The 57,671-nt window shown below is 69.1% G+C and carries 48 protein-coding genes and 1 tRNA gene (1 of these 49 running past the window's edge); 18 read left to right on the forward strand and 31 right to left on the reverse strand.

The genetic code is table 11. The annotated features are described in order from the left end of the window. Both VGB75_10920 and VGB75_10925 read left to right on the forward strand, forming a co-directional pair. Positions 1–216: DUF664 domain-containing protein (locus VGB75_10920; GenBank protein ID HEY0167542.1), on the forward strand; the 216-nt coding region annotated here is incomplete at its 5' end. A 197-nt stretch (positions 217–413) separates the two neighbouring features. Further along, entirely contained in the window at positions 414–2,141 is a 1,728-nt protein-coding gene (locus VGB75_10925) for a hypothetical protein (GenBank protein ID HEY0167543.1), read from the forward strand. Positions 2,142–2,469: 328 nt separating this feature from the next. Here VGB75_10925 and VGB75_10930 read toward each other — a convergent pair whose 3' ends face one another. Together VGB75_10930 and VGB75_10935 are read right to left on the reverse strand one after the other, a co-directional pair. Further along, positions 2,470–3,462 (reverse strand): pyridoxal-phosphate dependent enzyme, encoded by a 993-nt coding sequence (locus tag VGB75_10930; GenBank protein HEY0167544.1) that lies wholly within the window; start codon positions 3,460–3,462, stop codon positions 2,470–2,472. 19 nt (positions 3,463–3,481) lie between these two features. Further along, positions 3,482–4,744 carry an MFS transporter gene (locus VGB75_10935; GenBank protein ID HEY0167545.1) on the reverse strand — a complete coding sequence of 421 codons (1,263 nt, stop codon included), beginning with the start codon at positions 4,742–4,744 and terminating at the stop codon, positions 3,482–3,484. 59 nt (positions 4,745–4,803) lie between these two features. Between VGB75_10935 and VGB75_10940 the strand changes: the two genes are divergently transcribed. After that, positions 4,804–5,301 carry a winged helix-turn-helix domain-containing protein gene (locus VGB75_10940; GenBank protein HEY0167546.1) on the forward strand — a complete coding sequence of 166 codons (498 nt, stop codon included), beginning with the start codon at positions 4,804–4,806 and terminating at the stop codon, positions 5,299–5,301. A gap of 65 nt (positions 5,302–5,366) precedes the next feature. Then, positions 5,367–6,512: a serine hydrolase domain-containing protein gene (locus VGB75_10945; GenBank protein ID HEY0167547.1), complete on the forward strand. Its 1,146-nt coding sequence runs from the start codon at positions 5,367–5,369 to the stop codon at positions 6,510–6,512. 30 nt (positions 6,513–6,542) lie between these two features. Here VGB75_10945 and VGB75_10950 read toward each other — a convergent pair whose 3' ends face one another. Continuing rightward, positions 6,543–7,001 (reverse strand): class I SAM-dependent methyltransferase, encoded by a 459-nt coding sequence (locus VGB75_10950; protein HEY0167548.1) that lies wholly within the window; start codon positions 6,999–7,001, stop codon positions 6,543–6,545. Between the two features lie 228 nt (positions 7,002–7,229). Here VGB75_10950 and VGB75_10955 point away from each other — a divergent pair, with 228 nt between their 5' ends. From VGB75_10955 to VGB75_10965, 3 genes are all read left to right on the forward strand, one after another. Next, complete coding sequence (locus tag VGB75_10955) at positions 7,230–7,634, forward strand: VOC family protein (protein ID HEY0167549.1); 405 nt, start codon at positions 7,230–7,232, stop codon at positions 7,632–7,634. Further along, positions 7,631–7,912: a helix-turn-helix domain-containing protein gene (locus VGB75_10960; protein HEY0167550.1), complete on the forward strand. Its 282-nt coding sequence runs from the start codon at positions 7,631–7,633 to the stop codon at positions 7,910–7,912. Before VGB75_10955 ends, VGB75_10960 begins: the two co-directional genes overlap by 4 nt. 605 nt (positions 7,913–8,517) lie before the next feature. Then, positions 8,518–8,646, forward strand: a complete 129-nt coding sequence (locus tag VGB75_10965; GenBank protein HEY0167551.1) for a hypothetical protein — start codon at positions 8,518–8,520, stop codon at positions 8,644–8,646. 603 nt (positions 8,647–9,249) lie between these two features. Here VGB75_10965 and VGB75_10970 read toward each other — a convergent pair. Further along, positions 9,250–9,552, reverse strand: a complete 303-nt coding sequence (locus VGB75_10970) for a hypothetical protein (protein ID HEY0167552.1) — start codon at positions 9,550–9,552, stop codon at positions 9,250–9,252. A gap of 7 nt (positions 9,553–9,559) precedes the next feature. Continuing rightward, positions 9,560–11,929 (reverse strand): hypothetical protein, encoded by a 2,370-nt coding sequence (locus VGB75_10975; protein ID HEY0167553.1) that lies wholly within the window; start codon positions 11,927–11,929, stop codon positions 9,560–9,562. Positions 11,930–12,690: 761 nt separating this feature from the next. On the opposite strand from VGB75_10975, the gene VGB75_10980 reads away from it, so the two are divergent. Beyond that, positions 12,691–12,975 carry a hypothetical protein gene (locus VGB75_10980; GenBank protein HEY0167554.1) on the forward strand — a complete coding sequence of 95 codons (285 nt, stop codon included), beginning with the start codon at positions 12,691–12,693 and terminating at the stop codon, positions 12,973–12,975. Positions 12,976–13,034: 59 nt separating this feature from the next. Here VGB75_10980 and VGB75_10985 read toward each other — a convergent pair whose 3' ends face one another. The 7 genes from VGB75_10985 to VGB75_11015 all read right to left on the reverse strand — a co-directional run bounded on the left by VGB75_10985 (position 13,035) and on the right by VGB75_11015 (position 19,443). After that, entirely contained in the window at positions 13,035–14,285 is a 1,251-nt protein-coding gene (locus tag VGB75_10985; GenBank protein HEY0167555.1) for a PQQ-binding-like beta-propeller repeat protein, read from the reverse strand. 117 nt (positions 14,286–14,402) lie between these two features. After that, positions 14,403–14,813: a VOC family protein gene (locus tag VGB75_10990; protein HEY0167556.1), complete on the reverse strand. Its 411-nt coding sequence runs from the start codon at positions 14,811–14,813 to the stop codon at positions 14,403–14,405. 10 nt (positions 14,814–14,823) lie between these two features. Further along, a complete protein-coding gene (locus VGB75_10995) occupies positions 14,824–15,366 on the reverse strand; it encodes a helix-turn-helix transcriptional regulator (protein ID HEY0167557.1) in 543 nt (180 codons plus the stop codon). Positions 15,367–15,396: 30 nt separating this feature from the next. Next, positions 15,397–15,469: transfer RNA gene (locus VGB75_11000), tRNA-Phe, on the reverse strand. Between the two features lie 331 nt (positions 15,470–15,800). Beyond that, entirely contained in the window at positions 15,801–18,212 is a 2,412-nt protein-coding gene (locus VGB75_11005) for a heavy metal translocating P-type ATPase (protein ID HEY0167558.1), read from the reverse strand. 38 nt (positions 18,213–18,250) lie between these two features. Beyond that, positions 18,251–19,198, reverse strand: a complete 948-nt coding sequence (locus VGB75_11010; GenBank protein ID HEY0167559.1) for a heavy-metal-associated domain-containing protein — start codon at positions 19,196–19,198, stop codon at positions 18,251–18,253. Then, complete coding sequence (locus VGB75_11015; protein HEY0167560.1) at positions 19,195–19,443, reverse strand: heavy-metal-associated domain-containing protein; 249 nt, start codon at positions 19,441–19,443, stop codon at positions 19,195–19,197. Before VGB75_11015 ends, VGB75_11010 begins: the two co-directional genes overlap by 4 nt. A gap of 1,065 nt (positions 19,444–20,508) precedes the next feature. Between VGB75_11015 and VGB75_11020 the strand changes: the two genes are divergently transcribed. Then, complete coding sequence (locus VGB75_11020) at positions 20,509–21,729, forward strand: aldehyde dehydrogenase family protein (GenBank protein ID HEY0167561.1); 1,221 nt, start codon at positions 20,509–20,511, stop codon at positions 21,727–21,729. A gap of 32 nt (positions 21,730–21,761) precedes the next feature. On the opposite strand, the gene VGB75_11025 is transcribed toward VGB75_11020, so the two are convergent. The 3 genes from VGB75_11025 to VGB75_11035 form a co-directional block, all read right to left on the reverse strand. After that, positions 21,762–23,576: a glycoside hydrolase family 3 protein gene (locus VGB75_11025; GenBank protein HEY0167562.1), complete on the reverse strand. Its 1,815-nt coding sequence runs from the start codon at positions 23,574–23,576 to the stop codon at positions 21,762–21,764. Positions 23,577–23,963: 387 nt separating this feature from the next. Beyond that, positions 23,964–30,014: a DNRLRE domain-containing protein gene (locus tag VGB75_11030; protein HEY0167563.1), complete on the reverse strand. Its 6,051-nt coding sequence runs from the start codon at positions 30,012–30,014 to the stop codon at positions 23,964–23,966. Between the two features lie 325 nt (positions 30,015–30,339). After that, positions 30,340–30,750 carry a GNAT family N-acetyltransferase gene (locus VGB75_11035; GenBank protein ID HEY0167564.1) on the reverse strand — a complete coding sequence of 137 codons (411 nt, stop codon included), beginning with the start codon at positions 30,748–30,750 and terminating at the stop codon, positions 30,340–30,342. Between the two features lie 123 nt (positions 30,751–30,873). Here VGB75_11035 and VGB75_11040 point away from each other — a divergent pair, with 123 nt between their 5' ends. From VGB75_11040 to VGB75_11065, 6 genes are all read left to right on the forward strand, one after another. Further along, the gene (locus tag VGB75_11040) at positions 30,874–31,884 is read left to right on the forward strand and encodes a 1-aminocyclopropane-1-carboxylate deaminase (GenBank protein HEY0167565.1); all 1,011 of its coding nucleotides are present in this window, start codon (positions 30,874–30,876) and stop codon (positions 31,882–31,884) included. Positions 31,885–31,954: 70 nt separating this feature from the next. Continuing rightward, the gene (locus VGB75_11045) at positions 31,955–33,616 is read left to right on the forward strand and encodes a DUF885 domain-containing protein (GenBank protein HEY0167566.1); all 1,662 of its coding nucleotides are present in this window, start codon (positions 31,955–31,957) and stop codon (positions 33,614–33,616) included. Positions 33,617–33,666: 50 nt separating this feature from the next. Then, entirely contained in the window at positions 33,667–34,419 is a 753-nt protein-coding gene (locus tag VGB75_11050) for a glycerophosphodiester phosphodiesterase family protein (GenBank protein ID HEY0167567.1), read from the forward strand. After that, positions 34,407–35,771, forward strand: coding sequence for an MFS transporter (locus VGB75_11055; GenBank protein ID HEY0167568.1), 1,365 nt, complete (start codon positions 34,407–34,409; stop codon positions 35,769–35,771). Before VGB75_11050 ends, VGB75_11055 begins: the two co-directional genes overlap by 13 nt. A gap of 29 nt (positions 35,772–35,800) precedes the next feature. After that, positions 35,801–36,526: a thymidine kinase gene (locus tag VGB75_11060; protein HEY0167569.1), complete on the forward strand. Its 726-nt coding sequence runs from the start codon at positions 35,801–35,803 to the stop codon at positions 36,524–36,526. A gap of 222 nt (positions 36,527–36,748) precedes the next feature. Then, positions 36,749–37,114 (forward strand): RNA polymerase-binding protein RbpA, encoded by a 366-nt coding sequence (locus tag VGB75_11065; protein ID HEY0167570.1) that lies wholly within the window; start codon positions 36,749–36,751, stop codon positions 37,112–37,114. Positions 37,115–37,270: 156 nt separating this feature from the next. Here VGB75_11065 and VGB75_11070 read toward each other — a convergent pair whose 3' ends face one another. From VGB75_11070 to VGB75_11080, 3 genes are all read right to left on the reverse strand, one after another. Continuing rightward, complete coding sequence (locus tag VGB75_11070; GenBank protein ID HEY0167571.1) at positions 37,271–38,077, reverse strand: polyprenol monophosphomannose synthase; 807 nt, start codon at positions 38,075–38,077, stop codon at positions 37,271–37,273. Positions 38,078–38,140: 63 nt separating this feature from the next. Then, the gene (lnt, locus tag VGB75_11075) at positions 38,141–39,748 is read right to left on the reverse strand and encodes an apolipoprotein N-acyltransferase (protein ID HEY0167572.1); all 1,608 of its coding nucleotides are present in this window, start codon (positions 39,746–39,748) and stop codon (positions 38,141–38,143) included. Beyond that, positions 39,745–41,364 (reverse strand): amidohydrolase family protein, encoded by a 1,620-nt coding sequence (locus tag VGB75_11080; protein HEY0167573.1) that lies wholly within the window; start codon positions 41,362–41,364, stop codon positions 39,745–39,747. The genes lnt and VGB75_11080 overlap by 4 nt, the downstream gene beginning before the upstream one ends. A gap of 106 nt (positions 41,365–41,470) precedes the next feature. Between VGB75_11080 and VGB75_11085 the strand changes: the two genes are divergently transcribed. Beyond that, the gene (locus VGB75_11085) at positions 41,471–42,502 is read left to right on the forward strand and encodes a LacI family DNA-binding transcriptional regulator (protein ID HEY0167574.1); all 1,032 of its coding nucleotides are present in this window, start codon (positions 41,471–41,473) and stop codon (positions 42,500–42,502) included. On the opposite strand, the gene VGB75_11090 is transcribed toward VGB75_11085, so the two are convergent. Next, complete coding sequence (locus VGB75_11090; GenBank protein HEY0167575.1) at positions 42,499–43,497, reverse strand: carbohydrate kinase; 999 nt, start codon at positions 43,495–43,497, stop codon at positions 42,499–42,501. The genes VGB75_11085 and VGB75_11090 overlap by 4 nt on opposite strands. A 39-nt stretch (positions 43,498–43,536) precedes the next feature. On the opposite strand from VGB75_11090, the gene VGB75_11095 reads away from it, so the two are divergent. Continuing rightward, positions 43,537–44,472, forward strand: coding sequence for a 5'-3' exonuclease (locus VGB75_11095; protein ID HEY0167576.1), 936 nt, complete (start codon positions 43,537–43,539; stop codon positions 44,470–44,472). Position 44,473: 1 nt separating this feature from the next. Here the strand turns inward: VGB75_11095 and VGB75_11100 are convergent, their stop codons facing one another. From VGB75_11100 to VGB75_11145, 10 genes are all read right to left on the reverse strand, one after another. Beyond that, the gene (locus tag VGB75_11100; protein HEY0167577.1) at positions 44,474–47,248 is read right to left on the reverse strand and encodes a DEAD/DEAH box helicase; all 2,775 of its coding nucleotides are present in this window, start codon (positions 47,246–47,248) and stop codon (positions 44,474–44,476) included. A 210-nt stretch (positions 47,249–47,458) separates the two neighbouring features. After that, positions 47,459–47,635 carry a hypothetical protein gene (locus tag VGB75_11105; protein HEY0167578.1) on the reverse strand — a complete coding sequence of 59 codons (177 nt, stop codon included), beginning with the start codon at positions 47,633–47,635 and terminating at the stop codon, positions 47,459–47,461. A gap of 116 nt (positions 47,636–47,751) precedes the next feature. Further along, positions 47,752–49,263: an MFS transporter gene (locus VGB75_11110; protein HEY0167579.1), complete on the reverse strand. Its 1,512-nt coding sequence runs from the start codon at positions 49,261–49,263 to the stop codon at positions 47,752–47,754. Positions 49,264–49,367: 104 nt separating this feature from the next. Then, positions 49,368–50,276, reverse strand: a complete 909-nt coding sequence (gene tatC / locus VGB75_11115; protein ID HEY0167580.1) for a twin-arginine translocase subunit TatC — start codon at positions 50,274–50,276, stop codon at positions 49,368–49,370. After that, positions 50,273–50,467, reverse strand: a complete 195-nt coding sequence (locus VGB75_11120; GenBank protein HEY0167581.1) for a hypothetical protein — start codon at positions 50,465–50,467, stop codon at positions 50,273–50,275. Before VGB75_11120 ends, tatC begins: the two co-directional genes overlap by 4 nt. Before the next feature lie 11 nt (positions 50,468–50,478). Beyond that, a complete protein-coding gene (locus tag VGB75_11125) occupies positions 50,479–51,423 on the reverse strand; it encodes a WYL domain-containing protein (GenBank protein ID HEY0167582.1) in 945 nt (314 codons plus the stop codon). Next, positions 51,420–52,451: a WYL domain-containing protein gene (locus tag VGB75_11130; GenBank protein HEY0167583.1), complete on the reverse strand. Its 1,032-nt coding sequence runs from the start codon at positions 52,449–52,451 to the stop codon at positions 51,420–51,422. Before VGB75_11130 ends, VGB75_11125 begins: the two co-directional genes overlap by 4 nt. Before the next feature lie 80 nt (positions 52,452–52,531). Continuing rightward, positions 52,532–53,890, reverse strand: a complete 1,359-nt coding sequence (gene pafA, locus VGB75_11135) for a Pup--protein ligase (GenBank protein ID HEY0167584.1) — start codon at positions 53,888–53,890, stop codon at positions 52,532–52,534. A gap of 67 nt (positions 53,891–53,957) precedes the next feature. Beyond that, positions 53,958–54,671, reverse strand: coding sequence for a zf-HC2 domain-containing protein (locus VGB75_11140; GenBank protein HEY0167585.1), 714 nt, complete (start codon positions 54,669–54,671; stop codon positions 53,958–53,960). After that, positions 54,668–55,201: a sigma-70 family RNA polymerase sigma factor gene (locus VGB75_11145; GenBank protein HEY0167586.1), complete on the reverse strand. Its 534-nt coding sequence runs from the start codon at positions 55,199–55,201 to the stop codon at positions 54,668–54,670. Before VGB75_11145 ends, VGB75_11140 begins: the two co-directional genes overlap by 4 nt. A 196-nt stretch (positions 55,202–55,397) precedes the next feature. Here VGB75_11145 and VGB75_11150 point away from each other — a divergent pair, with 196 nt between their 5' ends. Next, the gene (locus VGB75_11150) at positions 55,398–55,940 is read left to right on the forward strand and encodes a Rieske (2Fe-2S) protein (GenBank protein ID HEY0167587.1); all 543 of its coding nucleotides are present in this window, start codon (positions 55,398–55,400) and stop codon (positions 55,938–55,940) included. Positions 55,941–55,992: 52 nt separating this feature from the next. Here the strand turns inward: VGB75_11150 and prcA are convergent, their stop codons facing one another. Both prcA and prcB read right to left on the reverse strand, forming a co-directional pair. Next, on the reverse strand, positions 55,993–56,895 hold the full coding sequence (gene prcA, locus VGB75_11155; protein HEY0167588.1) for a proteasome subunit alpha: 903 nt from the start codon (positions 56,893–56,895) through the stop codon (positions 55,993–55,995). 56 nt (positions 56,896–56,951) lie between these two features. After that, on the reverse strand, positions 56,952–57,671 hold the 3' portion of the coding sequence (prcB, locus tag VGB75_11160; GenBank protein HEY0167589.1) for a proteasome subunit beta. 138 nt of this gene lie beyond the right edge of the window; 720 of the gene's 858 nt are visible here — the last part of the coding sequence; its start codon lies beyond the right edge, outside the window; it ends in the stop codon at positions 56,952–56,954.

Consider the following 57,671-nt stretch of genomic DNA (forward strand, 5'->3'; position numbering starts at 1 on the left):
GACGAGCTCTCGGCGCTGCTGGACCGCGAGACCACGGCCTCCGACGAGGTGGTGCGCCGGGCGGCGGACCTCGACCGGCTCTCCCAGCGCACCGGCCGCGAGGGCGTCCCGTTCTCGCTCCGCTGGATCCTCGTCCACCTCATCGAGGAGTACGCCCGCCACAACGGCCACGCCGACCTGCTTCGTGAGCGGATCGACGGCCGCCTCGGCCAATAGCCGACCCGGGCGGGGTGCTCAGCCGTTCATTCCGGCAGGAACGCGCCTCGGCTCGCCGAACCCTTGCATTCTCGCTGACGGATCAGCTGAGTCGGGCGGCGCCTAGCAGCCAGTGTCTACTCAACCCCTTCCTCAGGTGGCAATAGCTGTCGGTAGCCTGGTCTCACAATGGCCGGTCGCTTGCAAGGATGTCACCTGTGGTGATGCCAGAGACGATAGATAACGGGCAGCGAGCCTTATTGCAGGCGGTGTGGCAGCTCATGCTGCAACATGACCGTTGGCCGACGTTCGCTGAAGTCGACCGGCACCTATACCGGTCTCTTGATCTTGACGCTCATGTCACGATGCAGGGCTTACCTCGTGAATTGCTTTATCCCGTAACCAACGAATGGCCCTTGCAACCGGGCGAAGCTCTGCGGCTCACGGTCGCTGGAGCCTCCACCTGCGTGGGATCGGCCGAGCTACTCAAGCTATTCGTCGATGTCATCCGGCTGGCGGCTGATCTGGAGCATGGCTGGATGGGGCCACCAGTTGAGCAAGGGACCGAGCCCACACTGTCGAGCGGAGATCTCAAGGACCACCTGACGCTGCCCGCTGCGGGGAGAGAATCCTTACTTAGCCAGCTGGGCAATCTCCTTTCTGTCGAGCCTTGGGGCTGGACAAGCGGCGGCCTAGATGGGACGGGTAGATGGCGTTTCTCGTTCGACCGACGCGTCCGACGATTTCGTGATGTGACCGACGTCCAGGATTACTGGAGCCGGCGAACGGCGCAGGCTGACATCCGCCAGCGCTCACCTCAAGCCGGGGACGGGTCCGTGCCGGCTGAGGAGGACTCGACACCTGTAGCCGCCTCGCCGCCTGCCGTAGACGCTGCTGAGGAGGCGCCGTGGCTAGACCCTGTCTCTGAAGACGCCCTGCGGGCCGTCGTGCCGCGCTTCATGCCACCGACTTCAGCGGCGCTCTACGCTCGTTGGTGGCAGCTTGAGACATGGCTGCGTGAGCTCTGTTATGTCGAGCTGCGGGCTCTGCATGGGGTGAACTGGCAAAGCGTGGTGAAGAACCGACCAGAGCGGCAGGCTAAGGATGCCGCCTTCACGCATATGAGCGGACCAGACAACGATAATCCGCTCGCTTACCTCGACTACAGCCAGCTACTTGATTTGATTGACAGGCACTGGGACCAGTTCAGCTATGCGCTGTTGCCGCTCGCTACCTGGAAAGGACGGCAGGACGAGCTCAAGCAGATCCGGCATCGCATCGGTCACCTCCGACGACCGCATACTGATGACCTCAATCGCCTTGACCTCACCCTCCGCGACCTAGAACGGGGCGCGTTCATTGCTTTGGCCTCATATAACGATGGTCAGTATCCCGACTCATCAAAGCACCGCGATCCGGTTACCCAGGGCTGGGTCGACGGTCGGCACGAGGCCGCACAACGGCTCTTGACGCATGCCCTACGGCAGTACGACACCCGGTTGATGCTGCGTGTCAGCCGACGGCCGTGGGCTTCTTTTCCCGCGGACCTCACTGACGCTCCTGGCGTCCTTTGGCATGCGGACTTCTACCTGGGCGATCGCGCCGTCGATGTCGCTGAGTTGTGGCGCGACACCGACCTTGATGGCGTGCGGCCCTTGTTGATGCACCTTCGAGCCGATGACCCGGGCCACATACGGTTCACCTTCTGCGCCGCGGACAAACCTGAGAGCGTCGCTGACGCCGTTGGCGAAGCCTTCGACGCCGTCCTAGGCAACGCACGGCGTTCGGATGTCACGGCTCTGGACTACCAGCGCTGGCGACGCAAGGCACAAGATCTCGACTACCGCGTGTTATGCGGCTCGGGTTGGAACACCGTTGACTCCGCGACCGCGCCGACCAGCATCTTCCATTCGGGTGGAGGTGTGGGTGCTAGTCCTCGCTGGTGACAGACGCGCCATCACCAATGAGCACACGCGGCAGTAGCCGGTCCACGTCACATGCTGCTGTCTGTCCCACACCCGGTCCGCTTGCGGCGGAGACTCCGGATGGCCGCCTGAAAAGTGCCGTCGGGAGGAATCGAACCTTCCGCAACGTCCATGCTCGACTGCCACGCTAAAGCGTCGTCTGCTGGCGGTTTCCCACCGTCGCATCCAGGACCGGCACTTAAGTGAACACCGACACCCCGGCAGCTCGTCCCTCCACTGGGGTGACATGCGTCATGTGCGGGCGACAGCGCCTCAGCCGGCGCCGCTGAGCCCGGGAGTAGGCCCACGCTCAACCGGGGTAGTGGCCCAGACCTTGCTCAGCCCGGTCGACCGCGTCCGGATATCCGAAGAACCCAGGCATGCCGCCGGTGTGCAGGAACACCGTCTTGACTCCCGCCGCGATCGTGCCGTCCTCGACGGCAGCCACCAGCGCGGCCATCGTCCGGCCGGTGTAGATCGGGTCCAACACCAGGGCCTCGGTGCGCCCGACCAGGCGCATCGCCGCCATGGAACGCTCGGTGACGTCGGGATAACCGGCGCCGACCTGATCCAGGCTGATCCGCAACTCAGCACGGGCGACTGGCCGCGAGCCGACCTCGCTGGCAAGCTCGGCCACCGTCCCGGCCGGGTCGACGAGGGCGCCGACGTCCACCCCGAACACCCGTTCCGGCCCGAGCGCGGCCACCAGCCCGGCCATCGTGCCGCCGGAGCCGAGCGCGACGACCGCGGTGTGCAGGTCAGGCAATTGGCCGAGCAGCTCGCGACCCGCATCGAGGTATCCACGCGCGCCGAGGGCGCTGGAGCCGCCCAGCGGCAGCAGCACCGGCCGGGCGCCGTCGGCACGCAGTCGCTCGGTGACGCCGGCGGCGACCTCGCCCAGGCCCACGAAGTCCACGTCACCGGCCCAGTGCGACCGGGCGCCGAAGAGGCCCTCCAGCGCGACGTTGCCCCCTCGGGTCCCGTCGTAGCGACCGGGAAAGACCAGCACCACCTGCAGGCCGAGCCGGGCGCCCACGGCCGCGGTCAGCCGGGCGTGGTTGCTCTGCGCCCCGCCGATGGTGACCAGGGTGTCGGCGCCGTCGGCCAGCGCGGCGCCGACCGTCCACTCAAGTTTGCGCAACTTGTTGCCGCCGCCACCGAGGCCGCCGAGGTCCTCGCGCTTGATCCAGAGATCGTCGCTGTTCAATCCGAGCGCCGCGGCCAGCCGTGGCGCCGGCTCGATCGCGGTGGGCCAGCTGCCCAAACTCACCCGCTGCGTCGAGGCGGTCGCATCCGTCGTCATGGTCAACACCGTAGCGGCGTCACACCGCAACGGCGTAGGACGGCAGCTCGCGCATGCGCCGCAGCGGCGACAGGAACACCGGCAGAAACGACAGCAAGCCCCCGACCGCCACCACCAACAGCGTCTGCCGCACGCCGATCACCGAGCCGAGCAGGCCGCCGAGAAAGCCGCCGACCGGCATGGTGCCCCACACCAGAAAGCGCATCGTCGCGTTCATCCGGCCGAGCAACGCAGGCGGGCACAGGCCCTGCCGAAAGCTGACCTGGGTGATGTTGTAGACGACCATGCTCAGCCACATGCCGGCCTGGGCGATCGCGAGCAATCCCAGGGTCCAGTCGCGCTGAACCAACGGCGCGACGAAGGCGAACGGGCCCACCGCCAGCGCCGAGATCCAGATCGCCGGGCCCTGCCCGACGCGTCGGGCGAACCGGCGGGCCAGCAACGAGCCCGCGAGCCCGCCGACCGCCGAGACCGAGCCGAGCAGGCCGATCAGGCCGGGGGACAGGCTCAGCTCACGGGCCAGCAGCACGACAGACACCGAGGCCGCCATCGAGTTGAACAGGTTCGCCGTGCCGGTGCACAGCGCGATCGCGCGCAGCAGCGGGTTGCCCAGCACGAAGCGCAAGCCCTCGCCGATCTCGCGGCGCAGGTTGCGGTCGGGATGGCGGGCGGGCTTGTCGGGCCTGGTCTGGATAGCGGCCACCCAGGACGCCGACCACAGAAAGCTGAGCGCGTCCAGGAGCACCGCGTACGGCGCGGTCAGCGCCTGGATGAGCACGCCGCCGACGCTCGGGCCGCTGATCTGGGACACCGACTCACTCGCCTGCAGCTTGGCATTGGCCTCCACCAGTTGCTCGCGCTCGACCAGCTGGGGGACGAAGGACTGGTAGGCGACGTCGAAGAACACCGTGCACACCCCGGTCACCAGCGCGACCGCGTACAGCTGGCCCATGCTGAGCACGCCCAGCCACTGCGCCAGCGGCGCCGAGGCCAGCGCCAGGGCTCGCAGCACGTCGTTGACGATCAGCACGGCGCGAAACCGCATCCGGTCGACCCAGGCGCCGGCGGGCAGGCCTACCAGCAGGAACGCGGCCATCTCGCAGGTGACCAGCAGCCCGACCTCGAAGGTGCTCGCCCGCACGATGAGGATCGCGACCAGCGGCAGCGCCAGCTGGCTGATGGTGGCGCCGAATTGGCTGACGCTCTCACCGATCCACAGCCGCCGGAACTCCGGGTGGTGCCAGAGGCCGCCGCGCCGGGGACGGTCGAGGGCATCGGTCACGCGGGTCATCGTGTGCCTAGTGATTGGTATTTGTCAATCACTTGTCTAGAGTGCTGGCCATGGACCAGCGGACACCGGCCACCGACGCCGAGGCCAAGGCGCTGGCCTCGGCGCTGCGGTTGCGAATTCTGCGGATCTGCCTGGGGGAGGGGCACACCAACAAGGAGATCGCCGAGATCCTCGGACGTGATCCGGCCAGCATCCTGCACCACATCCGGACGCTGGTGCGGACCGGCTTCCTGCAGCCCCAGCCGGAGCGGCGCGGCGCCCGCGGCGCGCGAGAAGTCCCCTACCTGGCGACGCGAAAGTCCTGGCAGGTGAGCGCGCCCGCGATGGACAGCTCGCTGTTGAACGCCTTTGTGGAGGAGGTCGCGCTGGCGCCGCGCGAGGAGGTGGAGATCGCCCGGCTGGGCCTGCGACTGGCGCCGGCGGACCTGGCCGAATTCCGTGAACGGCTGCTGAGCCTGCTGGACGAGGTCGCCAAGCTGCCCGACGACCCGTCCGCGCCGGCCTGGTCGCTGTTCTACGCGCTGCATCCGGACCCGAATCGGCCGTGAGTCTAGGGTGATGTGCACCCGGTGAAGCCAGGGGAGGGGCGATGAGTCAAGGTGCAGGAGAGCTGATGACCGGCCTGCGGGACCTGCTGCAGTTCCACGTCGACAGCGGATCGGCGCCCGGGCTGGTGGCACTGGTCGCCCGGGGCGAGGACGTCGACGTGCAGGCCGCCGGCCTTGCCGACGTCCAGACCGGCTCGCCGATGGCCAGGGACTCGATCTTCCGGATCGCCTCGGTCACCAAGCCGATCATCGCGGCGGCGGCGATGACGTTGGTCGACGACGGCCGGATGGCGCTGGGGGACCCGGTCGCGCAGTGGCTGCCCGAGCTCGCGTCAGCGTCGATGCTGCGCACGCCGGCCAGCCCCATCGAGGACGTGGTGCCGGCCCTGAGGCCGATCACCGTCTATGACCTGCTCAGCTCGCGTGCCGGCTACGGGTTTCCGTCAGACTTCTCGCTGCCGGTGGTGCCGTTACTGCTGGAGTTGCAGCCGGGGCCGCAACCGCGGCTGCTCCCGGCGCCGGACGAGTGGCTGGCCCGGCTGGCCCGCCTGCCCATGCTCAGCCAGCCGGGCGAGGCATGGCTGTACAACACCAGCTCTGACATCCTGGGCGTGCTGATCGCCCGGGTCGCCGGCCGCCCGCTGCCAGAGTTCCTGGCCGAACGGTTGTTCGAGCCGCTGGGCATGTCCGACACCGGGTTCGAGGTACCGGCCGATAAATGGGACCGTTTCACCAGTCTTTATTGGACGAATCCAGCGGGCGAGCTTGAGAAGATCGATGATCCGGACGGGCAGTGGCGCCAGCCGCCGGCGTTTGCGTCCGGAGCGGGGGGACTGGTGTCCACCGTCGATGACCTGCACGCCTTCGCCCGGATGCTGATCGACGGCGGGACTGCCGGCGGCCGACGGCTGGTGTCAGCGGAGTCGGTGCGGCTGATGACCACAGACCAGCTGACCCAGGCCCAGCGCGACGCTGGCGAAATCTTCCTCGAAGGCCAGGGCTGGGGCTTCGGCGGCTCGGTCGACGTCCAACCCATCGATCCGTGGAACGTGGCGGGTCGTTACGGCTGGATCGGCGGCACCGGAACGGCAGCGCACCTCACTGCCGCCACCGGCCTCATCACAATCTTGTTGAGCCAGCAGGAGATGACCGGTCCGTCGGCGCCCGCGGTGATGCGGGACTTCTGGCAGTACGCGGCCTCAGTCGAGTGATCTAGCGTGGAGGAGACTGGCGATGTCCGGCTATTTGCGCCAGGTGATGTGCATCGCCGATGGTCTGGCGATGTACTCATTCCAGAAGCCTTCGCGCGCTTGCGCTCTGAGTCCGGAGGGATGAGGAAAGAGGGTTTCATCCATTAGGCGGAAGGAGAACCCGTACTGGCGCTGATCGAAGATGGGCTGCGGCGGCTGCAGGATGTTGGCGATGCTCGCCACGAAGCGCTGGCCCGGCTTGAGGTTGTCGTAGGCCGTCCGCGCCATCTGGCGTAGTTGATCTCGGCTTTCGGCATAGTGCAAAAGGTAAGCGGCGCAGACGCGGTCGAACTCGCCGATTCTCCCCAGTCTGGTGGCGTCCGCGACACGGTACTCGATCCCCATGGGTTCGGAATCTTCACGCCGCTGGGCCAGCGCGATCATCTTGTGGCGAGATGTCGACCCCACCACGTGCGCGGCCCCCCATCGCTTGAGGAGACGGGGGCCCATCCCGTCGCCGGTCGCCGAGCCGGACGCGCAACGAGTGCCACTCGGCGTCGCGGAGCGGCACGGCGGCGGAGATCTTCTGATACTCAAGGGCAATCGAGTCGTACTGCGTCACATGGCTCCCTTGGTGTGGTTGACGGTGCTGAGCGAACGTTTTCCTCTCAATCTAACGCCGGGTGACCTTCGCGGCCGGGACTTGACATCACACTTTCATTTTGCAAGTGTTGACCCATGAGCCTCTTCATCACCTGCCCGGTCCAGAGCGTCGAGCGCGCGACCGCCTTCTACACCGCCCTCGGCTGGACCCTCAACGCCGAGATGTCCGATCACAACGTGTCGTGCTTCGCGATCGCGCCCGAGCAGTACGTCATGCTCGGCAGCCGCGAGATGTACGCCAGCGTCGGCGGCGCCGAGGAGCTGGTCGGCGGAACCCACACGCCCTCGAAGGTCACGGTCTCGTTCGACCTCGGCAGCCGCGAGGCGGTCGACGAGCTCGCCGAGCGCGCCGCCGCCGCCGGCGGGCGGCTCGGTGACACCGACGACTACCCCTTCATGTACCAGCGCCAGTTTGACGACCCCGACGGCTACCACTACTCGCCGTTTTGGATGAAGCCGGACGCCGATCCGACCGCGTGAGCGACCTCGCTGCGGCCCTCGACATTGTCGGAGCAAGGTGGGCACTGCTCGTCGTGGAGCGGCTGCTCGACGGGCCGCAGCGCTACGGCGATCTGCAGCGCGACCTCGGAGTGCCGACGAACATGCTCGCGACCCGCCTGCGCGAGCTCGAAGCGGCCGGCGTGCTGACCCGCCTGCCGCTCCGGCACAACACCCGGGCCTACGCGCTGACCGATCGCGGGCTTGCCTTGCGCGAGGCGATCGTCGCGCTCGGACGCTGGGGCGCCGAGGAGGCCTAGGCGGGGCGCGGAATCGCGATGCGCTCCGACAAACTCCATTCGCCGCTGACATCACATGTGGCTCCGCGAGCTACCGCCGTGTTCCGGTCACCGTGGCGCCAGCCGGGTGGCTGCTACAGCCAGCACTTGCGAAGGCCGTCGACGCGGCGCTGCTGGCGCCGGAAGGCGAGGAGCCGTCGGGCCAGCGAGGGCCCTGCTGACTAAGCAGAATGACATAATGTTGATTATCGGCAATTCAAGCTTAATCTAGCAGCCACGCCCTCGCCGCTGAGCACCCCGGGGTCGTTGTCCATGCCGGGATCTGTCATCCCAGGCAGCGGGGCCGGCTCCGTTTCCGGGGCCGGCCCCTTCTGCACTGCTCAGCCCGGCGTACGGGAGGTCGGTCAGTGGGGGTCGCGAGTGCCGGCCGAGTCATCGAATGCCGGACCTGGGCGATGTGAAGTAACCGAGTGTGAGCGCATTACAGGTCGGATGGGTGGCCGTAGTACACGCAGGGGCCAGAGTCAGAGGTGCAGACGTACAGGTAGCCATAACTCGACTCATTGACATTCAACGTGACACTGGCGCATCCCGATACGGCGCCATTGCCGTCAAATACGTGGTGGATGTTCCCGCCAGAGACGACCAACTTCGCCTTCGCCGTCCCGTTGCCGGCGGAGTTGTCGCATGCGGTCAAGACATTCGTGTCGGAGTTCCACCGTGCCTGGTCGCCGACGGAATTAGTGATCGAGTAGGCGGTGGCAGACGCCGGGGTCGCGAAGGCAAATGTTGCCGCAAGGGTGGCAATCACTGCCCCAGTCACTCGTAGTGAACGCATAACTTCTCCTTTGGAAGTATCGGACTTAAGTTGTACATTTCGGCAAATCGCGCGTCAAGGATCTCCAGGTTGCTGGGCTCGCACGCAGCTCGGCCTGGCCGAACCCGTCACGCCACCGTTGCCCGCCCATGCTTGAGGCGAGCCACCCTCCCCGCCTTTTCCCTGCCCCGGACGCACTAGCCGAAGTTGACATAACGTCGTCGGAGAATCGCCCGCTGATAATTGGTCCGCATTCTGCCTTGCACATCGCTCACACCACTGCTTGAGCTTGGTGCTCGCCCGTCGGTCCTGGCCATAGCTCTTCTGCCCTGCGCGCGGCATCTGCTCGAACGTTAGGTTCCGCAGCCCGGGTAGGGCTGGTCGGGCGCTGCTACGGCGATCACCCACACCGGCGGCGCCGTTGTCCCGGCCGGGCCTGGTTTTGCTAGCCACCCGGACCGCCGACAACCACAAGTCCTCGAAGTCCTGCCTGCGCCGCGTGCGCGCGACCAGGGTCCCCCGCGCGGCGCACCGTTCCTACCTACTGGTCGTCTGGTCCCAGCTCTACCAGCAGCGCGTTCTCGTCGTCGGGGTCGGAGCAGATGCGGATGTCGTCGCATCGTTCCCGGGCCCAGGCGATGACTTGTTCGCGGGTGCCTTCGAGCTCGCCGAGCAGCGATATCTTGTCGGTCCACCAGGCGCGCCACGTGTCTGTGTGGGACCGGTAGTCGATGATGATGAAGGGGTCCGAGCGGGAGGCCTCGCGAAGTCGGACTTCCTCGGCCAGGTCGATTCCGGGCGGCAGGTAAGCCGGGTAGTAGGGGTCCCCCAGTGGGTGGGTCATGGTCGGCTCAGCGGTGGTATCCGGTGCCGTACCGGTTCTGTGGCAGGCCGCCGGCGAGCGGGTCTCTGAACGCGTAGCGCGCAAGTGGGCCTAGGCGGTTGGTGTGGGCGCTGGGGCTGCGGACGTAGAAGAACCAAGACCCGGGGTAGCCGGGTGCTGACCAGCTGAACTGGTTGGCGATGTTGTGGTCCCACATGGTGTGGTTGTAGTTGAAGTAGTCCCAGGTGAGGTCGCGGTCCGGCCAGACGTAACTGTAGTACTCGCTGCGGTCCTTGGAATCGCGGATTTGGCTGCCGCCGTGGGGCGCGCTTGGTGCGCCGTTGAACATGGCGCCGGTGAATCTCACGTTGTGGGTGTAGCGGGTGCCGGTGGCGCGGTAGGTCATCTTGCTGTGGGTGAGGCCCTGCAGGGTTTCCCAGGTGACTTTGGCGTGGATGGCGCCGACGGTGTAGCGGCCGCCATACCGGGTGTTCACGCCGTAGTAGATGGTGCCGTCCCATTTCGCCTCGAAGGAGGAGGTGCGTGAGTAGCACTGGTAGTTGATATTGCACCAGCCGCCTGGCGCGGGCGCATAGGCAGACGGCTCCTCGTCGGTCTGGGTGTCTGGGACGGCGCAGACCCAGGGCCCGGCCCGATCGGTGTCCGGCGCGCATGGCGGGTCGGTGTCGTCGGTGAGCGGTTGGGTTGTGTCGACGGGGGTGTCCGTGTCGGTTCCGGTCTGGTCGTAGTTGGCGTAGAGCGGGTCGAGATCGGCGGGTTTGGTGATGTCCTGGGTGGCGCAGGTCTCGTCGGTGTCAGGGCAGCTGATTGGGTCGCCGGCGGGCGTGAAATCCGGGCTGGTGCTGGGGGCGCTGTCACCGGCCGGGCTGGCGGCGGTGACCTGGGCGGCGTAGGTGTGGGTCGGGTCCAGGCCGGTGAGGACGAAGTGGGTGCAGGTGGAGCAGCTGCCCAGCTGCAGCGGTGCGCCGGCGGTGGTCCGGTCCAGGATCGTGAAGCTGTAGCCGAGGGTCGGAGCGCCGTTGCCGCTGCCGGCGGTCCAGGTCAGGTCCGCCGAACTGTCGCCGGCGGTGATCGCCAGGTCGGCCGGTGGCGCTGGTGGCGAGCCGATGTTGAAGGTGTGGTGATTCGCCGGCGAGGCGACCCCGAGCCGGTCGGTCGCCACGACCGATAGCGTGTGCCGGCCCGGCGCGGTCGGCGGGGTCAGCGTGATGGTCGAACCGGGGCCGGCCACCGTGGTGGGTGTCGCGTCGTCGAGGCGGTAGCTGAACCGGGTGGCCGGTGACCCGGTGCCGCTGTCGGTGATGGTGAAGGTGGCCGGTGCTCCGCCGGCCGGTGTCCAGCTGTGCGCGGGGTAGGCGCTGGATTCGATCAATGGCATGCCGGGCCCGGGATCGCTGAACCAGCCCTGGACGTCGACCACCAGGTCGACCGGGCCGGGGCCGCCGTTGCGGATGTTGACGCTGCCGTCCGCGGCCAGGGCGACGATGGCCAGGTCGGTGCGGTAGACGTTCTGGGTGGTGTAGTTGATGTTCGAGGTGGCCGGCTCGGGTTGATCGGCCGGCCACAGCCGCAGGTAGCCGCCGCCGGCGCCGGTCGCCGGCTGCACGGTGCGCAGGTTCAGCGCCACCGCGCCGAGACCCTCGGCCACCGCGGGGATGCCGGCTACCCCGGCGACGTTGAGTTTGGTGACCGAGTTGCCGGCCAGCGTCCGCACCGGCGCGACCCGCGTGTCGAGCAGGCGCACCGCTGCCGGGGTGAACACCCCCGCGGCGGCGGACGGGGTGAAGTAGCCCTGGATGTCGATGGCCAGATCGACCGGGCCGCCGGCGCCGACCAGCACGGTGAACCGGCCGTCGGGCGACAGCGGGATCGCCACCGATTGGGCGGTGGCCGAGTCGTCGAAGTCCAGCGCCCCGGTGCTCGGCGCGGTTTGGTCGGCGGCGTAGGCGCGCAGGTAGCCGATGGCCGTCTGGTTGAGGGCGGTGATGTTGGCGTAGACCGCGCTGGCATCCGCCGGCACGCCGGCGCTGCCGCCGGCCTGCACCGTCACCGACCCGCCGGTGCTCACCTTTGCTTGCCGAACGCCGGCGCCGCTGCGGGTGTCAGCGATGCGGGCCTGGTCGACAGCGACGAAACCACCCGGCGCGGTCGCCGAGCCGGCGGTGAAGTAACCCTGAACGTCGATGATCAGATTCACCGCATGGTCGGCCAGCACGTGCAGCGTGCCATCGGCGTGCAGCGCCACCAGGGCGGTGTTGGAGATCGAGTCGCCGGGGTTGAACACCAACGCCGTCCCGGACGGGGTGGCCACATCGCCCGGCGCCACGCTGACCGACCCGACCGTGCTCGCGCCGATCGCCGTCAAGGTCAGAGCCACCGCGCTCACTCCGGAAGCCGGAATACCGGCTCTACCGGCCGCGGTCACCGTCCGCACGACGCCGGCTGGCATCGGTGTCGAAAACCCGCCCGTGCCGTTACGGGTGTCGAGCAACCGCCCCACCGCCGGCACGAACAGACCCGCCGACCCAGTCGAGGCCTCGGCAGACGCCGGACCAGACCGGGGCGTGAGCTCTAACTGCGCCGCAGCAATCGCACCCACCGCCAGGGCCAGCACCAGGACCGCTCGCAACCCATCACACCGACGCTTCAAGGGGGCACCTCACAATCAGGACGGGTCCCCCTCAGGTTCACGAATGCAAGGAAGGAGAATGTCGAAGGCAGCAAATTAACACACGGCCCCACCCCAAAATGGGATTAATCGTATGCAAATAAGTAGAAGTTCTGACGGAAATCATGGGCAGTATGTCTATCAGAGATGGAGTCGAGCGCTCCCGGCGGTGAATCCCAACGACTTCAACTCCTCTTGAGAGGAACCATTGAAGAACGCCTCGGTCCTACCGCAGTGCGGTTTATCACTACCTACCTATGGACCCGTTACGTTTCTGCTCGAAACTACTTCAGGACCGCTCGCTCAACCCTCTCGCGCTACCGCGAAACCCCGGCGGCCACTATCGAGGTCCGCCGGGAGGCAGGTTGAATGGGCGGGCACAACTGAGGGCGTCCTTCCTGGTGAACCAGGCGAACACCGCTCACCTCGTTGCTTAGCCCCATCGTGACGTGATCTAGAAGAGGTCTGGAATGAAGCAACTCACGAAGGATGAGCTTGATGAGTTGGACCGACTCTGGGACGAGTTGGCGCAGCTGCCTACCTATGCTGGACCGCCTATGACGCACGACCAGATGATCGAGGCAAGCGTCGATGCGCTGTTGGCGGGGATCATCAGTAGCGCCGGTCGAATGAGTCGTGGAGGCCTGGCCGAGTGCGAAGCGGTCCTTTCCGAGGGAGGTCAATCCTCAGCGCTGCAAAGCATCCTGGATCGCATTGCGGCCGTTCTAGGGCTGGGTGGGATATCCAAGGCCTGACTCGCTCCTGACAGACGCCGGTCCGGCGCGTGCCCGACGCGGCTAAACGTTGCTGGAGCTCATGTGCCAGGGACCCGGTAGGCGGTGAGCGTGCTGGGCCAGACGTCGACGATCAGTGATCCGTTCGCGGCGGCGAGCCCACCGACGGCGCCGTAACTGTTGGCGGGCAGGGCCAGGGTGCGCTGCGGCGTAGCCGTTGTGGCCGTGACGGACCAGCCGCGGACGGCGTTGGCGTTGATCATCAACCAGACGGTGTCGCCGACGCGGATCGGTATTCCACCGGAGGGTTTCGACAGATTGACCGTCCATTGCCGGACGCCGGTCGAAGTGCTCAGCCGGATCAGGCGGCTGGTGTTGTCCAGCAGCGTGGCCGTGACGAAGAGGTAGTTCGGGTCGGCGCCGCCGATGAGGATGGATTGCGGGTTGGCATCGGTGATACCGGCAGACCAGGTTCGCGGGCACGTGGTTCGGCCACAGCCGGCCGCCGGGACCGCCGCAACACCTTGATACGAAGGGACGAGCACCTTGTCGCCGACCACGACCGGAGATCCGTACAGGCCCGGCGATGTCCACAATCGCTTACCTGTCGCACCGTCGTAGGCGACCAGTCCCGGTCCCGCGGCGCCGGCATACCCGGCGGTGTAGAGGCGGCCCGCCGCAGCGGCGACGCCATTCGCCCATCCGTCCGGCGGCTCGATGTGCCACAGGAGTGCCCCGGTGTTGATGTCGTATGCCGAGAGGACGTTGTTGCCCGCGTTGAGGTAAACCCGTCCAGAGTCCACGACGATCGGGCCGCCGGTGCCGTCGTCGTTGCCGGGGTTAGTCGCCGACGGCGGCCGCGAGCGCGACCACAACACCTTGCCAGCGGTGAGGTCGACTGCTGTGATGCCGCCCAGTTGGCGCCAGCCCTCGAACGGAAGGAGGGCGATGTCGCCGACAATGGTCTGACCTCGGTAGTACTGGGCATTGGGCGCCAGCGCGGCGCTCCACAACTGGGTGCCGCTCCGCGCGGACCGGGCAATGAAACGACCTGGCAGAGAGGCGTTGTCGGCGTTCACCGCGTGGTAGACGGCGCCGTTCACGATGGCCGGAGCCACGAAGGATGAACCGCCGGTGACCTGCCAGGCCTGCGTGAGCCGCGGTGCGGTGGCCGCGGTGATGACCTGCTCCCCCAGGTTGGCCGACGCGTTCTGGCCGCCGGCGTACTCCGAGGTCCACTGGTCCGGCGCGGTCGCCGCTTCCGCGGAGCCACCCGCCACCAGACCGAGGACAACGAGTACGGCTGTCAGCACCACCCGAAACATGCGCATCCGCTCCCCCAACGAGACGCCTGGCCGCCCGGTGGGAGCGACGCGGCGGTGATCATCTCACAAGGCATCGGGAGCTTTCACCAGCTTTGAGCGGCACGTCTGGTGCTCCTAGGCTTCTCAGCGCAGCTCCTGAATGCGGATCAGATTGCCCGCGGGGTCGCGGAAGGCACAGTCGCGAACGCCGTATGGCTGCTCGGTCGGCTCCTGGACGACCTCGGCGTGGCTGGCTTGAATCTGGTCGAAGGCGCCGTCGAGGTCCTTCGTAGCCAGCAGTATCCAGCCGTAGGTGCCCTTGGCCATCATCTCGGCGATGGTGCGGCGCTCGTCGTCGGTGATGCCAGGGTCAGCGGCCGGCGGCGCCAGGAGGATGGACGTGCCGGGCTGGTCGGCGGGACCGACCGTGATCCAGCGCATCTTGCCCTGTCCGACGTCGTTGCGGACCTCGAAACCAAGGGCGTCGCGGTAGAAGGCTAGGGAGGTCTCCGGGTCGTCATGCGGGAGGAAAGTCGAATGAATGGTGATGTCCATGGCGGTCACACTAGGTGCGATCGAGGGCCGTCGCTTCTCGATTCCTGATCGGTCTGGTGACCTGTTTTGCCAGGCACGGTGGCATCTCCGACGTGACGCGTGCCGCTTCGCGTCGGTAGGTGCTGGGAGGCACACCGACCAGCTCGGTGAAGCGACTACTGAAGGCGCCTAGCGACGAGCATCCCACTGCGAAGCAGACCTCGGTGACGCTGAGGTCGCCGCGACGCAGCAGTGCCATCGCGCGCTCGATGCGTCGCGTCATCAGGTAGGAATAGGGCGACTCGCCGTAGGCGAGCTTGAACTCGCGGCTAAGGTGCCCCGCCGACATGTTCGCGCCGCGGGCGAGTGCCTCGACGTCCAGCGGCTGCGCGTGCTCCCGGTCGATTCGGTCGCGCACGCGGCGCAGCAGCGCCAGGTCGCGCAGGCGCTGCGCTTCGGTGGGCCTGCTGGTCACATGCGAGATCGTGTCACGTGGCAAGGGCCAGCGGTGAAGCGCTATCGCGGTGCAAGCCCAGATCATCGATCGTGGCGCAAAAATGCGGTAGGCCCGCATGATGACTCATGCGGGCCTACCGACATCGCGTGGCCAGGGACGGGTTCGAACCGCCGACCTTCCACTTTTCAGGCGGACGCTCTCCCAACTGAGCTACCTGGCCGCGCTGCCACTATATAGGTCGCGCGATCAGGGCTGAACTCAGACCGCGCCATGATTCACATGGAACGTCCAATTAGTCCCGTGGTGCCCGAACTGGAAGACTCGATAGGACCCCCTTGTGGCGCGAGGTCCTGGTGTGCGGATAACGGTAGTTGTGACCGGCGACCGCCTCTCCCCCGCCGACTCTCGCCTTCGGCGACAGGCGCTTCGTCGTAGGCCGCGCTTCAGCGCGTCGACTGGGCATCGGGTGGCCGAGCCGACCAGATCACCGGCGGGTGGCACGCTCTCAGCCACTGCATACGACGCGAGCGAGAACCGCTGGAGGCTGCTCGTCACCGTGCCTGGCTGGTGACGTCCTCGCCACTCCTGTCAGATGGATCGGGAGCCGGCCTGCGCGGTGCTGGGCGCACGCGTTGCGCCGTTCCACCGTCGCCGCGGTTCTCGGCCAAGGCCCGAAAACCGCGCAGTCGCAGGCTGTTGGTCACGACGAACACCGAACTGAACGCCATCGCCGCGCCGGCGAGCATCGGGTTGAGCAGCCCGGCCGCCGCCAACGGGATCGAGGCGACGTTGTAACCGAACGCCCAGAACAGGTTGCTCTTGATCACGCGCAACGTCCGTCGCGACAGCCGGATCGCATCCGCCGCGACACGCAGGTCACCCCGCACCAGCGTCAGGTCGCTGGCTTGGATCGCGACATCAGCGCCGGTGCCCATCGCAAGGCCCAGGTCGGCCTGCGCGAGCGCGGCGGCGTCGTTGACGCCGTCGCCGACCATGGCCACGCGCCTGCCCTGCTCCTGCAGGCGCTTGACGACGGCGACCTTGTCCGCCGGCATGACTTGGGCGATCACGGTGTCGTCGCCGAGGTCGATGCCGACCTGCCGGGCGACCGTCTCGGCGACCGCGCGGTTGTCACCGGTGAGCAGCACCGGCGTCAGGCCCAGCGCGCGGAACTGCCGGATCGCGGCCTCGCTGGTCGGCTTGACCGTGTCGGCAACGGTGAGGACGCCTCGGGCTCGACCGTCCCAGGCGACCGCGACGGCGGTCTTGCCGTCCGCCTCGGCCGTGTCCATGGCCTGGCGCAACTGCTCGGGAAGCGGCTGTGACCAGTCAGCCAGCAGGCGGGCGCGGCCCACGAGGACGGCGTGGCCGTCCACAACGCCCTGCACGCCCAGGCCCTCGAGGTTGGTGAAGTCCCCGACAGCCGGGAGCGTGCCGGTGCGCTGGGCGGCGCCGTCGGCGATCGCTCTGGCGATCGGGTGCTCGCTGCTGGCCTCGAGCGCTCCGGCCAGGCGCAGGAGCTGGTCCTGGTCGACGCCGGCGGCGGGAACCACGTCGACCAGGCTCATCTGCCCGCTGGTGAGGGTGCCGGTCTTGTCCAGCACGATGGTGTCGATCCGCTGCGTGCTCTCAAGCGCCTCGGGGCCCTTGATGAGGATGCCCAGTTGCGCGCCGCGACCGGTGCCGACCATGAGGGCGGTCGGCGTCGCCAGGCCCAACGCGCACGGGCAGGCGATGATCAGCACGGCCACCGCCGCGGTGAAGGCGGCGCCGAGGCCGTTGCCGGCGCCGACCCAGAACCCGAGGACGCCGATGGCGAGCGCGATGACGACCGGAACGAAGACGCCCGAGATGCGGTCGGCCAGGCGCTGGACCTGGGCCTTGCCGTTCTGCGCGTCCTCGACGAGCCGTGCCATCTGCGCGAGCTGCGTGTCGGCGCCGACACGGGTCGCCTGGATGACGAGGCGGCCACCGGCGTTGACGGTCGCGCCCGTGACGTTGTCGCCGACGCTTACCTCGACCGGCACGGACTCGCCGGTGAGCATCGAGGCGTCCACGGCGCTGGCGCCGTCGGTGACGACACCGTCGGTCGCGATCTTCTCACCGGGCCGGACGACGAAGTGGTCGCCGACGACGAGCCGGTCGGTCGGGATCTGGACCTCGGCGCCGTCACGCAGGACAGCGACTTCCTTCGCGCCCAATTCCAGTAGCGCGCGCAGGGCGGCGCCGGAGGCGCGCTTGGAGCGGGCTTCGAGGTAACGCCCGGCGAGGATGAACATCGTGACGCCGGCCGCGGCCTCGAGGTAGATGTTTGCCCCACCGTCGCTGCGGGAGATGGTCAGCTTGAACGGGTGCGTCATGCCCAACTCTCCGGCGGCGCCGAAGAACAGGGCGTACAGGGACCAGGCGAAGGCGGCGGCGGTGCCGACGGAGATGAGCGTGTCCATGGTCGCGGCGCCGTTGCGCAGGTTCTTCCACGCTGTCTTGTGGAACGGCCAGGCGCCCCACAGCACGACCGGCGCGGCCAGAGTCAGCGAGAGCCACTGCCACGCCCGGAACTGCAGCGCGGGAATCATCGCCATCGCGATGACCGGGACGGTCAGGGCGGTGACCAGGAGCAGCCGATTGCGGAGGTCTGTGACGCGGCCGGACTCGGCCGCGCTCTCGACGGGACCCTCGCCGGGTGCGCCGTCGCTGCCGGCCGCGCGGGCAGGCTTCGGGAGGCTGGCGGTGTAGCCGGCCTTCTCGACTGCGGCCACCAGGTCATCAGGGGTGACGCTGCCGGTGAAGGTGACCTTCGCCTTCTCGGTCGAGTAGTTGACGGTGGCGGTGACACCGTCGAGCTTGTTGAGCCGCTTCTCGACGCGGTTCGCGCACGAGGCACAGGTCATCCCGCCGATCGCCAGCTCGACTTGGCCGCCGGTGGCGGCTTGCGAGGTCGTGATCTCAGTGGTGGAACTCATGATCCTCTTCTTTCGTGCGTGGTCGGATCGGTGGGGGCTCAGTGGCCGTGGCTGGTGGCGGTGGGGTGAGCGGTGGTGGGGGGGTGAGCGGTGGCGGCGGCCTGCGGCCCCGCGCGGACGGTGAACTCGGCGGTGCGCACGACGTCGCCGTGGCGGAAGTCCAGGAACAGGCGGTAGTCACCGGCGGACGGGGCGGTGGCGTAGAAGACGACGTCCGGGCCGGGTGCGGTGGCGCTGTCGCCGGGTTCCCCGGCGGGGTGGACATGCAGGTAGGCCAGGTCGCCGTCGCGCAGCGCGACCAGGTGCCCGTAGGCGCCCAGGTAGGGCTGCAGATCGGTGACCGGCTGTCCGGCGCGGCTGACGGACAGGGTCAGCGGCGACTCCGCGCCCGGGGTCAGCTGCCCGTCGAGGGTGACGGTGTAACCGTCGACCTTGGCGGTGCGGGATGCCGCGGGCAGCGGCTGAGGGGCGTAGTGGCCGGCTACGGCGACGTCGGCGCCCAGGACGAGCGCGGCGTTGCTGCCGGCGGGGTCGAAGTCGGCGAACAGCCGCCAGGCGCCGGCGGTCAGGTCTAGCGGGGTCGACCAGATGCCGGCGGAGCCCAGAGCCGGGTGCACGTGCTGGTAGCCGCTCAGGTCGCGGCGGACCGCGATCAGGTGCAGATCCTCCTCGTGAGCGGTGTCGTAGGCGGTGACCGGGCGGCCGTCAGGGCCGAGGACCCGAAATGACACCCGGGTTGCGGCGCCGGCCGGAAGGCTGTCGTCCACGTCGAGGGTGTAACCGTCCTGCGAGACCTGCAGGCCGCCGGGCAGGTGGGCGTTGGCGGCGCCGCCTGGCGCGGTGGTGTCCCTCGCGGGTTCCCTGTGCGTGTCGTGGGAGGCGGCGGGCGGGCCAACGGGTCCGACGGCGGCGCCGACGCCGGTCGCACCGGCGAAAACGGCGAGCAGGCCAAGCGCGTAGGCGCCGAGTTTGACGGGCGTGTTCATGAAGCTGCCTTTCTGGCGCCGGCGTCAGAGGACGCAGGGCGTGGAGTGACCTGGTAACCGGCCTCTTCGACGGCCTCGGCGATCGCGCCGTCGGGCACCGCCTCGTCCGCCTCGACAGTCACGCGGCCTGCCTTCACATCGACCCGCACGCCGATGACGCCGGTAATCTTGTTGATCTCCGCGGTCACCGATCCGGCGCAGTGGTCGCAGGTCATGCCGCGGACGGTGTAGTCCTTCTTGCTCACGGTCTCTCCTTCGAGGTTGCCAATACCTCCGGGGGGTACCGGCACCCTACACCACCGTACTCCCTGGGGGTATACCTCCACGCGAGACTAGTTGCGGAATGGGCACCAGGACCTGCTCGGCCAGCGGCGCATGCGCCGCTGGCCGCGCCGCCGCTGGGAGCGCTGTCGCAGGCCGACGCCACCTGGTCGACCCGGCGCCGCTTCCCACGGCGCCGCTGGTCGACCGACGGTGGCTGAATGGATTCGCGCGCGGTTCTGGCCGGCCTGACCTGCGTGAGCCGGCCTGCGTGAGCCGGAGGAGGACATGTCACCGGCGCAGATGCCGAGCTAGAGCACCTACGTCAACAGCACGAAGCTGACCATCATCGGCCGGCCGCAGCCGGCGAGTGGGGAGGTTCGACCTTCTAAGCGCCCGCGGCGACGCTCACTTCGCTTTCGCGCCGCACTACAGCGATCACCGCTTGGTAGCCGCTGTCGACGCGACGCGGCGGGGCGTGGGCGCTCGGTCGGGTTAAGGACCTACACGAGCGGCGCGCGTCGCTGACCGGGCCCGAGCCGATCGACATAATGTGGAGTCGTCCTAGCGCTGACGACTGACAGCGATGCCTTGTTCTCGCTGCCATCACCGGACCAGCGAAGGTCAGTCCTTCGCCGGTTGCTCCTTTACGCTCTCGGCGACCGAACCCGCCCGCGGACTTGCCCACAGGCGGCGCAGTCCTTGTAGTAAGGGCCGCTGCACGCGCACTGCGTGATGAGCTGATCGGCCGGACAGTCACAGATCCCCCGACAGTTGCTGCACATGTCATCACCCCATTCTTGACGGCGGTCAGCCGACCGCTGGGCATTTGTCGATCATGATCGGGGGAATGTAGCCGAATTCAATCGTCGCTTCTCAGTGTTTGGCCACCCGGCTTTCTGTCGTGCCGAACAACGGCGCCGCTGTCCACCAACTGAGCCCGAGGCGTGACTCCTCAAGCTGCACAAGCCAATCCGCACGTGGATTTAGCGATCATTTGTCCAAACACGGCCGCGAGGCGCCAGCCCGGGCCACGTAGAGTTCTGGCCATGGGAGCCGACGTCGTACGAGCGTGCGCCGAGGCCGCGCACGCCGCATCCGGCAGCCTGGCCGCTGCCACTCCGGAGGCCATCGACGCCGCTATCCGCGCGATCGCCGACCGGCTGACTGACGACAAGGCTGCCGACGCGGTGCTTGCCGCCAACGCCGAGGACATGCGGACCAGCGGGCTGGAGAGCGCGATGCTCGACCGGCTCCGGCTGGACCGGGACCGGCTGACCGGCATGGCCCATCAGCTGCGCGTGCTGGCCGAGGTGCCGCACCCGCGATGGTCCCGGGTGGTCCGCGAGCTGCCCGGCGCTCTGGTGGAAGAGCGGCGCAAGCCGGTCGGGGTGATCGGCGCCAACTTCGAGGCCCGGCCCAACGTGGTCATCGACATGGCTTCCCAGCTGCTCAAGTCCCGCAACGCCGGGGTGCTGCGCACCGGTTCGGCGGCGATCGGCTCGGCCGCCGCGCTGGTCGACGAGGTGCTCGCGCCGGCGCTGTCCGGCGCCGGGCTGGACCCGGCCGCGGTCCAACTGGTCCGAGCGCCGGGCCGCGACACCGCCCGAGCACTGGTCGCCCAGCCCCACCTGATCCCGCTGGTCATCCTGCGGGGCAGCGGAGACAGCACCCGTGAACTCACCGCGGAGGCGGCCCGGCACGGCGTCCGCACGCTGGCGCACGCCGACGGCGGCGGCGTGCTCTACCTGGACCGCGCGGCCGACGAGGGCAAGGCGCTGGAGTTGGTGCGGACCAGCCTGGACCGGCTCGGCGTGTGCAACCGGCTCAACCTGCTGCTGATCGCCCGGGACCGGTGGGACGAGCTGCTGCCCGGCGTGCTCGGCGTGTTGGCTGACCTCGGCATCGAGGCCGACCTGCCGCCGCACGAGCACCCCCTCGGGCTGGAGTGGGCGTTGCAGGACGGCAGGGAGGCCACGATCACCGTGGCGCAGGTGGACGGACCGGCCGAGGCGGCCGCGCTGGCCGATTCGCAAACCTCCGGCCTGGCCGCCTGCATAGCCACCGAGGACCCGGCCGCGGCCGCTGCGTTCCTCGACGCGTACTCGGGCACCGGCGCGTTCTGGAACGTGACCACCCGACTGCTGGACGGCTTCAAGCTGCTCGGACTGCCCGAGACCGGCATCAACGTGGACCGGGTGCCGGGTCCACGCGGCCCGGTCACCTTTCTCGACCTGCACCTGCGCCAGTTCGTGGTGACGCCCCGCTAAGCCGGTGTCTCACCGCACTGCGGCGTGCGCCTCTAGTACGGCGAGCGGCCGTAGCCGAAGGCGAACAGCGGCGTCTTGCCGTCGCCGAGGTTGATCGGCTCGTCGGTGACCGCGCTCGGCCAGCTCACCGGCAGCTTGCCGGTGTAGCCGCTGCCGAACAGGTTGTCGACCAGGCCGGCGCCCTCGGTGCCGGGCAGCCACGCCGCGACGAACGCGTGGGCTTTCACCAGTTGGTCCTTGATGATCACCGGCCGGCCGGACTCGAGGATCGCGATGCACTTGGTGACCCGCGCGCAGATGTCGCCGAGCGCGGCGGAGTTATCACTGCCGAACGCCAGGGTCGAGCTGTCACCCTGGCCTTCGGCGTACGGTGTCTCGCCGCCCACCCAGATGCCGATGTCGGCCTTGTAGTTGCCCTTGGTCCTGGTGCCGACGTTGGTCACGGTGATGCCGGTACCGGCAGTTTGCTGTTGCAGCGCCTGCCAGAACGTGGTGCCGCCGGTCGTGGTCGCGCCGCTGGCGCCCTGCCATGAGATCGACCAGCCACCCATCTGGTTGCCGATGTTGTCGGCGTGCTTGCCGCCGACCACGAGCTTGTACGTGCCCGTCTTTGCCAGCGGCAGCACACCGTCGTTCTTCAGCAGCACCTGCGATTCCCGGACCGCCTGCCGGGCCACCGCCCGGTGCGCGGCCGAGCCCACCCCGGCGGTGTGGCTGCTGTCGGTGTATGGCGTGTTGAACAGGTCCAGCCCGAACTTGACGGTGAGGATCCGCAGCACCGCGTCGTCAACCCGCGCAAGGGGAATCTGGCCGCCGTTCACGCCGGACACGATGGCGTTGATGGTCGCCACGTAGACGTCGGGCACCATGATCATGTCGATGCCGGCGTTCACCGCGCGCGCCACCTGGGCGGCGTAGGTCGAGTCGGGCAACTGCTTGACTCCGGCCCAGTCGCTGACGACGAGGCCCGTGAAGTTCTGCGCGCCCTTGAGCTTGTCGGTGATCAGGTACTTGTGGCCATGAGCTTTCACACCGTTCCAGCTGGAGTAGCTGACCATCGCCGAGCCCACCCCGGCGGCGATGGCCTGCGTGTACGGCGGGACGTGAATCGCGTCCAGTTCGGCTTCGGTGATGCGGGCGTCCCCCTGGTCGATCAGGTAACCGCTGCTGCCGGTGCCGAACGTCGTGCCGCCGTCGCCCACCCAGTGCTTGGCCGTCGCCAGCACCGACGTCGAGCTCAGGCTGGCGCCCTGCAGACCGGTGACCGCGGCGCCGGCGAGGGCGTTGCCCACCGACGGGTCCTCGCCGAAGCTCTCGTAGGTTCGGCCCCACCGGTCGTCGCGGGCGACGCACAGGCACGGCGCGAAGGCCCACCGGATGCCCGAGCCGAGCACCTCCTGGCGGGTCACGTCCTCGACCTGCTGAACCAGCGCCGGGTTGCGGGTGGCGCCCAGTCCGATGTTGTGCGGAAAGACGACGGCGCCGTTGATGTTGTTGTTGCCGTGCACCGCGTCGATCCCGTAGAGCAGCGGAATGCCCAGGCGGGTCTTGAGCGCGTAGCTCTGGAAGTCGTCGACCATCGCCTTCCACTGCGCGGCGGTGCCGCCGGCGCCGGTCGGGCCGCCGCCGCCACCGCTGAGCACCGAGCCCAGGCCGTAGGTGGTGATATCGGTCTTGCTCGCCAGGGAGTCCCACGACGGCTGGGTCATCTGGCCCGCTTTCTCGGCCAGCGTCATCTTGGACAGGCAGTCCGTGGGCGAGACGCATCCGGCGGCGGCGTCGGCGGTGCGGGCGGGCGTCAACGCCAGCGCGCCGGCGCACAACACCGCGGCCGCCGTCCCAGCCATCTGTCGCTTCAGCCGAGTGAGCCTCATCAGCGGCATGGGAAGCTCCGATCCCTTGATCCGATCCTTCGAGGGGCGCTGCGCGACCCTTCGACCTACCTCGGTCACTCCCCTTGGCCAGCGAGAGCCAGCGAAGGCCCTCTGACGCTTGGAATGGCGTGCTACGACCGTACGGCGGGTTTCTGGAATTGGTCAATAGCGGGCAGAACGTGACGCCTGCAGCTAGCTGACCGCCTCTGCAGCTTGACGACCTTGATCTCGTGATCGTTGAGCCGAGCGACCACCTTCGGCGCCCACTGCTCAGAGAACGAGGAGAGTTTCTGCCCGAGATCGACGGGTGCGTTGGCCATGCTCACAGCGTCGCATGGATGTGGTCAGCGCTGCTCCGGCTCAGTTGTACCACCACCTGGTCCACAGCCTGTACTCCGTCGAGATGTGGACGTAGACGCCTCCTGTGACGCTGTAGCACAACGTGCCGAAGACCGAACATGCCCAGATCTTCTGCCCGTATTTGATCTTCACCTTGTGCTGGACGCCGCGCAGGTTTCCTGTCCTGCTGTCGTAGATGCCGCGGACCTTTTGGTAGTACTTGACCTTCCACTTGACCTTGTACGTGATTCCCAAGCTGAAGATCCTGCCGAGGATCTTTCTCATGATCTTGCTTGCGATGTTCGCGAACGCACGGGCGATTTTGGACTTGTGCACCTTGTGTTTGCCGCTGTACAGCGTCTTGTACCACTTGTAGGCGCCCCATCGCCCGTACTCGAGCCATTCACCGCTGAGGTCGTAGGCATTGACCGGGTCGACGGGATAGGTATAGGCGTTGTCATTGCCTCCGGGCACGGGATCCATCGACAGGAACCGCCCGGTTGCCGGGTTGTAGAGGCGGGCGCCCATGAGGGTGAGGCCACCGCCGGTGTCGCTGGAGCGGCGCTCGGCGCCCAGCCAGCCATAACCCTGGCCCAGCGACGTCGAGCCAACGCGCTCACCGCCGTATTCGGTGGACTCGGCGTAGTTGGTGAGCCCGCTGAAGACCGTCGCGTTTTCCAGGGTCGACACCACGTCGCCGTGCATGTTCGTGACCTGGACGCTGGACGTGCCGTCTGACCTCTGGATCAGACCCAGATCCCCATCGGGACTCAGCACATTGCGGGTCCACGTGCCGGTCCAGCTCGTCAGCCCGTTGGGCCGAGTCTCCTTCGCGATCCACGCAGGTGAGTCGGAGCTGTCGGAGTAGTGGTTCGTGGTTCTGCGTAGCTCGACGCCTTCGGTGGTCTCGCTCAAGGTCGACAAGCGTTGATAGGCGTCCAGGCCATAGGTCTGGGTGTGGAGTTCTCCGTTCGCGGCCGGGAACCTCTGGGCGGTGCTGGCGACCATGTCGTTGGCGAAGTACCTCACCGCCAACCCGCTTCCGCCACTGTGCGCGGTGTCTGCAGGCGGTACGGACCGGGTGCGACCGAAGTAGTCATAGCTATAGCCGGAGTCCATGATCCGATCCGCGATGTCGAACGCGCTCGACTTGACTGTCGGATTCGACGTGGAGCACGCGCCTGCCGCTCCGGGAGGCGCCGTGGCGAGCGCTGTGCGGTTGGAGTCCAAGCTGAACGTGTAGTCGCGCGTGGTGCACTGCCCACCCATGTAGTCCCTGACCTGAACAAGCCGGCCCCTGGGGTCGTAGCTGTAGCCGAACTTCGACAACGGCGAGTCCTCGAACCGGACGCGCGAGTGCGGATCGATCAAGCGGTTGAATCCAGCGACCTTGCTCGAACCGACGACGTAGGACAGCGCTGTCTGATCGCCTCCTTCGTTGAAGGTGGAGGTCGCGATCAGGCCATTGGGATACACGAGTCTGGTGTTGGCGCCATTGGCGTCATAGGCAACGCTGAACTCGTCCGGCCCGGACGGGAGGCCGACGTCGACCTTGGTGACAAGTCCACGGCGTTCGGCGTTTCCGGCGGCGTCCGTTCCATCGTAGGTGTAGGTGTAAGTGCCTTTGCCGTCGTGGAAGGTCTTCGTCCGACCGGCGGAGTCGTAGGTCGTCGTGGCGGTGTTGCCGGTCCCGTCGTTCTCGGTGAGCAGCCGCCCCCAACTGTCCTGGGTCTGAGAGATGGTCTGACCCGCGACCGTGGTTGAGGCCAGGGCGCCGGTCGTCGGCGAATACGTGATACTGGCGTCTGCGACTGGTTGATCGCCCGCGAGCGCGCCCGCCATGCTGAGCGCTCGTGCGGTCGGCCGTCCGGCGATGTCGTAGGAGACCACCGTCGTCCGAGCCATGGGCGTCGACGCCTCTTCCAAGCGCGTCGGATTCATCAGGTAGTCGTAGCCGGTGACTCGCTCCGTGGGAATGGTGGCGTAACTTGCCGCCTGCGACGTGGCGCACACCTGGTCTGCCCACTCGGGTCGATTGCGGCACTCGGGGTCCGGCGACGAGGCGTCAGCGGTGTAGTACTTGGTCATCGTGGAGCGCACGTCCGACCCGGCCCCGTCGGTGGTCGACACTCCTTGAGGCGTCCGGGTCTCGATGATCTTTCCGGCCGAGTCAAAGCGCGTCAATTGAGTGGACCAAATACCACCGCCCATATCCGTTGACACCCGGGTAGGCGTCGTGAGAGCCCAGCCGTCGCCGTCTGTCGGGACGACCTTGTCGTAGCGGTACCGAGTCCGCTGCAGGTCGTAGCCGATGGTGTCGTCTGTGTTCGCGAGGAACTTTCGAGTCTCGACCAAGAGGTTCTGGGGTGGCTCGGCAGGGTCAGGCACCGGCCTGCCGGGCACCAGGCTCGGGTCAACCTCGTCGTCATAGACGTTGACCGTCTTAGGTCGGCCAGATATCTGGGTCCCGTTGGCGAGCATCACGCTGCGGGCGGGTTCCCATACGGCCCAGACCCGAGTGCCATTGGCGGCATAGAGCGTCTTGGTGGACAGCAAGTTCGCGGCGACGGCAGTGTTTCCGCCGGCGGCCAACGCTCTGTTGCGGTTGCCCTCATCAAGTTCCCACACGGTGTTGCCGACGCTGTCGTAGCCCATGGTGTCGATCTGCCAGGCGCCCGCACCGTAGCTTGCCGTGTTCGTGGTCCGGCCCTCGGCGGTGAAATAGGAGATGTCGGCGTACGTCATGTCCACAGTGCCGGGTGCTCCGGGCTCAAAGACCGCGGTGCCCTGGACCGGAACCTGAAGCTGTCCCCAGGCCGAAGCCGCGCCAGGACTGAGGTCGGGAAGTCCAGTACCCGACGTCGGCACTGCGTAAACGACCGCCCAGGTCGCATCCCCTGAGCCGATCGCGGCGTCGTGCGCGCGCTTGACGGTCTCGATCCGCGCGAGGGAATCGAAGCCGAAGCGCCAGGCCTTCTCGCCCGGCGAAGTCAAGCTGGCCAGCATCGTGTGGGTGCCGACGCTCTGGTAGGTATAGGTCCTCTTCAGTGCCGAGGCTCCGTCTCCGACCCGGGGATCCCACGCCGCGGTCAGCTTGCCTGCGGAGTCATAGGAGTACTTCTGGACAGGGATGGTGCTCATCGCCGCGCTCGATCCGGGCAGCCCGTTCGACGCGGGCTTGGGATCCCAGGTCCGCAGATCGACCTGCGTGAGTCGCTTGTCGGCTCCGACCGTGGAATAGGTGAGCTGCAACGCTCGGCAGCCCTTGTCCTGGATAGTGGCGTTGCAGGTCACTCCTGCTGGCGCAGGGACGTAGATGCCTGTGACACGACCGGCAGTGTCCAGTGTGTAGGAGGTCAGCCCGCCTTCTCCGGGTTCATCGACGCGGTCGATGGACCACGTCGCTGAGCCCAGGTGACGCCACACCGTCCGGGTGCCGTCCGGGTCTGAGAGCGTCAGATACTTGGCGCCGGAGACGGTTGTGATAGCCAGCCTGTTGTTGCTCAGCGCCGCCTCGCCTTGCGCGAGGTACGTGCCGTCCTTCTGAGCACCCTTGACCTGTGTCGAGTGCAGGTAACTGAACGAGCTTCCATCGGAGTCGGTAAGCGTGATCGAGGCGTTGCTCGCCGTCGAATCCGACACGGTGGCCGATGAGAAGCCACCATCCGGTCCTTGGATATTCGCGACCCATCCCGGGCCGAACACACCGCCCTGCACCGAAGGCGTGGATCCGAGCGACTGGAAGGAACGACCCACCGTCAGGCTCTCGCCGTAGCCGGCAACGCTGACGTCGCTCTGGTCCAGCACATACTCACCCGTCATCAGGGCTGCCTGCCCCGGGCCAAGGTCGGAGGTGGGGAAGGAGCCGCCGATGGCGTGGGGCAGCATGTTCAAACTCCTGGACGCGGTGCACCGCTGCGTCGGGCTCACCGTGTAGTTGAAGCAGAAGCGCGCCTGGAGTACCGAAGGTGACTCGACGCCCGGCTCGGCGGAGGCGTTCCAGGTCAGGGGGCCGGTGCTGGCGGTGTCACCGAAGGTGGTGGGCACACCAGACCACACGGCCGAACCTGCCCTGACTTCGGTGGCTTGGGTCCAGGCGCCGCTGCTGTCACCGGCGAGGCGCCACTGCAGCAGGGCGCTGGACGCGCCTGCCTTTGACTTACCGGCGACGGTGAACGAATCGGTGGAGCGGTCCTGGTCGTTGGGGCTGACCATGGCTCCGGCGCCCATGCCGGTCTTGAAGGAAGCCATGGACGCGTTGCCCACCTTGTCCTTGGCGATGACGTTCAGCTCGAAGACGCCGTTGTCGGGGACGATGAACGACTTCGAGGTGGCGCCTGCCGACAGGCTGGGGAAGGTCACCGCGTCGCCGTTGAAGGTGGTCTCGAGGGTGTCGACTCCGCTGGCAGCGGTGATGGTGCAGGTGGACGACGAGACCGGTTTGGTGTTGTACCAGGTTCCGCCTGCCAGGCCGCCACACGCGATGCTGGGCGCCGTCGGCGGCGACGTGTCGATGATGAAGGTCGTCGGGTCTGACCAATCGGAGTCGAGGGTCGCGTCGGATGCTCGCCACTGGGCTGTGTACGTGCCATCGGCCAAGCTGGGTGGTATGCGGTAGACCGATGAACCGGAGGCGACTGTTCCCAGCGTCGGGCTCTCGATGACCGTCGAACCCTGCAGGATCTTGAAGGTGACCGTGACCTGGCCGCCGTCCGGGTCCTCGACGCTGGAGGTGAAGGTCGGCGCGCTGGACGAGGTGATGAAGGCCCCGCCGTCGCTGATGGCGGGCGACACTTGAGAGGCGGCCGGCTTCTTCGGGTAGGAGTTGTAGTTCACGATCAGCTTGGGCGACTTCGAGTACGTGCCGTTATCGCCTGAGCGGAACTTCCGCGATCCCGACGCCGCGATGTCACTGTCGGCCGCGATCCGCACACCAGCGTTCGGCGCGCCGGCTGACCAGTCCTTCACGATCTGGGTGGCATCGAAGGAGACGACGCCCTCGGCGGGGCAGCCGGCGGCTCCATAGGACTGGGAGGATTGGCTGGCGCCAGCTGAGGTGACGGCAGGTTGGCTCGCCCACGTCACCGTGCCGGTGTACCAACCGCCGGTGATCCGCGACATCGTCAGTGGGGACCCTGAGCAAGCTCCCGTCTCGAAGTTGGACAGGTTCACCTGAGCCGAGTTGACGTCGAACGCTGACATCTTCGACATGTTCGCCAGGTCGAAGAACAGATACGACCTCGCTGTGGTCACGCCTGCGTCAGTTGAGCCGACGCGCAGTTCAGGTGAGATGATCTGACTGGAGGTGTCACCCGCGCTTTGAACCCAGGTGTCAGAGGTGGCACTCACAATGAACGTAGGGTCGATCGTGACCGGGTACTGCGTGCCAGCAGCTGTCAGCAAGGACATATCCGGCCGCAGGACCAGTGTCGGGACGCCGCCTGAGACCTCAACCGCTGTCGCGATCTTGGTGACTGTCCCCTGGCCGTCCTTGTTGGCGTCCGCGCCGTCCCACATCACCGGGCTCGGCGCCGAGGCCACCCTCGTCTTGCCATGCGAGATCTCGATTCCGCCGGCGTCGGTGACGCGCGCCGTTGCCCCATCCAGGCTGAGCGGAAACGAGAACTCCACCGGGCCGGCGCCGGCCGCTGGCGCTTGGCGCAGGATCACCGAGTAGCTGAACCCGTTGGGACGCGACGTGACCACCAGGTCGCCGTTCTCGGTGACGTCGGGATAGGTCAGCGTGCCGGCCTCGACTGTGGGCGTCGGCAGCTTGCCTGGCCAGCCCACCTTGAGGTCGTGGCCGTCGCCGGTCTTGACCGCCGCGATGGTCGTGTCGCCTCCGTCTGAGAACGACATCTCATAAGCGGACGTCGTGGGAGCGTAGGCGCCGCTCCGCTTCGACAGCTTGGAGTTCAAGCCGATCCAGTCGCCACTCTTGTTCTGAGCGCGGACAGGCCCCGAGTAGGACTCCACGGTCCACGAGCCGTTCGGTTCTGCGAACGTCGAGGCCTCCGGGGTTCTCGCCGACAGGTCTTCAACCCGCGATTTCTGGGCTTGCGCTGTGGACATGGCCGACACCCGATCGGGCCTGGTTGTCACCAGCCCCGTCGCAGGTCGAGCTTTCGTCTGTTCCGCGTGACCGGGGGCGGGAAGAACCACGATGCTCAGGCCCGTCGCAGTCAAGGCCGTCGTGGTCACCAGGATGACGAGCGCTTTCGAGGTGGTGTGGCGCGCGCGAGGAACAGCCAGGCTCATGGACGACCTCCAGTCGATGCCGAGAAGTCTGCCCTATTTATAACTGTTTTACACTGAAATAGAAGATCAGTTAAGAATCAGGGCTGGCTCGGCATGGAAGGTCTGGCTGTACGCGAGAGGGCTGTCTGCGCGCGAGCGATCAACCGCCCTTGAGCCAGTCGCCGACCACCTTGCTCATGCCGCCGACCTGCGGCCGAAAGCCGAGCGTCGCGTAGAACGCCTGCATGTCGTCGGTGAACAGCCCGACGTGTTGGCCCGGCACGGTGGCCAGCAACCGGTTGACCACTTCTCGCCCGACGCCGCGGCGGCGGTAGGGGGTCGCGGTCCAGATGTCGACCAGGTAGGCGTTGCAGACCCCGTCGCTGAGGATCCGGCCGTTGGCGACGAACTCCCCGTTCCAGCGTCCGAAGACGACTGCGTGGGAGTTCTCGTGCGAGCGCCGGTACTGCTCGGGGCTGCGGAGGTTGTCGAAGTCATCGGCCACCAGGGCCCGTTTGAGCGCCGACCAGTCCACGTCGGCCAGCTCTGCGGAGAACACGATCTCAGTCACCGGCTGAGCATCTCATCCGCCCGCACGCCGCGTCCGGCCGCCGGCGGGGCGCCTAGGCTGGAGCGGTAGCTCATGACACGCCAGCCGCCCGGCGTCGATCGCCCTAGACCAGGAGTCCAGAAAATGCCCTTGAGCGACTTCCCCCGCTATCCGCTGCTCTTCGGCCCGAGCCCGGTGCACCCTCTGGAGCGGCTGAGCGCCCATCTCGGCGGCGCCCAGATCTGGGCCAAGCGGGAGGACTGCAACTCCGGCCTGGCTTACGGGGGCAACAAGACCCGGAAGCTGGAGTACCTCGTTCCCGAGGCGCTGGCGCAGGGCGCGACTCACCTGGTCTCGATCGGCGGCGTGCAGTCCAACCACACCCGCCAGGTCGCGGCAGTCGCGGCCAAGCTCGGCCTGCAGGCCCGGCTCGTGCAGGAGAGCTGGGTGGACTGGCCGGACTCGGTCAACGACCGGGTCGGCAACATCCTGCTGTCGCGGATCATGGGCGCGCACGTCGAGCTGGTCGAGGCCGGTTTCGGCATCGGCTTCAAGCAGAGCTGGGAGAACGCCCTGGCCGAGATCACCGACGGCGGCGGCGTGCCCTATCCGATTCCGGCCGGCGCCTCCGACCACCGGCTGGGCGGCCTGGGTTTTGCGAACTGGGCCTATGAGGTGCAGCGGCAGGAGGCTGAGCTGGGCGTCTTCTTCGACACCATCGTCGTCTGCAGCGTGACCGGCTCCACCCACGCCGGCATGATCGCCGGGTTCGCCGGGCAGGACCGGCCGCGCCGGGTGCTGGGCATCGACGCCTCCGCCAAGATCGCCGAGACCAGGTCGCAGGTCGAGCGGATCGCGCGGAACACCGCCGAGCTCATCGGCCTGGGACGGGAGCTGGGCGATGAGGAGATTACCGTGCTGGAAGGCTGGGCCGGGGACTACTACGGCATCCCGGTCCAGTCCACCCTGGACGCGATGCGGCTCACCGGCAGCCTGGAGGGCATGATCATCGACCCGGTCTATGAGGGCAAGTCGATGGCCGGGCTCATCGACCTCGTCAGCACCGGTGAGATCGCGCGCGACTCGACCGTGCTCTACGCCCACCTCGGCGGCCAGCCGGCCATCAACGCCTACAGCGCGCTTTTCAGGTCCTGACGACTGGTCAGATCTTGACGGCGCCGCTGCCCCCGCAGCCAAAGCGCCGTCACCCGGTTACCGTCTGGACATGACCTTCGCACCCTTCACCAAGCTCGCTGACGACGCCGTCGCGTCGTTGTGCGCGCACTACCCCGAGCAGGCCACCTATCTCGGTGACCACAGCCATGACGATCAGCTCAGCGATCCGTCGGCGGCCGCCGGGCAGCGGCGCAGCGCCGAGCTCCGCTCGCTGATCGCGCGGCTGGACGAGCTGCCGGCAGAGCGGCTGGACACCGCCGACGCGGTTGACCGCGACATCCTGCGGACGGCGGCCGAAGGCGAGCTGCTCGAGCTGAACGAGCTTGACGAGGCCAGCTGGAATCCGATGCTGCACAACCCGGGACAGGCGCTGTACGGCTTGCTCTCGCGGGACTTCGCCCCGTTGCCGGAACGGTTGTCAGGGGTGGCCGGCCGGTTGCGCGCGATTCCGGACTACCTGCAGGCCGCGCGGAGCCGGTTGGGCGAGATGTCCCGGGTGCACGTCGAGACTGCCGTCGGGCAGCTGGAGGGCACCCTGGCCCTGATCGAGGGCGAGGTCCCCGCGGCGGTGGCCAAGGCCGGAGGCGTCGGCCCGGACCTGTCGCAGGAGGTCAGCCGGGCGGCGGCGGCGGTACGCGAGCACCAGGACTGGCTGCGTGGCGAGCTGCCCGGCGCCCGGCGGCCGGCCAGACTCGGCCCCGACCTCTTCGCCGACAAGCTGGCGCTCACCCTGGCCACCCCGTGGCAGCCCACGACGTTGCTGGAACAGGCCTATCGCGATCTGGAGCGGGTCGAGCGCGAGCTGGCCGAGCTGGTCGGGCAATCCACCAAGTCGGCCGACGTCGACCGGGCCGTGATCGCCGCCGAGTTCGACCGGCTGGCCGCCGACGCGCCCACCAGCGACACCATCCTGCAGCTGTGCCGGGACGCGCTGACCGAGACGACCGAATTCGTGCGCGAGCACGACCTGCTCACCCTGCACGAGGACCCCGTGGACATCATCGAGATGCCCGAGATCGATCGCGGCGTGGCAGTGGCCTACTGCGTCGCGGTCGGCGCGCTGGAGACCGCGCCGCTGGCCACCCAGTTCGCGGTCTCTCCCACTCCGACGGACTGGCCGGCAGAACGGGTGCGCTCGTTCTACCGCGAGTACAACATCCACATGCTGCACAACCTCACCATCCACGAGGCGATGCCAGGTCATGTGGAGCAGCTGTCGCACAACCACCGTTACCAGGGCGCCAACCCGGTCCGCGGCGTGTTCGGCAGCGGCTCGTTCATCGAGGGCTGGGCGGTCTACGCCGAGGAGCTGATGGCCGGCCTGGGCTACCGCCGCAAGATCTCCGCCGAGGCGGCCGCGGCGGTGCGCATGCAACAGCTGAAGATGCAGGTGCGATCCATCCTGAACACCATCATGGACGTGTCCTTCCACACCGGCGAGCTCGACCAGCGCGAGGCCATGGAGCTGATGACGGTTCGCGGGTACCAGGAGGAGGGCGAGGCCACCGGCAAGTGGCGTCGGGTGCAGCTGAGCTCGACCCAGCTGTCCACCTACTACGTGGGCTACCTCGAGGTCCGCGGGCTGGCCACCGACCTGCGCCAGGCCCGGCCCGCCTGGTCGGACCGGCAGCTGCACGACTCGATGCTGAGCTACGGCTCCCCGCCGGTCCGCTACCTGCGCCAGCTGCTGGAACTGCCGCCGGCCGCATGAGTGAAGATCGCAGCGAGCGCCAGCGAGCGAGGACCGGGGCGAAGGCGGCAGTGAGCCCACCGGTCCGCCCGGCGATCGGAATCGCGCATCGCGGCTTCTCCCCCGACGGCGCCGAGAACTCGATGGCGGCATTCCAGGCCGCGGTCGATCTGGGCTACCGCCACCTGGAGACCGACGCGCGGGTGACCGGTGACGGGGTGGCGCTCGCCTTTCACGACGCGATCCTGGACCGGGTGACCAACTCCCGCGGGCAGTTGCGGCAGTTGAGCTGGCGAGAGGTCAGCGCGGCCCGCATCCTGGGCCGCGAGCCGATCCCCCGGCTGGAAGAGGTGCTGTCGGCCTTCGGCGAGGTCAGCGTCAACATCGACGTCAAGTCCGACGCCGCGGTCGGACCGACGCTGGACGCGATCCGGCGCACCAACTCCTGGCATCGGGTGCGGCTGGCGGCCTTCTCCCCCGCCCGGCTGCTGCAGCTGCGCCGCACCGCCGGACCGGCGACCCCTAGCGCGCTGACCGCCACCGAGGTGGCCGCGCTCTCCCATGACCGGTTCGGCCTGCTGGCCGGCCCGCCCAGACGCGCCGGCCTGGCCGCTCAGGTGCCGCCGCGGATCGGCCCGCTGCAGGTGGTCCAGCCTCGTCTCATCGCCACTGCCCGGGCGCGCGGCATCGAGGTGCACGTCTGGACGGTCAACCTGCGCGCCGAGATGGTCAGGCTGCTCGACCTCGGCGTCGACGCGATCATGACCGACCGCGCCGACCTGCTGCGTGAGGTCCTACGCGAGCGTGGCCAGTGGCAGGCCTGAACGGCGACGTCGCCGGCGAGGGCGTCGACGCGGCCGCTGCCCTGCGATTGCGGCAGCGGCGCGGCTGGTACTTCTACGGCTGGGCCAGCCATGTCTTCCCGACCATCGTCGTCACCGTCTTCATGGGCCGTTACCTGACCTCGCTGGCTGAGAACGCGGTCGGCAAGACCGGCCGGGTGTCGGTGTTCGGGATACCGGTGGCGCCCGGGAGCTTGTTCGCCTACACCGTCTCATTCGCCACGGTGCTGCTGCTGGTCGCTATGCCGGTGGTGGGCGCGGTCGCTGACCGGACCGGCGCCAAGCGCGAGATCCTGCTGGGCTTCGGCTGGCTCGGGGCGGCCTCCTGCGTGGCCATGTTCGCCGTCCGGGGAGCGAATTGGCAGCTGGGAGCGGCGCTGTTCGTGTTGGCCTTCGTCGGGTACTCGTGCGCCACGGTGGTCAATTACGCGCTGCTGATCGAGGTCGCCGACGCCGCCGAGCGCGACCGGGTCTCCTCGATGGGCTGGGCGCTGGCCTACGTCGGCGGCGGGTTGCTGCTGGCCGCCGACTTCGCCCTCAGCCTGTTTCTGCGGGACAAGGCGTTGCTGGCCCGGATCTCGCTGTGCTCGGCAGGGGTGTGGTGGGCGCTGTTCAACATCAAACCGTGGCAGCTGCTGCGTGGCCTGCCCAAGCCGGCGCACGCGCCGGCTGCCAGCGCCGAGCCGGTGCTGCTGGCCGGCTTCCGGCAGCTGCGCCGCACCATCGCCGAACTGCGCCGTTACCCGCACAGCCTCGCCTTCCTGGTGGCGTTCCTGGTCTACAACGACGGCATCCAGACCGTCACCACGCTCGCGGCGCAGTACGGCGACAAGGAGCTGCGTCTCAACGACACCGTGCTGCTGTCGGCCATCCTGATCGTGCAGTTCGTGGCCTTCGGCGGCGCCATCTGGCTGGGCCGGCTCGCCGAGCGCTTCGGCGCGAAACCGGTGGTGCTCGGGTCGCTGGTGGTGTGGCTGCTGCTGGTGCTGGCCGCCTACTTCGTGCAGGCCGGAGCGGCCTGGCAGTTCTACCTGCTGGCGATCGCCATCGCCGTGGTGCTCGGCGGCAGCCAGGCGCTGTCCCGCTCGATGTTCTCCCGGCTGATCCCGAGAGGCTATGAGGCGGAGTACTTCGGCTTCTACGAGATCAGCGACTCCGGCACGTCCTGGCTGGGTCCGTTGATCTTCGGACTGGCCTATCAGTTCAGCGGCTCCTACCGCAGCGCGCTGGTGTCGCTGGTGGCTTTCTTCGTCCTCGGTTTCGTGCTGCTGCTGCGGGTGCCGCTGCGCGCGGCCATCGAACAGGCCGGCAACGTCGCGCCGGAGCGGGTCTGAGCCCGCCACGGCGAGTAACCTCGCCAGTCGTGCCTGACACCCGTGCCGACCTGCCCCCGGGCCGCGGCAGCGCCCTTGCCTCGGTGCCTGCTTCCGGTAACCGTCGTGAGATTCCGATGCCCGCCCATTTGAAGTTCTTCTACGGGCCGATGGACTGCGGCAAATCCACATTGGCCCTGCAGGTCGATCACAACCACGCTCGGCAGGGCCGGTCAGGACTGATCCTGACCCGCTATGACCGCTCCGGCCGGGCGCGGGTCACCACCCGGGTCGGGCTCAGCCACGACGCCATCGAGGTCACCGACGAGCTCGACCTGTGCAAGCTGGTCCGTCAGAACTGGGCGCAGGGCCGACGGGTCGACTACCTGATCGTCGATGAGGCCGGCTTTCTCAACCCCGAGCACGTCGACCAGCTCGCCGAACTGGTGGATGAATACCACGTCGACGTCTACTGCTTCGGCCTGTCGACCGACTTCCGCAGCTTTTTGCTGCCTGGCGCCAAGCGGCTGATGGAGCTGGCCGACGAGATCTCCGAGATCCAGGTCGAGGTGCTGTGCTGGTGCGGCTTGCCCGGCAAGCACAACGCCCGCGTCATCGCCGACCGGGTCACCCGAGAGGGCGACACGGTGCTGGTGGCCGACACCGTCGCGACCGGCGGGAACGACGTCAGGTACCAGGTGCTGTGCCGGGCTCACTACCGGCGCGGCGATCTGGGACTGGCACCTTCGTTGGGTGAGCAACTGACGCTGGACTGAGCGTCAGGCGCCGGCGGACGGCTCACGCCCACTCGTCAGCTGCCCAGCGTCTGGGCGCGTCAGAGAGATGAGTCTCAGTCTGCCCGTGGAAAAGGACGAATGCCGCGACGTGCTCGGTTGACCCGCCGACGCTCGACCTACGGTCGCTAGGCTGTCGGGAATCATCTGCCGGGACTGTTCGTTGGAAACTCGGTACCCAAGCATGGGTGAGGAGTGATCATAATGGCCGATCGTGTACTCCGGGGCAGCCGCCTCGGCGCTATCAGTTACGAGACCGAATACGCTGCCGAACCGGCGCCGCGTCAACTCATCAGATTCAAGTGCGAACGCGAGCACGAGTTCAGCGTTCCTTTCGCTCATGACGCCGAATTGCCCGCGACGTGGGAATGCCGGCTCGACGGCACCACCGCCAAAGCCGTGGACCTGCCGGAACCGGAGCCCAAGAAGGTCAAGGCCCCGCGAACCCACTGGGACATGCTGATCGAGCGGCGCACCATCGCCGACCTCGAAGAGGTGCTCGCCGAGCGCCTGGACGTGTTGCGTGCCCGCCGTGGCGGCCCTGGGGCGAAATCTCCCAAGACCGCCTGAGCCACACCCCTGACCCCACCACCGGGGTCGACCAAGCAACCGGCCCGACTGCTCAGTCGGGCCGGTTTCTTCTTTGACCCGAACTCTGCCCCCGGACGCCCCCTCAGCCGGGCGATCCCGGTCGGCCCCGGTCTCAGGTCCCGGTCGGCCCCGGTCTCAGCGCGAGCGGGAATCCGCGGCCTCTCGCGTCCTGCCCACCAGCCTGCGCAGCTGAGCCGCCCGGTGCGCAGCACCCCATTCGGTGACCCGCAGCAGGGCCTCTCGGACGATGTTCCCGCTCATCTTCGACTCGCCGCGCTCGCGCTCGGCGAAGGTGATGGGAACCTCGGTGACCCGGAAGCCGGCCTGCACGGCGCGCCAGGCCAGGTCGACCTGGAAGCAGTAGCCCTCTGAGGCTATCGAGGACAGGTCGATCGTCTGCAGCACCGAACTCCGGTAGGCCCGGTACCCGCCGGTGGCGTCGTGCAGCTCGATGCCCAACGCCAGGCGGGTGTAGAGGTTGCCGCCCCGAGAGAGCAGCTCGCGAGACCGGGGCCAGTTCAGCACCTGGCCGCCGGGCACCCACCGCGAGCCCAGCACCAGGTCCGAGTGCGCGATGGCCGCCAGCAACCTGGGCAGCTGCTCCGGGGCGTGCGAGCCGTCGGCGTCCATCTCGACCAGCACCTCATAGCCGGCGGCCAGGCCGACCCTGAAACCGGCCACGTAGGCAGCTCCCAGACCCGCCTTCTGGTCCCGGTGCAGCACGGTGACCTGGCTGTCCTGGGCGGCGATCCCGTCGGCGACCGCGCCGGTTCCGTCCGGGCTGCCGTCATCGACCACCAGGACGTCCACCTCAGGCACCGCGGCCCGAACCCGGTCCAGGATGAGCGGCAGGTTCTCGCACTCGTTATAGGTCGGGATGATCACCAGCGTCCGAAGTCGGTCCCCCGGTCCTGCTGCCGACCTGCGCTCGGCCTCGGTCACCCGTACCCCTCTCCTGTGGTCCCACCGTGCTGCGGCTCGATGCCGGTGCGCCTGGCGCGCTTGTCACTGCCTGGAAAGCGTCGGCCGCGGGCGCGGCCCGTCGGCCGCCGGCGTCGCATCGCGCCTGAGCCGCGCCGGACGCCGGCTGAGCCAGCCGCCGACCACCAGGCCCAGCAGCCCGAGGGCGACCAGAGTCCATTCGGCAGCCGCGCCGGTCCGAGTGGCCAGCGTAGTCGAACCACTCAGCGGCACCGTCCGAACCAGCACGTCAGCGGTGAACAGCGGCCCGGATTCGGCCATCATCCGCCCGTCGGCCCCGATGATCGCGCTCTTGCCGCTGGTGGCCACCTGCACCACCGTGCGGGCGTGCTCGACGGCGCGCAGTTGGGTCATCGCCAGCTGCTGGTAGGTCTCGGCGCTGCGGCCGAAGGTGGCGTTGTTGGTCTGCACCACCAGCAGCTGGGCGCCGGCCCGCACCGATGAGGTGACCAGCGAGTCGTAGGCGATCTCGAAGCAGATCACGTCACCGACCGGGAACGGGGTCTGGGTCAGCAGGCCGTCGCCGCCGCCGGCCACCATGTCCCGGCCCACCAGATCCACCTTGCTGCTGACGGCGCGGGCGAGCGAGCGCAGCGGGATGTACTCCCCGTAGGGCACCGGATGCCGCTTCACGTACCGCTGTCCGGGTCCGGGCGCGGCAGAGTCCGAAGGCATCCACACGATGCCGGCGTTGCTGACGTGAGTAGGCCCGGGGCCGTCGATGAGGGCGCCGACCAGGATCGGCACGCCCACCGCGTCGACCGCGCGCTGGATCACCGCCGCGGCGTCGGCGTTGGTGGTCGGGTCGATGTCGGAGGCGTTCTCTGGCCACAGCACCAGGCTCGGCCGGGGCAGCCGGCCCGCCTTGACCTCGGCCGCCAGCTTGAGGGTCTGAGCGACGTGGTTGTCCAGCACCTGGCGCCGGCGGGCGTTGAACTCCAGCCCCCGGTCGGGCACATTGCCCTGGATGGCGGCCACGGTGGCGCTGCGGCCGGGCTGGGCGCCCGGGCTGTCCTGGGCGCTCTGGCTTGGTTGCTGGGCCGGGCGCAGCGGGTAGGCCAGCGAACCGGCGACCAGCACCACCAGGGCCGCGACCACCAGTTGGCCACCGCGTCGTGCCAGGCCCTTGTCCAGGACCGCGGCCGCCAGCAGAGCGCCGACCAGAGCGACCGCGAAGCTCACCAGCGGCGCTCCGCCCAGCGCGGCGAACCACTTCAGCGGCGACTGGGCCTGGCTGAACGCCCAGCGCCCCCAGGGAAAACCACCGAAGGGCACTCGGCCCCGCAGCGCCTCCTGGGCCACCCACAGCGCCGCGGTCAGCACCACGCCGAACCGCCTGCGCTGCACCACCGGCAGGGCGGCGCCCAGCAGCGCCAGGAACCAGGTCTGGGAGAACACCAGCGCCAGCCACGGCGCCGAGCCGACGTAGGTCGCCGTCCAGTGCAGCATCGGCAGGAACAGCCCGGCCCCGTAGATCAGGCCGAGCAACGCCCCGCGGCGGGATCGCTGGCCCGAGACCGCGATCGACAGGCCGGCCACGGACAGGAAGGCCAGCGGCCAGATCCCGACTTTCGGAAAGGCCGCCGCCCCGAGCAGCCCGGCCCCCGCGGCCAGCAGCGAGCGGTAAATCATGTCAAGTCACCCGAGTCATAGATGTGCCGTCCCCGCAGGACCGTGCGCAGGCATCGCGGCAGGTCACGCCCTGGCGCCAGGTCGGGCAGGCCGGGCACGCCGGAGCGCTCGTCGGTGCTCCACTGCGACAGCCGCTCGTCCGCGGCGCCCACCCCCAGCGGCCCGGCCTCGAAGACGGCGTAGCTGGCCGGCGAGCCCGGAGTGAGCACGCCCGAGCCGTCGGACTCGGCGCGGGCGGCTCGCCAGCCGCCGCGGGTGTGCGCCGTCAGGGCCGCGCGTGGGCTCAGGGCATGGGCGGGGTTGCTCGGATGGACCGCTGCGCGCACCGCGCCCCACGGGTCCACCGGCGTGACCGGCGAGTCCGCGCCGAAAGCCAGCGGCGCCCCGGCCGCGGCCAGCGCGGCCAGGGGGTTGAGCCGACGGGCTCGCTCGACGCCCAGCCGCTGGGCATACATCCCGTGGTCGCCGCCCCAGGTGGCGTCGAAGGCCGGTTGCGCCGAGACGATCAGGCCGGCGCCGGCCAGCGCCGCCACGTCGGTGATCAGCTCGGCGTGCTCGATCCGGTGCCCGGCGGTGGAAAGGCGCGAGCCCAGCCGCTCGGCGGCCATCCGCATCGCCGCCACCACCTGGTCGGTGGCGGCGTCGCCGATGGCGTGGAAGCCGCCCTGCAAGCCCGCTTCGGTGCACTCGACGAGGTGCTCGGCCAGCTCAGCGGTGTCATAGCGCAGGTAGCCGCACCCGGCTTCCCCGGCCGGCAGGTCGCCCAGGTCGGCATAGGGCTGCAGCAAGCCGGCGGTGTGCGAGCCGATCGAGCCGTCACAGAACAGGTCACCGCCGGCGCCGATAGCGCCCAGTTCGGCAGCCGTCCTGGCGCCGCGCAACTCGCCCCAGTACCCGAACACCTGCGGATAGGGCTCGGGCGCCGACCCGTCCGCCACCAGAGCCAGCAGGCCGGCGAGGTCCTCGGCGCTGGAGATCTCCGGGCCGGCCATCTCGTGGACGGCGGCCACTCCGAGTGAGGCCGCGTGCCGCAGCGCGATCCGCTGCAGCTCGGCCCGCTGACCGGCCGTGATGGCCGACCGGGCGACCGCCCGCGCGGCGTGGTGGGCTGCCTTGGTGAGCCGGCCGTCGGCGGAGTAGCCGTCCATGCCTGCGATGCCCGGGACCGAGGCCAGCAGCGCCGAGGACGCCACCGCCGAATGGGCGTCGGTGCGGGCCAGATAGACCACGCCGCCATAGCTGGCGCGGTCAAGTTCGGCGGCAGTCGGCGCCCGCCCCTCCGGCCAGCGGGTCTCGTCCCAGCCCGAGCCCAGCAACGGCCGGCCGCCGCTGGAGCGGGCGGCTCGCTCGACCGTCCGCAGCGCCTGGGCGAGCGAGCCGGCCGATCGGAGCTCCAGCCCGCTCAGGGCCAGGCCGGTGTCGGTGGTGTGAAAATGCGCGTCGACGAACGCCGGGATCACCAGCGCTCCGTCCAGATCCACGGTGGTCTCGGCCGACATGGTCGCGGCCGAGACGTCATCGCCGAGCCAGGCCACTTCTGAGCCTGAGATCAGCAGCGCGCTGGCGTCACGGGCCCACGGGCTGTAGATCCGTCCGTTGAAGAGCAGAGTGCGCACCAGGCGAGTGTGCCAGCCTTGTCTGTGGGCGGGTTGAGGCGCTAACGCTGGCTCTGGTGTGTCCCATGGAATACGGTGCCGTAAAGACTTTCAGGAGGCTTGCCCCATGTCAGCCAGTATCGAGGACGTAGCAAAGCTGGCAGGCGTCTCGATAGCCACCGTGTCGCGCTCCCTGCGGGGATTGCCCGACGTCGCGACGGCGACCAGGGACAAAGTCCTGCTGGCGGCCCAGGAGCTGGACTACGTCGCCTCGCCTTTCGCCGCCCGGCTGGCCAGCGGCCGGTCCTCGACCCTCGGCGTGGTCGTGCCGTTCGTCAACCGGTGGTTCTTCGCGGAGGTGCTCGGCGCGGTCGAGTCGGTGCTCAGCGCCGCCGGTTACGACCTGTTGCTGCACAACCTAGGCGACAGCAAGGGCCGGGAGCGGTTCTTCTCCGTGCTGCCGATGCGCAAGCGGGTCGACGCGGTGCTGGTGGTCAGCCTGGCGCTGACCGACGACGAGGTCGCGGCGCTGAACACCCTGCAGCTGCCGGTGGGCGTGCTCGGCGTCAAGCACCCCGGCCTGTCCTCGGTCCGGATCGATGACAAGGCTGCGGCCCGAACCGCGGTGGAGCACCTGTTGTCGCTGGGTCACCGCCAGATCGCGCTGATCGGCGGCGACACCGATGACCCGATGCGCTTCACTCCCCCGCATCACCGCGGCATCGGCTACCGGGAGGCGCTGCTGGCGGCCGGCGTGACGCCGCCGGAAGGCATGGAAGTCCTGGGTTACTTCACGGTCGCCGGCGGGGAAGCCGCGATGCTGGACCTGCTGCGGGGCAGCCAGCGGCCGACCGCGGTGTTCGCCGAGTCCGACGAGATGGCCTACGGCGCCATCCGCGCCATCAGGCGCTCCGGCCTACGGGTGCCTGAGGACATCGCGGTGATCGGTTTCGACGACCACGCCACCGCCGACCTGATGGACCTGACCACGATGCGCCAGCCCGTCGGCGAGCAGGGTGCGCTGCTGGCGCAGTCGCTGCTGGCGGCTCTGGTCAAGGAGGCTGAGCCGAGCGACGTGGTGCTTGCCACCGAGCTTGTGGTCCGCGGCAGCACGGTGGCCTCGGCCAGCGCGTACGCCGGCTCGACCGGCTCGGCCTAGACAGCCGCCTGCGCGGCGGCCAGCTCGGCCGCGGTCGGCGGGTTCGCTCCGGCCCTGGCGCAGGTCAGCGCCGCCACCAGGATCGCCTCTTCGACCGCGGCTGCCACGACTGCCTGCCCGGCCGGCCCCAGGGCGGCGTGACCGGCTGGGCCCACGGCGGCGTGACCGGCTGGGCCCACGGCGGCGTGACCGCCGGCCGCGAGCGCGTTGATCAGCCCGGCCATGAACGCGTCGCCGGCGCCGACGGTGTCCACCACCCGCACCGGACGGGCCGGCGCGGCGCCGATCTCATCGCCGGCCAGAAAGCGCGCTCCCCGGCCGCCGTCGGTCACCACCACGACCGAGGCCCCGAGCCGCTGCCACCGGCGCAGCACGTCGTCGACGCCCTGGCCGGGGTAGAGCCAGTCCAGGTCCTCGGCCGAGGCCTTGACGACGTCGGCGAGGCAGACCATCGCCTCGACCTGGCTGACCGCGGACGGGTGGTCGGGCAGCAGCGCGGGCCGGATGTTCGGGTCGTAGCTGATCACCACCGGTCGCCGCTCCCGCCGCCGGCGCAGCTGGTCGGAGATGACGCCGGCCCCCGGCTGGGTCCAGGAGGCCAGCGAGCCGGTGTGGATCCAGGAGGTGTCAGCCGGCATCCGGTCCAGCTCGGCGGCGCTCCACTGCCAGTCGGCCGTGCCGGTCCGGTAGAAGTCGTAGCCGGCGTTGCGCTGAGCGTCCAGGCTCACCACGGCCACCGTGCTGGATTCGGCGGCGTCGACGGCGTAGGACAGGTCCACCCCGTTGGCCTCGGCGTGCGCCCGCAACTGCCTGCCGAAGGCGTCACCGGACAGCCGGGCCAGCAACTGCGCCGGCCGGCCGAGCCGGGCCAGGCCGATCGCGACGTTGAACGGGCTGCCGCCCGGATGAGCCAGGTAGGCCTTGGGCCCGGGCGAGGCCGCGGTCGCCGGATCCATCACCAGGTCGATCAACGCCTCGCCGATCACGCACACCATGCCACGACGCTATCGCGCGCGGAAGTTATCGTGTGCCGGGTGACCCGCGTGATGCTGCTTGACTCGGCGAGCCTGTACTTTCGCGCCTTCTACGGCGTGCCCGACACCGTGACCGCGCCGGACGGTATGCCCGTCAACGCCGTCCGCGGCTTCACCGACATGGTCTCGACCCTGATCACCCGCTATCAGCCGACCGACTTCGTCGCGTGCCTGGACTACGACTGGCGCCCGGCGTTCCGGGTGGCGCTGCTGCCCTCGTACAAGGCGCACCGGGTGGAGTACACCACCAGCAGCGGCACTCCGGACGTGGAGACGGTGCCCGACCTGCTCGAGCCCCAGGTGCCGGTGCTGCTGGCGGTGCTCAAGGCGGCCGGGCTGTGCTCGGTGGGCGCCGACGGCTTCGAGGCCGACGACGTGATCGCGACGCTGGCCCACCGCTACGGCGAGCAGGGCGTCGAGGTGGACGTGGTGTCCGGAGACCGCGACCTGATCGACCTGGCCACCGACCGGGTGCGGGTGCTCTACACCGGCAAGGGCATCAGCAACATCGTGGTGTTCACCCCCGAGGAGGTGCAGGCCCAGTACGGCGTGCCGGCCGGTCACTACGCCGACTTCGCGATGCTGCGCGGGGACCCGTCCGACGGGCTGCCCGGGGTGGCCGGCATCGGCGCGAAGGGCGCGGCGACGGTGGTGGCTCAGTTCGGGACGATCGAGCAGATCGTGGCGGCGGCGAAGTCCGGCGACAAGGCGATGAGCAACTCGGTGCGGGCCAAGGTGCTGGCGGCGCTGGACTACCTGGCTGTCGCCCCGGCGGTGGTGCGCGGGCGCACTGACGTCCCGGTGGCCGAGCTCACCACGGCCATTCCGGCCACACCCGCGGACCCGGAGATGCTGGCCGCTCTCGGCGAGCGGTTCGGCGTCCAGAGCTCGGTCGACCGGCTGAAGACCGCGCTGGCCAAGGTCGGCGGGGCCTGAGTCACAGCTGCTGGGCGATCACCCCGCGCCGCAAAGCCGTGCAGGCCGCCGCCGCGGTGGCCCTGATGCCGGGGTCGATCGCGTCGGCGCGGGCGAGTTGCTCGAGCAGGTCGAGCAGCTGGCGCATCCAGCGCACGAAGTCACCGGCCGGCAGCCCGGCGCCGTCGTCGGACATCGAGCTCAGCACCCGGTCCAGCGAGTCGCCCTTGGCCCACCGGTAGCTGGCCCAGACGAAGCCGAGGTCCGGCTCGCGTGAGAGCGGCAGGCGGTGGTCGGCCTCTCGCTCGCTGACCTCGGCCCACAGCCGCAGGGTGTCGCGCAGCGCGTCGCGCAGCGCTCCGCTGGGAAGCTTCGGCGCGGTCGGCTCGTCCCGGCGGGTCTCATAGACCATCGCCGAGCACACCCCGGCCAGCTCGGCGGCGTTCAGACCCGACCAGGCGCCGGCGCGCAGGCACTCGGCGATCAGCAGGTCTGCCTCCGACCAGATCCGTGACAGCTGCCGTCCGGCCGTGGTGATCGTGTCACCGGTCTCGGCGGCCGGGCTCATGTAGCCGAGCTCGGTGAGCAGCGCGCACACCTGGTCGAAGGTCCGCGACAGCGAATGGGTGCGTCCCTCGGCCCGCTGGCGCAGCGCGTCGTTCTCCCGCCGCAACCGGCTGGCCCGCTCGGCCCACCTGGCGTGTTCCTCGCGGTCGTCGCAGCCGTGGCAGGGATGGGCGCGCAGCGCCGCCCGCAGGTCCGACAGCTCTGGATCGTCGGCGGCGCCGTTGCGATCGCGCCGCCGGCGTGAACCCGGGTCGGCGATCCTGAGGTTGCGGATCGAGGAGGCCACGTCCTTGCGGGCGCTCGGGTTGCGGTGGTTGAAGTGCTTGGAGATCGGCAACCGCCCGAGCACCTCGACGACGTGCGGAAAGTCCAGCAGGGTGACCGGCCCGGCCCAGTGGTCCTCGGTGACGACCAGGGGCCGGGGGTCGGCCAGCGGCGAGGTCCCGGGGTCCACCACCACGGCCAGGCCCGCGCGGCGCCCGGACTGGATCCGGATCACGTCGCCGACCGACAGCGCCTCCAGCGACTGCACGACTGCGGCCCGGCGATCGGAGACTCCCTTGCGCGACAGCGACTTCTCCCGCTCCGAGAGCCGGGTGCGCAGCTCCTGGTACTCGGCGAAGTCACCCAGATGGCAGTGCATCCGGCTCTCGTAATCGGCCAGCGACTTCTCGTTGCGGGTGATCTGGCGGGTCAGGCCGACCACCGAGCGGTCGGCCTGGAACTGCGCGAACGATGACTCCAGCAGCGCGCGAGCGGTGTCGCGGCCCACCTGGGACACCAGGTTGATCGCCATGTTGTAGGACGGGCGGAACGACGAGCGCAGCGGGTAGGTCCGCGTCGAGGCCAGGCCGGCCACTCGCGCCGGGTCGATCTCGGGGCTCCACTGCACCACCGCGTGACCCTCGATGTCGATGCCCCGGCGGCCTGCCCGGCCGGTCAGCTGGGTGTACTCCCCCGGGGTCAGGTCGGCGTGGGCCTCGCCGTTGAACTTGACCAGCCGCTCCAGCAGCACCGTCCGGGCCGGCATGTTGATGCCCAGCGCGAGGGTCTCGGTGGCGAAGACGACCCGCACCAGGCCCCGGACGAACAGCTCCTCCACGACCTCCTTGAACGCCGGGATCATGCCTGCGTGGTGGGCGGCGATGCCCCGCTGCAGCCCCTCGGAGAACTCCCAGTAGCCCAGCACGTCGAGGTCCTCGGCGGCCAGGTTGGCCGTCCGGTTCTCGACCAGCAGCCTGATGTCCTCGCGCTCGTCCTCGGTGGTCAGCCGCAGATTGGCCGCGACGCACTGCCGGACGGCGGCGTCGCACCCGGCTCGGCTGAAGATGAAGTCGATCGCGGGCAGCAGCCCTTCCCGGTCGAGCCGGCCGATCACGTCAGGGCGCGAGGGCGGACGCCATCGCGGTCCCGGCCCGCCGCGGTAGCGGTCCCTCCCGGGCCGGCTGCGGTTGGCCAGCTCCGTGGTGCGCATCCGCTCCCGGACGTAGCGCAGCAGCGTCGGGTCGACCCGGACGCCGTCGGGCCCGCCAGCGCCGGTGTGCGGTGACTCGGTGTCCTCGGCGAACAGGTCGAACATCCTGCTGCCCACCAGCATGTGCTGCCACAGCGGCACCGGCCGCTCCTCGTGGACGATCACCCGGGTGTCGCCGCGGACCTCGACCAGCCAGTCGCCGAACTCCTCGGCGTTGGAGACCGTCGCCGACAGCGACACCAGCCGCACCGAGTCGGGCAGGTGGATGATCACCTCTTCCCAGACCGCGCCCCGGAACCGGTCGCCGAGGTAGTGAACCTCGTCCATCACCACGAAGCCCAGGCCCGCGAGGGCGTCGCTGCCGACGTAGAGCATGTTGCGCAGCACTTCGGTGGTCATCACCACGATCGGCGCGTGCGGGTTGATCGCGTTGTCGCCGGTCAGCAGGCCGACGTTGGCAGGGCCGTAACGCTGCAGCAGGTCGTTGTACTTCTGGTTGGACAGCGCCTTGATCGGCGTGGTGTAGAAGCATTTCTGCCCGACGGCCAGGGCGAGGTAGATGGCGAACTCGCCGACTACCGTCTTGCCCGCGCCGGTCGGCGCGCAGACCAGCACGCCGTAGCCCTCTTCCAGAGACTGGCACGCCTGAATCTGGAAGTCGTCGAGCTCGAAGCTGTAACCGGCCTGGAACTCGGTCACCCTCGGGAACTTCGTCCGCTGACGGGATTGGGCATACCGCTGCGCCGGCGAGGACATGGCTCCAGCGTACTTGCGCCTCACGAGCACCTGGCCGTTCTCACGTTCTCAGCCGTTCTGCCGTGCCCAGCGGCGCGCCCAGCGGTCCCCCGCCGTTCCCAGCGGGCCCCCGTCGTCCTCAGGGTTCTCAGCCGTCCTCGGCCGGACCGCGACGCGCCGGACCGCGACGAGCCGGACCGCGACGAGCCGGACCGGGTCAGCCGGAGCGGGTCAGCCGACCAGATCAGCGGCCTCCTCGCACTGCAGCAGGATCGTGGCGGCGTCGGCGCTGGGCAGCAGCACCGTCAGGGTGAACCTGCCCGGCTCGCTCGGGCTGAGCGTGGCGCATCGGTCAGACCTCGCCCGCCGCCGACGGGCCGCGGTCAGGCTCGGCGCGAGTTCGGTCATCGGGTGCTGCCGGTCGGGAGCGGGTTCACGGGGGTCTTCATACCTTCACTGTCGGCGTCATGGGCCAGATCCTAATCGAACATATGTTCGACTGATGCCCCGACCCGCCGAAACCCTCAGGCTGCGGCCCGCGCGCTGCCCTCCCCCGTGAGATCGGCGCCGGTGGCGCGGTCGCGCAGCAGCGCGTCGCCGACCGCCAGCGCCAGGGCGAGCACCAGGAACACCACCGCGACGAGCAGCCCGTGTTGCAGGGCCCGGCCGTAGTCTCCCCGGCTGGCCGACAGCTGGGCGTAGAACACCGAACCCACCGCGGCGATGCCGATCGCGGCCCCGATCCGCTGACCGACCTGGATCAGGCCGCCGGCCGTGCCACCCTGCTCGACCGGCACCTCTGACAGCGTCAGCGTCTGGTTCGGCGAGATGACCAGGCCCGAACCGACGCCACCCACCAGCAGCGGGGCGATCAGGGCCCAGCCGGTGAGGTCGGCGGGCACTTCACGGACCACCAGGATCACTCCGAGATAGCCGGCCACCACCAACCCCAGCCCGGTCACCACCAGCCCCCGGCCGAACCGGTGCACCACCCGCCCGGCCAGCCCAGCGGCCAACCCCGAGCCGACGGCAAAGGGCAGCGTGACCAGGCCGGCCAGCAGCGCCGAGTAGCCCAGGCCGAACTGCAACAGCAGGGTCAGGACGAAGAACAGCGAGGTGAAGCCGGCGAAGTAGATGGTGATCATCGAGCTGCCGAAGGAGAAGGACCGCCGGCGAAACAGCGTCAGGTCGACCAGGGCGTCGCCGCCCCGGTTGCGATACCGCACCTCCCAGGCCAGGAAGCTGGCCAGCAGCAGCGCCGCCAGGGGCACCAGCAGCCATTTGGCGTTGCCCTTCCACTGCTGCTCCTGCACGAAGGGAAGCAGCAGCACCACCACGCCGAGGCCTAACAGCAGCACCCCGACCGGGTCGAGGTCATTCCGCCGGGCTCGCTGCTCGGCCGATGCCTGCGGCAGCAGCCGCATCGCGAACGGCACGGCGAGCAGGCCGATCGGCAGGTTCACGAAGAACACGTACCGCCAGCCGTGGGTCTCACCGAAGACCTCGATCAGCAGGCCGCCGATCAGCGGCCCCAGCGCCGTCGAGATGCCGACCATGGCGCCGAACAGGCCGAATGCCTTGGCTCGCTCCCGGCCGCGGAACAGTTGCTGGATGAGCGCGCTGATCTGCGGCGTCAGCAACCCCGCGGCCAGCCCCTGGCTCAGCCGGGCGATCACCAGCCAGGTCGGGTTCGGCGCCACCCCGCAGAGCAGGCTGGCGAACGTGAACGCCAGCATGCCGAAGATGAACAGCCTGCGCCGGCCGCGGGCGTCACCCAGTCGGCCGGCCGGCACCAGCAACAGCCCGAAGGTCAGCGAGTACCCCGAGAGCACCCACTGGATGGCCTCGCCGGAGGCGTGCAGGCCCACGTCGATCGAGTGCAGCGCGACGTTGACGATCGAGACGTCCAACAGCACCATGGACCCGCCGACCAGGCAGACTGCCAGCGCCTTCCAGCGGTTGGGGTCGGGCACGAAACCGTCCTCGACTCTGGCCGGTGAGCTGTCGGGGACCTGCGGCGCGGGAGAAGCTGACACCCATCCATCGTGCCTGAGCCGCCGACCACCGGTGTCCCCTGCGCCGACGCCGGTCTCGTGGGCTGCTGGCTCCCGGCTACTGGCTACCGGTTACCGGCGCCGGCTCAGGGCAGGTCGCTCCATCCGGAGTCGGCGCGGGCCGGGCCGGGCAGCTTCTCAGGCAGCGGGTCCACCGTCGAGGCCACGTCGTCGGGAAGCTGCTCGGCCTCGGCCGCGGCCTCGCGCCGGGCCAGCCGCCGGTCGTGCAGGAAACACCACAGCACGGCCAGCTCGAAGAGCAGGCACATCGGCAGCGCCATCGCGACCATGGTGAACGGGTCGGCAGACGGGGTCGCCACCCCGGCGAACAGGAAGATCAGGAAGATCCCGAGCCGCTGGCCGCGCTTGAGCAGCGAGAACGGCAGCACCCGCACGGCGTTGAGCATCACGATCAGCAGCGGCAGCTCGAACGAGGCCCCGAAGACGGTGAGCATCAAGATCACGAACGAGATGTAGTAGTTGACGTCCAGACCGGCCTGGGTGCCACTGCCGGCCTGGGTGATCAGCACGTCCAGGCCCTTGTACAAGGTCAGGTAGGCCAGGCTCATCCCGAGGGCGAACAGCACCGTGGAGATCGCGACGAAGGCGACCGTCCAGCGCTTCTCGTGCCGGTGCAGGCCGGGCGTGACGAAGGCCCACAGCTGATAGAGCCACAGCGGGGCGGTCAGGACAGCGCCGGCCACCACCGAGACCTTGAGCCGGATGGTGAACCCGTCCAGCGGCGCCCGGAACAGCAGCTTGCACTGCTCTGGGCTCTGGTCGAGGGCTCCGAGGCGGTGCTCGAAGGAGATGTTGCAGTACGGCTGCTTCAGCAGCGCCAGCAGCGGGTTGTAGATGATCCACCCGACGATCGCGCCCAGAGCGACGATGACCATGACGATGATCAGGCGCCTGCGCAGTTCGCGCAGGTGGTCCAGCACCGACATCCGGCCCTCGGGATTGGCCTTGGTCGAGCGCTTGAGCGACCGGGTCATCGCAGCCTGTCCGCCGCGGCCTGCAACTGGGCGCCCAGTCGGGTCAGCTCGGCCATCTGCTGCTCGAGCCTGGCGCGTTCAGCGACCAGCCGCCGTGACTTCCAACTGATCTCATAACTGGCGAAGCCGAGCACGACCACGGCCAACAGGACAGCGAAGCCCCACGCGCCGGCGACAATCCAACCCTGCATGACTGGGCAGCTTACTGTTCGCGGTAGGCGGCCAGCGCCTGTGTGGCCGAGGCCTCGACGTCACGGGCCAACCAGTCCGGGGCCAGCACGGTGACCGCGCCGCCCGAGCGCCGGGCCAGCGCCGCCACCCAGGCCGGATTGGCCACCCGCAGCGTCACCCGCAAGGCCGCGCCCACCTGCTGCACCGTCTCGCACGGGTAGTAGTCACTGACCCATTCCCAACCCGGGCCCAGCCGCAGCTCGACCAGCAGATGCTCCGGCGCGGGCCGGTAGACCCCGGCGCTGACGTCGGTCAGGGTCACAGTGGCCGGCACGTCGGCCGGCTCGTCGAGCAGCGTCGCGTCCTCGATCCGGTCCACCCGGAAGATCCGCATGCCCTCGGCCCGGCGGCACCACGCCTCCAGGTACCCGATCTCCTCGGCGACGAAGACCCGGACCGGGTCGATGACCCGGCGGGTCGTCTCGTCGCGGTTGGCGGAGTAGTAGTCCATTTCGATGGCGCGCTTCTGCTCGACCGCCTGCCGGGCCAGGTTGAGCCAGCGATCACGCCCGGCCAGTCGGATGTCCACCGCGTCGGCGTCCAGGTGCTGGCCGGCCGCTGCCTCGATCTTGGTCAGGGCTCGCTCGGCCGCGCCGCCCTGGGTAGCGCCCGGGACGTCGGTCAGGGCGCGCAGGGCGACCGCCAGCGTCATCGCCTCGGTCGCGGTCAGCTTCAACGGCCTGCTCAGGCCGCCGTCGTAGGTGACCGACACCGTGTCCCCGTCGAACATCAGGTCGATCAGGTCCTCGGGCCCGGAGCTGCGTCCGCACAGCCACAGCATCTCCAGCTCCTTGCGCAGCTGCTCCTCACCGATCCCGAACGTGCGCGCGGTCTCGCTGATCGAGGCCACTCCCTGCGACAGGATGTAAGGCACCAGGGCCAGCAACCGGGACACCTTGTCGCTGGTGTCGGTCACCGGCCACCGCCGGTCAACGCCGTGCCTCCGGCCACCGCCGCAGGCTCGGCGCTCTCGGCACCCGGTCGGCCGCCGGTGACGCCGCTGAGCAACCCGATCACCGCGGTCACCAGCTCCGGCGGCTCGAGCGCGACGGCTTCGGCCCCGGCGCCGGCCACCAGCCCGGCAAGCCGGTCGAGGTCGCGGTAGTCCAGGGTCAGCACATCTCCCTCGGCGGTGCTGCGCACCTGCCGCGCCTGGCGCCGCAGCTGGCCGCCGCGGCCCGGAGCGACCCGCACACTGGCCAGCTGGTCGGGTTGGTGGTTGGCGCCCCGGACCAGCTCGAGCATGTCCAGGTCCTCAGGACGGCTGGTCTCGGCGGCGGTGGCCAGTGTCCTGACCTCGCCGACGATCCGGTCCAGCCGGAAGCTGCGCACATCGCCACGGCCTCGGTCATAGCCGACCACGTACCACCGGCCACGCCAGGACAGCACTCCCCACGGCTCGAGAACCCGTTTCTGCGGCGCGGGGGCCGACTGCTTGCGGTGGGCGAACTGCACCACCCGGCGCTCGGACACCGCCGCGACCAGGCCCGGCAGCGCCGGCTCGTTGCCCGGCAGCGGGGGCAACGCGTCGGCGCCGGGCGGCTCCTCGATCTCGATTCCGGCGGCGCGCAGCTTGATCAGCGCGGTCCGGGCCTCGGTGGCCAGCGACGCGGTGCTCCAGAGCCGGCCGGCCAGTCCCACCGCGGCCGCCTCGTCGGCGGTGAACTCGATCGGCGGCAGCTCGAACTGGTGCCGGGCGATCCGGTAGCCGTCCTCGGTGTCGAAGACGGAGTTGCGCCCGGTCTCCAGCGGGATCCCGAGCTCGCGCAGCTCGGCCTTGTCGCGCTCGAAGCTCCGCTTGAAAGCCTCGTCGGGATTGGTGGAGTCCTCTGACACCTCATAGCCCTCGACGGTGTCGCGGATGCGGTCAGCGGTGATGTACTGCCGGGTCGAGAGCAGGCACAGCACCAGAGACACCAGTCGTTGCTGTCGACGCGCCGCCATGTCCGACAACGGTAGGCGACGCCGACGCCCGCGCGGCGCGCCACCCCGGGCGGGCTGCGTGGTTCGTCGGGCCCCGGCGTTCACATCGAGGCAATCAGCTTCTCGACCCGGTCATCGACCGCTCGGAACGGGTCCTTGCACAGCACGGTCCGCTGGGCCTGGTCGTTCAGCTTGAGGTGGACCCAGTCCACCGTGAAGTCACGCCTGGTCTCCTGCGCGCGCTTGATGAACTCCCCGCGCAGCTTGGCCCGGGTGGTCTGGGGCGGCACGCTCTTGGCCTCGAACACCGCCAGGTCAGAGGTCGTCCGGGTGACCGCGCCGCGGTTGGCCAGCAGGTAGTACAGACCCCGGTCCCGCCGGATGTCGTGATAGGTCAGGTCGAGCTGGGCGATCCGCGGCGAGGACAGCGGCAGGTCGTAGCGGTTGCGGTAGCGCTCCAGCAGCTGGTACTTGGTGGCCCAGTCGATCTCGCGGTCGATCAGGCTGAGGTCGCCGGACTCGACCGCCTTGAGGGTCCGGCCCCACAGGTCGAGCACCTGCTCGGTGACCGGGTCCGAGCCCGTGGCGTCGACGAACGTCCGCGCCTTCTCGAAGTACTCCCGCTGGATCTCGCTGGCACTGGCCTGCCGGCCGTTGGCCAGCTTCACCTGCCGGCTGCCGGTCAGGTCGTGGCTGATCTCGCGGATCGCCCGGATCGGGTTCTCCAGGGTCAGGTCCTTGAAGGTGATGCCCTGCTCCATCATCCGCAGCACCAGGTCGGCGCTGCCCACCTTGAGCAGGGTGGTGGACTCGTTCATGTTGGAGTCGCCGACGATGACGTGCAGCCGCCGGTAGCGCTCGGCGTCGGCGTGCGGCTCGTCCCGGGTGTTGATGATGGGCCTTGACCGGGTGGTGGCCGAGGAGACGCCCTCCCAGATGTGCTCGGCCCGCTGGCTGAGGCAGTAGACCGCGCCCCGGGGGGTCTGCAGCACCTTTCCCGCGCCGCAGATCAGCTGCCGGGTGACCAGGAACGGGATCAGCACGTCGGCCATCCGGCTGAACTCGCCGTGCCGGGCGACCAGGAAGTTCTCATGGCAGCCGTAGGAGTTGCCGGCCGAGTCGGTGTTGTTCTTGAACAAGTAGATGTCGCCGGCGATGCCCTCGTCGTTGAGCCGCTTCTCGGCGTCGATGAGCAGGCCCTCCAGGATCCGCTCACCGGCCTTGTCGTGGGTGACCAGGCTGAGCAGCGAATCGCACTCGGGGGTGGCGTACTCGGGATGGCTGCCCACGTCGAGGTAGAGCCGGGCGCCGTTGCGCAGGAAGACGTTGGAGGACCGGCCCCAGCTCACCACCCGGCGAAACAGGTAGCGGGCCACCTCGTCAGGGCTGAGCCGGCGCTGACCCTCAAAAGTGCAGGTCACACCGTATTCGTTCTCGATACCGAAGATGCGTCGCTGCACGAACCCAGCCTAGTCAGCGTTGGAGCCGGATGCGCCTTGTGTGGCGTCATCGGCATGCATTTGTCGCCTACAAGCGCAATCGCAGCACGGGCTCGCCCCGGTCGTCGAACACCTCGATCCGGCTGATGCTCGACCGCGGCCACGGGCTGGTGCGGGTGATCTGGACGTCCTCGTCCGGCTGCGGGGTCCAGCTGCCGAGATCGACCCTCTCACCCCGGTGATTGAAGATCATCATCCGGTAAGAGGTGTCGGCGCGGCGCGGGTAACCGCCGCTGCCGCCGGCGTAGCCGCAGGCCAGCTTGACCCGGGGGCTCGAGTCGGACCCGACCAGCTGCACGGTGGCGTGCACTCCGACGGCGTTCGACCCGACCGGCTGCATCGCCAGGGTCTGCGGCCGGTGCGCGTTCTGCCAACCAAGCACTGCGCCGGTGGCCAGCAGGGCGAGCAGGCAGGCCGCCGCGGCCGCGAGCGAGCCGATCCGCCAGGCCCGCCGCCGGCGGCTGGCCGTGACCTGGCGCAGCAGCCTGGGCAGCAGCGTGTCCGGCGGGGACTCCGGAACCCAGGCCGAGATGTCGGCCCGAGCCAGCACCCGCGGCAGGTCCCCGAACTCGGCCACCCGGTCACGGCAGACCGGGCACCGGCTGAGGTGGCCCTCGAAGGCCTCGCGCTGCTCAGGTTCCAGCGCGTCCAGCAGGTAGGCGGCGTCGTCGAACTCGAAGCGGGCGTGCTCGTCGGCGAGCTCGCGCTCGGCGGCGCCCTCCCCTGCGCCCGGGCCGGTCACGGCAGAGCCCCGATCTCGTTGAGGGCCAGCTTGAGAGCCCGTAGGGCGTAATGCGAGCGAGACTTCACGGTCCCCTCCGCGATCTGAAGGTGGTGGGCGGCCTCGCGCACGCTCGAGCGCCGGTAGAACAACTCGACCAGGACGGCCCGGTGCTCGGCACTGAGCCGCAGCAGCGCGTCGGCGAACAGCCGGGACTCGACGAGGGCGTCGGTGTGGTCGGCGACCGCGGGCTCGGGGACGGCTGAGACCAGCTTCTCCGGACGCACGCTGCGCGCGCGCCACTCATCGATCACGATTCGACGGGCCACCGTGTACAGCCAGCCGCGGGCGGCGCCGGACTGCTCAGCCGTGAAGGCCGGGCTGTCGGGGTTGCGCCAGGCCCGTAGCAGGGTCTCCTGCACCACATCCTCGGCGGCCTGCCGGTCACCGCCGGTCAGCCGGACCGCGAAGGCCCACAGCGCCGCGGCGTGCTCGTCATGCAGGGCCTGCATGAACTCACGCTCATCGACCGCGCCGCGATCGGCTGGCATTCAGGCTCTCCTTGCGTGCTGGTTGCTTACACGGTGCGCGGTCAGTGGCTGGTGAGTGGGAGCGCCGTCCCGAACACATACGGCGGAGCTGTCCGGACGGTTCAATCCTGCTCCACCTGAACCGATCGCGCGCCGCATCCGTTCAAGTGTTTGAGCGAGCAATGACTTCTGACGAACGCAGACCTGGAGCCGGTGGATGATGAGAGAGCACGACGAGAGCCATTCGACACCGGCGGGCCTCAGCCGCCGCAGCCTGCTGGCGGTCGGGGCCGTCGGCATACCGGGGATCGCCCTGATCGGCTGCTCACAGGCCAAGGCGCCCGCCAACCAGCCGGCCGCGGGGTCGAACACCCCTGGCGCCGGTTCCAGCTCGGCTGCCGCCGGGTCTTCTAGCGCGGCCGCGACCGGGTCTTCCAGCGCCGCTGCTCCCAGCTCCAGCGCCGCCGCGGCGCAGGCGCTGGCCAAGCTGTCCGACATCAAGGTGGGCGAGGCCATCTCGGCCAAGGGGCCCGACGGCGCGGAGATCATCATCACCCGGCCGACCGAGACCACGGTCGCGGCCTACAGCGCGATCTGCACCCACCAGGGCTGCACGGTGAAACCGGCGGGCAAAGAACTCGACTGCCCGTGTCACGGCTCGGCCTTCGACCTCAAGGGCGCGGTGCTCAGCGGCCCGGCTCGCAGTCCCCTGGGCACGGTGAAGGTCGCGCTGTCCGGCGACGACGTGGTGGCCGGCTGAGCTCACGCCAGCGGCCGGAAGCTGCCACTGGCGTTCGCCGGCTCCGAACGGGTCAGGACCCGTCCGGGTTAGCCGACGTCGGCGGCGTGTCGGCGCCGGTGGCCTCGTCAGCGGTGCCGAGGCCGCCGGTCCCGGCAGGTTCGGCGGTCGCGGCCGTGCCGCCTTCGGCCGTCGTGGCCGTGCCGCCGCCGGCGGTGTCGACCACAGTGCCGTCCGGCGCGGCGGTCTGGTCCTGCGCTCCGGCAGCGCCGTTCACGCTGGCCGGCAGCAGGCTGCTCAGCGCGGGGCCGACGATCCGGCGGAACTTGCGCTGGCCCCGGTTGCGGTCCAGCACCGCGACCTCCAGGCTGTCGGCCACCAGCACCCGGTTCGCGCCGGCTTCGCCGCCGACTGAGCCCAGGGCCTGGACCGCGACCGACACCGCTTCGGCCAGCGGCAGATTAGAGCGGAAGGAGTTCTTGAGCGCGCCCGCGACCGTGTCGGCCTGGCCGCCCATGACCAGGAACTCCGGCTCGTCGACGATGGTGCCGTCATAGGAGAGCCGGTACAGCTGGTCCTGCCCCGCCACCGAGCCCACTTCGGCCACGCACAACTCGACCTCGTAGGGCTTCTGCTGCTCGGTGAAGATCGAGCCCAGGGTCTGGGCGTAGGCGTTGGCCAGCGCTCGAGCGGTGACGTCCCGGCGGTCGTAGGAGTAGCCGCGCAGGTCGGCCAGCCGGATGCCGGCCACCCGGAGGTTCTCGAACTCGTTGTACTTGCCTACGGCGGCGAAGCCGATCCGGTCATAGATCTCAGAGACCTTGTGCAGCGCCGAGCTGGTGTTCTCAGCGACGAACAGCACGCCGTCGGCGTAGGTCAGCACCACCACGCTGCGGCCCCGGGCGATCCCCTTGCGGGCGTACTCGGACCGGTCGCGCATGATCTGCTCGGCCGAGGCGTAGAACGGCATCGACATGAGGTGTTCTCCGGTTCGTAGGGTTCGACGGCTGGCGGCGGGCTCGTGCGGGTGGCTCAGGAACCCGGCGCGAGCGCCCGTCGCTCCAGCAGCGCCCGCACCACGGTGTCCAGGCTGCTGTCAGCGACCCGACGGGTGCCGTCGGCGGTGGCGGCGTACACGACCGGGTAGATCCGCCTGGTCAGGTCCGGCCCGCCGGTGGCCGAGTCGTCGTCGGCGGCGTCGTACAGCGCCTCCACGACGACCGAGACCGCTTCTTCCTCGCTCAAGCCCGGACGCCAGAGCTTCTTCAGCGCGCCCTTGGCGAACACCGAGCCCGAGCCCACCGAGTGGTAGTACTGCTCGGGATAACGCCCGCCGGTGACGTCGTAGCTGTAGATGCGCCCGGCGGTGGCCGAGCCCTGCACGGCCGCGCTGTCGACGTCGAAGCCCGCGAACAGCGGCACGACAGCCAGGCCCTGCATGGCCGCGCCCAGGTTGCCCCGGATCATCGTCGCGAGCCGGTTGGCCTTGCCGTCGAGGGTGAGCGCGGTGCCCTCGATCTTCTCGTAGTGCTCGAGCTCGACCTGAAAGAGCCGGACCAGCTCGATCGCGATGCCCGCGGTGCCGGCGATGCCGACCAGGGAGTGGTCGTCGGCGGCGAACACCTTCTCGATGTCGCGCTGGGCGATCAGGTTGCCCATGGTGGCCCGGCGGTCACCAGCCATGATCACGCCGCCGTTGAAGGTCGCGGCCACGATCGTGGTGGCGTGCGCGGACTGCGGCATGGTCGTAGG

The organism is Jatrophihabitans sp. (assembly GCA_036399055.1).
Taxonomy (GTDB): Bacteria; Actinomycetota; Actinomycetes; order Mycobacteriales; family Jatrophihabitantaceae; genus Jatrophihabitans_A.

Bases quoted from the DNA above. Each gene is read 5' to 3' on its own strand.
- VGB75_10930 (HEY0167544.1), bottom strand. From the start codon at position 3,462: ATGACGACGGATGCGACCGCCTCGACGCAGCGGGTGAGTTTGGGCAGC.
- VGB75_10940 (HEY0167546.1), top strand. From the start codon at position 4,804: ATGGACCAGCGGACACCGGCCACCGACGCCGAGGCCAAGGCGCTGGCC.
- VGB75_10945 (HEY0167547.1), top strand. From the start codon at position 5,367: ATGACCGGCCTGCGGGACCTGCTGCAGTTCCACGTCGACAGCGGATCG.
- VGB75_10950 (HEY0167548.1), bottom strand. From the start codon at position 7,001: ATGGGCCCCCGTCTCCTCAAGCGATGGGGGGCCGCGCACGTGGTGGGG.
- VGB75_10955 (HEY0167549.1), top strand. From the start codon at position 7,230: ATGAGCCTCTTCATCACCTGCCCGGTCCAGAGCGTCGAGCGCGCGACC.
- VGB75_10965 (HEY0167551.1), top strand. From the start codon at position 8,518: ATGTTCCCGCCAGAGACGACCAACTTCGCCTTCGCCGTCCCGTTGCCG.
- VGB75_10970 (HEY0167552.1), bottom strand. From the start codon at position 9,552: ATGACCCACCCACTGGGGGACCCCTACTACCCGGCTTACCTGCCGCCC.
- VGB75_10980 (HEY0167554.1), top strand. From the start codon at position 12,691: ATGAAGCAACTCACGAAGGATGAGCTTGATGAGTTGGACCGACTCTGG.
- VGB75_10985 (HEY0167555.1), bottom strand. From the start codon at position 14,285: ATGCGCATGTTTCGGGTGGTGCTGACAGCCGTACTCGTTGTCCTCGGT.
- VGB75_10990 (HEY0167556.1), bottom strand. From the start codon at position 14,813: ATGGACATCACCATTCATTCGACTTTCCTCCCGCATGACGACCCGGAG.
- VGB75_10995 (HEY0167557.1), bottom strand. From the start codon at position 15,366: ATGCGGGCCTACCGCATTTTTGCGCCACGATCGATGATCTGGGCTTGC.
- VGB75_11005 (HEY0167558.1), bottom strand. From the start codon at position 18,212: ATGAGTTCCACCACTGAGATCACGACCTCGCAAGCCGCCACCGGCGGC.
- VGB75_11010 (HEY0167559.1), bottom strand. From the start codon at position 19,198: ATGAACACGCCCGTCAAACTCGGCGCCTACGCGCTTGGCCTGCTCGCC.
- VGB75_11020 (HEY0167561.1), top strand. From the start codon at position 20,509: ATGGGAGCCGACGTCGTACGAGCGTGCGCCGAGGCCGCGCACGCCGCA.
- VGB75_11025 (HEY0167562.1), bottom strand. From the start codon at position 23,576: ATGGCTGGGACGGCGGCCGCGGTGTTGTGCGCCGGCGCGCTGGCGTTG.
- VGB75_11030 (HEY0167563.1), bottom strand. From the start codon at position 30,014: ATGTCCACAGCGCAAGCCCAGAAATCGCGGGTTGAAGACCTGTCGGCG.
- VGB75_11040 (HEY0167565.1), top strand. From the start codon at position 30,874: ATGCCCTTGAGCGACTTCCCCCGCTATCCGCTGCTCTTCGGCCCGAGC.
- VGB75_11045 (HEY0167566.1), top strand. From the start codon at position 31,955: ATGACCTTCGCACCCTTCACCAAGCTCGCTGACGACGCCGTCGCGTCG.
- VGB75_11065 (HEY0167570.1), top strand. From the start codon at position 36,749: ATGGCCGATCGTGTACTCCGGGGCAGCCGCCTCGGCGCTATCAGTTAC.
- lnt (HEY0167572.1), bottom strand. From the start codon at position 39,748: ATGATTTACCGCTCGCTGCTGGCCGCGGGGGCCGGGCTGCTCGGGGCG.
- VGB75_11085 (HEY0167574.1), top strand. From the start codon at position 41,471: ATGTCAGCCAGTATCGAGGACGTAGCAAAGCTGGCAGGCGTCTCGATA.
- VGB75_11090 (HEY0167575.1), bottom strand. From the start codon at position 43,497: ATGGTGTGCGTGATCGGCGAGGCGTTGATCGACCTGGTGATGGATCCG.
- VGB75_11100 (HEY0167577.1), bottom strand. From the start codon at position 47,248: ATGTCCTCGCCGGCGCAGCGGTATGCCCAATCCCGTCAGCGGACGAAG.
- VGB75_11105 (HEY0167578.1), bottom strand. From the start codon at position 47,635: ATGACCGAACTCGCGCCGAGCCTGACCGCGGCCCGTCGGCGGCGGGCG.
- tatC (HEY0167580.1), bottom strand. From the start codon at position 50,276: ATGACCCGGTCGCTCAAGCGCTCGACCAAGGCCAATCCCGAGGGCCGG.
- VGB75_11120 (HEY0167581.1), bottom strand. From the start codon at position 50,467: ATGCAGGGTTGGATTGTCGCCGGCGCGTGGGGCTTCGCTGTCCTGTTG.
- VGB75_11130 (HEY0167583.1), bottom strand. From the start codon at position 52,451: ATGGCGGCGCGTCGACAGCAACGACTGGTGTCTCTGGTGCTGTGCCTG.
- VGB75_11145 (HEY0167586.1), bottom strand. From the start codon at position 55,201: ATGCCAGCCGATCGCGGCGCGGTCGATGAGCGTGAGTTCATGCAGGCC.
- VGB75_11150 (HEY0167587.1), top strand. From the start codon at position 55,398: ATGATGAGAGAGCACGACGAGAGCCATTCGACACCGGCGGGCCTCAGC.
- prcA (HEY0167588.1), bottom strand. From the start codon at position 56,895: ATGTCGATGCCGTTCTACGCCTCGGCCGAGCAGATCATGCGCGACCGG.